We start from the raw sequence: 56,110 nt of genomic DNA on the forward strand, positions 1-56,110 counted from the left end.
CGCTGCGGCTTCCTCGCCTGCTGCACCTGGAGATCATCCGGGAGCGGCTGGAGCGGGAGTTCAACCTCGACCTGATCTCCACCGCCCCGAACGTGGTCTACCGGGCCATCCAGGAGGACGGCGAGGAGATCGTGGTCACCAACCCGAGCGAGTACCCGACCGGCAAGATCGCGGAGGTGTACGAGCCGACGGTGCGGGCGACGGTGCTGACCCCGAACGACTACGTCGGCGCGGTGATGGAGCTGTGCCAGGGCCGCCGGGGCAGCCTGCTCGGCATGGACTACCTCTCCGCCGACCGGGTGGAGCTGCGCTACACGCTGCCGCTGGCCGAGATCATCTTCGACTTCTTCGACCAGCTCAAGAGCCGTACCAAGGGTTACGCCTCACTGGACTACGAGCCCTCCGGCGAGCAGGCGTCGGACCTGGTGAAGGTGGACATCCTGCTGCACGGCGAGCCGGTCGACGCGTTCAGCGCGATCGTGCACAAGGACAAGGCGTACACGTACGGCACGACGATCGCGGCGAAGCTGCGTTCGCTGATCCCGCGCCAGCAGTTCGAGGTGCCGATCCAGGCGGCGATCGGGAGCCGGGTGATCGCCCGGGAGACCATCCGCGCGATCCGCAAGGACGTGCTCGCCAAGTGCTACGGCGGTGACATCAGCCGCAAGCGCAAGCTGCTGGAGAAGCAGAAGGAGGGCAAGAAGCGGATGAAGATGGTGGGCCGGGTGGAGGTCCCCCAGGAGGCGTTCATCGCGGCGCTCTCGTCCGACTCCGGCGACGGCAAGCCCGCCGGCAAGAAGTAGCGGTCCGGCTCCGCGCAGCGGCCGGCGTCCCCTCGCAGGGGCGCCGGCCGTTCGCGTACCCAGGAGATTTTCAGCCGGTGGCAGCGCTCCCACCTGCGGGTTCGCGTCAGCCGGGAGGGTGGCGGTCGATGCGGCCGGTTTCGGTTTTCGATGCGTCGGGCACTTAGCGGTCACGACAGCAACCGCACAGAACGTGCGAAATCGCTTTAGGAGGACGACCGTGGAGTTCACCGTCTGGGGCATCATCACCGCGCTGGTCGTGGGTCTGATCGTCGGCGCGCTGGGCCGGCTGGTCGTGCCGGGCCGGCAGAACATGCCGATCTGGCTGCACATGGTGATCGGCGTCGGCGCGGCGCTGCTGGGCACCGTCCTGGCCCGCGCGCTCGGCATCGCCACGCAGACCGCCGGCATCGACTGGGCCGAGCTGGCCGTGCAGGTCGTGCTCGCCGCCATCGGTGTGGCCCTGGTGGCCGGCGTCGGCCGCCGCAGCAGCGTCTCGCGTTACTGATCGACGCATCACGCGCCTCGACGGGTGCCCGGCCGCATCGGCCGGGCACCCGTCGGCGTATCGGCGCATTGAACACCGTCGGTGTGTCGGGCCCGCCCGCCGCGCCCGGTTTCGGGGAGAAGCAGCAGGTCAGGGTACGTCTGAACAATTCGTCATCGGAGTCGGTTTGGATTTCCGGGCGGTCGGGAACTTAGCGATCACGACAGTAACCACACAAAAACGTGTGACCGGATCTTAAGGAGGAGGGCGACCATGGAGCTCACCGTTTGGGGCATCATCACGGCGCTGGTCGTTGGTCTGATCGTCGGCGCGCTGGGCCGGCTGGTCGTGCCGGGCCGGCAGAACATGCCCATGTGGCTGCACATGCTGATCGGCGTCGGCGCCGCGCTTCTGGGCACGCTCGTCGCCCGGGCCTCCGGCTTCGCCGAGACCGCCGGAATCGACTGGCGCGAGCTGATGCTGCAGGTGCTGTTCGCCGCGATCGGCGTGGCCCTGGTGGCCGGTGTCGGCCGTCGCCGCGGCGTCTCGCGCTACTGACCCCGCACCACGCGCCTCGACGGGCGCCCGGCCTCACCGGCCGGGCGCCCGTCGGCGTTCGTGGGCTCTGAACTGCCCGGACGGCATCGATGTCGGCCGGGCCCCGGCTGCGATACGGTCGCCTGTGCCCTCCGTCACGAACACCCCCTGTTGTAAAGGAAATTTTCCTACTAAGGTGCGGCGGAGAAGGTTAGTGCCAAACGGCCCTGAGGGAGATATGGCGTGAACAGGTGGAAGCGGCTGGCTCCGGTCACCGCCATCGTGGCGTCGGCCGCGTTGGTGCTGACCGCGTGCGGTGGCTCCGGCGACGACGACAAGGCCGCCGACAACAGCAAGCTCACTGTGTGGATGATGGGTGAGGGCGGCGACGCCCAGACCGCGTTCCTCGACAGCGTCGAGGCGGAGTTCAAGAAGAAGCACCCCGAGACCGACGTGGTGGTGCAGTACATCCCCTGGCTCGAGGCGCCGAAGAAGTTCCAGGCCGCGCTCGCCGGTGGCGAGGGCCCGGACGTCACCGAGCTGGGCAACACCGAGACCCAGGGCTGGGCCGCTCAGGAGGCCCTGGCCGACGTCTCGGACAAGTTCAACGCCTGGTCCGAGGGCAAGGACATCCTGCCCGACCTGGTCAAGAACGCTCAGCTCGACGGCAAGCAGTACGGCGTGCCGTGGTACGCCGGCGTGCGCGCCGTCTACTACCGCACCGACTGGTTCGCCGAGGCCGGCGTGAAGCCGCCGACGACCTGGGACGAGATGGTCGCCGCCGCGAAGGCGGTGCAGGCCAAGAAGCCCGGCACCTACGGCATCGCCCTGCCCGGCAACTCCGAGCTGCCGTTCTACTCCTTCCTCTGGAGTGCCGGCGCGGAGATCGCCACCAAGGAGGGGGACAGCTGGAAGTCCGGCTACAACACCCCCGAGGCGCAGAAGGCGGTCAAGTTCTGGACCGACCTGGTGACGGTGCACAAGGTCGCCCCGCCGGCCGCCGCCGGGTGGAACGAGGTCGACGCCCGTACCCAGTTCGCCACCGGCAAGGCCGCGATGGCGTTCGCGGGTAGCTGGCAGGGCGGCGCGATGAAGAAGGACAACCCGGACATCGAGAAGGTCTGGGGCACGTTCCCGATCCCCGGCCCGGACGGCAAGGCCGCCCCGGCGTTCGCCGGTGGCTCCGACATCGCCATCTGGAAGGACAGCGAGCGGGCGGCGCTGGCCTGGGACTACATGACCGTGCTGCTGAGCAAGCAGAAGGACAAGGAGTTCGCCAGCAGCCTCGGGTTCTTCCCGGTCTACCAGGACCTGGTCAGCAGCGGTGACTACGCCAACGACAAGGTGATGGCGGCGTTCGCCACGGCCATCCAGAACACCAAGCTGACCCCGCTCACCCCGAAGTGGGTCGAGGTCAGCCGGACCAAGACGGTGACCCAGGCGATGAACAGCTCGGTCATCAAGGGCCAGAAGACGGTCGAGAAGGCCACCGCCGACGCGGCCACCGAGATCGAAAGCATCCTCAACGCCAAGTGACCACGCTGACCGAGGCCACCGGCGAGGCCGCCGCGCGGGAGACCCCCGCGCGGCGGCGCCGTCGCCGGGTGGACTACCTTCCGTACCTTCTGCTCCTGCCCTGCCTGGCGATCATCGCCGTGCTGCTGCTCTGGCCGCTCGGCCAGGTCGTGTGGATGTCCTTCCACAAGCTGGACAGCGTCCGGCAGCTGCGCGGCGACCGCGAGTGGCCGTGGATCGGCCTGGCCAACTACGCGCAGATCCTCGGCGACCCGTTCTTCCGTACGGTGCTGCGCAACACGGTGCTGTTCGCGGTCGCCAACGTGGCGCTCACGATGGTCCTCGGCACGCTGGTCGGGCTGCTGCTCAACCGCCTGGGCAAGAAGATGGCCACGTTCGTGGCGAGCTGCGTGATGCTTGCCTGGGCCACCCCGGCGCTGACCGGCACGATCGTCTGGAAGTGGATCTTCGACGACACGAGCGGCCTGGTCACGTGGCTGTTCAACAAGCTTCCCGACGGGCTGTCCACGGCGCTGTTCGGGCGCAGCGACTGGACCGGGTACGGCTGGTTCAACGACCCGCTGCTGTTCTTCGCCATCCTGACGCTCGTGGTGGTCTGGCACTCGTTCCCGTTCATCGCGGTGAGCGTGCTGGCCGGGCTCAAGAGCGTGCCGACGGAGTTGCAGGAGGCGGCCCGGGTCGACGGCGCCGGCCCGTGGAAGGTGTTCTGGAAGGTGACGTTCCCGATCCTGCGGCCGGTCTTCGGCATCCTCGTGGTGCTCTCCACGATCTGGGACTTCAAGGTCTTCACCCAGCAGTTCGTGCTGGCCGGCGGCACCCAGGACCGGTCGACGTTCATGCTGTCGATCTACTCGTACGCGGAGGCGTTTTCACCGCCGCCGAAGTACGGCCTCGGCTCCGCCATCGCCGTGATCCTCACCGTGATCCTGCTCGTGGTGACCGCCCTGTACGTCCGCATGGTGCTGCGGCAGGAGGACGAATGATGAAGAGGATCGCCCTCAACGGCGCGGGCCTGCTGGTCGCGCTCTTCGCCGCGTTCCCGGTCTACTGGATGGTGGCGACGTCGCTGAAGCCCAACCGGGAGATCTTCTCGTCCACGCCCCGGCCGGTGCCGGCCGAGCCGACGCTGGAGCACTACCGGGAGATCCTCACCGGCAACCTGATCCCGGGCGTGACGTTCACCGACTTCTTCCTCAACAGCGTGCTCGTCGCGGGGGCCACGGTGCTGCTGAGCGGGCTGGTCGCCCTGCTCGCCGCGACAGCCGTGGCCCGGTTCCGGTTCAAGCTGCGCACCACGTTCCTGATCATGCTGCTGGTGGTGCAGATGATCCCGCTGGAGGCGCTGGTCATCCCGCTGTTCCTGATGATCCAGCGGCTCGGTCTCTACAACACGCTGCCCAGCCTGATCCTCACGTACCTCGGCTTCTCGCTGCCGTTCGCGGTCTGGATGCTGCGCGGCTTCGTCGCCGCGGTGCCGAAGGAACTGGAGGAGGCCGCCGCCATCGACGGCGCCAGCCGGGCCCAGACGTTCCGCAAGGTGCTGTTCCCGCTGGTCGCGCCCGGCCTGGTCGCCACCAGCATCTTCTCGTTCATCACCGCCTGGAACGAGCTGATCTTCGCGCTGACCTTCATCAACGACCAGCAGAAGTACACGCTGCCGGTGGCGATGACGTTCTTCTTCGGCCGCGACGACACCGCCTGGGGCTCGGTGATGGCGGCGTCTACGCTGTTCACCCTGCCGGTGATCGTCTTCTTCCTGCTGGTGCAGCGCCGGATGGTCTCCGGCCTGGTGGCGGGAGCGGTGAAGGGCTGAGCCGGCGGGCCGTCAGGCCGCGGCGAACACCTCGGCGCGTACCTCGGTGGCCGGGTCGCCCTTCACCCGGGCCCAGGAGCCCTGCTCGGCGGTCCACTCCAGGTTGCCGAAGCGGACCTTCTTCACGCCGTGGTCGTCGGCGTGCGAGACCAGCCAGTGCGCGTACCGCCAGCCGTTGCGGTCGTCGCCGGCCGGCACGGTGAGCGCGGTCAGGTCCGTCGCCGTGGCCAGCCGGGGCAGCCCCCAGTCCAGCGACAGGCTCTCCAGCACGGCGCTGGCGGCGGCCGGCCCGCGCATCGTCGGCGGCGAACTCACCGTGCAGGCCACCGCGCCGGTCGCGTGGCCGAGCAACGCGCGGGTCAGGACCTCCGACTCGTCGGCCCACTTCTCGTACGCCTCGGGGAAGGCCGACCGCTGCACCCGCTGGGCGGCGTCGGTGACCCGCATCCGCTCCCAGCCCTTGACCTTCTTCAGCGCGGCGTAGAACTTGTTCGCCGCGTACCGCGGGTCCTGGACCTGCTCCGGGGTGCCCCAGCCCTGGCTCGGGCGCTGCTGGAACAGGCCGAGCGAGTCGCGGTCGCCGTGCGCGATGTTGCGCAGGTGCGACTCCTGGTACGCGGTCGCCAGCGCCACCACCACCGCCCGCTCGGGCATCCGGCGCTGCATGCCGATGGCCGCGATGGTCGCCGCGTTCGCCATCTGGTCGGCGCCGAGCACCACCTCGCCGTCGGCCTGCACCGTGCAGGTCCGGCTGGCCAGGGGGAGCCGCAGGTGCTCGCCGAACTGCTTGGTCACGACATAGACCGCGAGCAGCGCCAGTACGCACACCGCAACACCAGATGCCACGATCGCCGCTCGCGTCCGCACCCGCACCCCCTGTCCCGACAGTCCGCCAAGCGTACGTCGGCCCCGCGCCGCCGCGTCTCGGCCGAGTGGCCGTCCCGCCAGCACGTGACCGGCGCCGTGCCGCCGCGCGGGGCCCGCCACCACCGAAGGTGACCAGCCGGGCCCCGCCGCGCACCTCAGTCTCCGGCGGGCACCCAGGCGGCGGGACGCTTCTCCCGGAACGCCATGACGCCCTCACGCCCCTCGTCGGAGAGGAAGTACCCGGTGGACAGCGCCGCCAACTCGGCGATCTCGGCCCGCAGGTCAGTCGCGGCGGGCCGGCGCAGCAGCTCCTTCGCCCCGGCCAGCGCCCCCGGCGCGCCCCTGACCAGCGAGGCGCAGTAACGCTCGACGGCGGCGTCCAGCTCGCCGGCCGGCACCGCGGCGGTGACCAGGCCGACCTCGGCGGCGCGGCGGCCGTCGAACGTGTCGCCGGTCAGGTACAGCTCGGCGGCGGCCCGCTGGTCCAGCCGGGGCAGCACGGTCGCCGAGATCACCGCCGGGATCACCCCGATCCGCACCTCGGTGAACGCGAACGTCGCCTCCTGCGCGCAGACCGCCAGGTCGGCGGCGGCGATCAGGCCCAGCCCACCGGCCCGGGCCGGCCCGGCGACCTTCGCGACCACCGGCTTCGGGCACTCCCGCACCGCCACCAGCACGTCGCCGAGCATCCCGGCGGGCACCGTGCCGCTGGCGTACGCGGCGGCGGTCTCCTTCAGGTCGGCGCCGGAGCAGAAGACCGGGCCGGTGTGGTCGAGCACGATCGCGCGTACCGCGTCGTCGGCGACCGCGTCGGCGAGCCCGGCCAGCAGCTGGGTCATCAGGGGCGTGGAGAGCGCGTTGCGGTTGTGCGGGCTGTCCAGGGTGAGGGTGGTCACCCCACGGGCCGTGGCGACTCGCACGAGAGCGTCCGGAGAGGTCATGCCGGGCACACTAGTGGCCATGCCCGGCGTCCTTCCAGAAGGCGAACCCGTCCCGCGCGACGGATCGCTGCCCGCCACCGCCCGTCGCGCCGTCGGCGCGCGCGGCTTCGGCGTGTACGTCCACGTGCCGTTCTGCGCCAGCCGGTGCGGTTACTGCGACTTCAACACGTACACCGCCTCCGAGCTGGGCGGCGGGGCGAGCCGGGAGACGTACGCCGACTCGGTGCTGGCCGAGCTGGCGCTGGCCGCCCGGGTGCTGGGCGACTCGCCGCCGCAGCGGGTCGACACCGTCTTCGTCGGCGGCGGCACGCCGACCCTGCTGCCCGCCGACGACCTGGCCCGGATCCTCGACGGCATCGACCGCGTCTGGGGGCTGGCCGCCGACGCGGAGGTGACCACCGAGGCCAACCCGGAGTCGGTGACCCCGGAGTCGCTCAAGACGCTGCGGGCGGCCGGCTACACCCGGATCTCGCTGGGCATGCAGTCCGCCGCACCCGGGGTGCTCGCGGTGTTGGACCGGCGGCACAGCGCGGGCCGGGCCACCGCCGCCGCGCTGGAGGCGCGCGACGCCGGGTTCGAGCACGTGAACCTGGACCTGATCTACGGCACGCCGGGCGAGACGGCAGACGACTTCGCCGCCTCGCTGGCCCAGGTCGTCGACGCCGGGGTGGACCACGTCAGCGCGTACGCCCTGATCGTGGAGGACGGCACCCGGCTGGCCGCGCGGATGCGCCGGGGCGAGCTGCCGTACCCCTCCGACGACGTGGCGGCGGACCGCTACCTGGCCGCGGAGGCGGCGCTCGGCGCAGCCGGCTTCTCCTGGTACGAGGTGTCGAACTGGGCCCGCTCGGCGGCGGCGGCGTGCCGGCACAACCTGCTCTACTGGACCGGCGCCGACTGGTGGGGCCTGGGCCCGGGGGCGCACAGCCACGTCGGCGGCGTGCGCTGGTGGAACGTCAAACACCCGAGCGCGTACGCGGCGCGGCTGGCCGAGGGCGCCTCGCCGGCACTGGCCCGGGAGGTGCTCAGCGCGGACGAGCAGCACATGGAGGACGTGATGCTGCGGGTGCGGCTCGCCTCCGGGCTGCCGCTGGACGTGCTGGACGAGCCCGGCCGGGCGGGCGCCGAGCGGGCCCGGGACGCCGGGCTGCTCGACGCCGGGGCGTACGCGCGGGGGCTTGTGGTGCTGACGCTGCGCGGACGGCTGCTGGCCGACGCGGTGGTACGCGACCTGCTGCCGTGACCGGCGCCGGCCGGCCGCCCCCTCGGCCGGCCGGCGGTGTCACTTCACGAAGTTGTAGGTCATCGGGTAGCGGTAGAGCACACCCTCGTTGGCCTTGACCCCGCCGATGATCCCGAAGATCAACGGCACCAGCCAGACCAGCATCGGGACGAAGAACAGGATCCCGCAGGTGATGACCGTGATCACCCAGGCGAGGACGCTGGCGATGGTCCAGGTGATCTGGAAGTTCAGCGCCGCGACCGCGTGGGCGCGTACGGTCGGCGACTGCTGGCCGCGGGTCATCATCGCGATCAGCGGGGCGACCCAGCCGAGCAGACCGCCACCGATGATGACGCCCGCGGCGCCACCGAAGTGCGCCACCAGGGCCCAGGTCTTCTCGTCGTTGTTGGCGTACCCGGCCGGGCCGTAGCCGCCACCGCCGGGATAGCCGCCACCGGCGCCGTAGCCCGGCGCGCCGGCCGGCGGGGGGTAACCACCAGGGGGCGGGTAGCCGCCCGGCGGAGGCTGGGCACCGGGGGGCGGGTAGCCGCCCGGGGGCGGATAGTCACCGGGCGGGGGATACCCGCCCGCGCCCGGCGCGCCGGACAGTGGAGCGGTGGGCGGCTCGCCGGAGCCGTAGGGCGCCGACGGGTCGGGCTGGGGGCCGGAGTCCCCTGCTCCGGGAGGGCGAGGAGGTTCAGTCATGGAGGTCACGGTAGGGCCAGCGGGCAAGTCGCACCAGGGCGACACAGACCGAGCGTGACCGGCTGTTCGGCCCTGGCGTGCCGCGCGGTGTGGTGGGCCGCACCGCAGGTCCGTCAGGCGATCATCGCGTCGGTGGGGGTGCCGACGTAGACTGGCACTCGCTACAGTCGAGTGCCAGCCGCCCGGCGGATGCCGCGTGCCGGCCCGGCCGAGGTGTGTCAGGAGGTGGGGACATGGGTCTCGACGACCGCAAACTCGCCGTGCTGCGCGCGATCGTCGAGGACTACGTCGCCACGCAGGAGCCGGTGGGCAGCAAGGCCCTGGTCGAGCGGCACCAGCTCGGCGTCTCCCCGGCGACGGTGCGCAACGACATGGCGGTGCTGGAGGAGGAGGGCTACATCCGGCAGCCGCACACCAGCGCCGGCCGGGTGCCCACCGACCGCGGCTACCGCCTCTTCGTGGACCGGCTCTCCCGGGTCAAGCCGCTCAGCCCCGCCGAGCGCCGCGCCATCGAGCGCTTCCTGGTCGGCGCGGTCGACCTGGACGACGTGGTGCACCGCACGGTCCGGCTGCTCGCCCAGCTCACCCGGCAGGTCGCCGTGGTGCAGTACCCGAGCCTGGCCCGGTCCAAGGTGCGTCACCTGGAACTCGTGCCGATCTCCACCACCCGGCTGATGGTCGTCATGATCGCCGACACCGGCCGGGTCGAGCAGCGACTCGTCGAGCTGCCCGCCCCGGTTCCCGCCGACGACGTGACCGACCTGCGCCGGCTGGTGAACGAGAAGCTCGTCGGCAGCCAGCTCTCCGAGACGCCGCCGCTGGTGCAGGCCCTGGTGGACGAGTCCGCGCCGCACCTGCGCCCGGCCATGACCACGCTGTCCACGGTGCTGCTGGAGACGCTCGTGGAACGGCACGAGGAGCGCCTCGCGCTGGCCGGCCAGGCCAACCTCACCCGGGGCGGCCTGCTCGACTTCCAGGGCTCGCTGCGGCCGATCCTGGAGGCGCTCGAAGAAGAGGTAGTGCTGCTCAAACTGATCGGCGAGACCGAGCCGAGCACCACCCGCGTGCTGATCGGCGACGAGAACGAGTTCGACAACCTGCGGGCCGCCTCGGTGGTCAGCACCGGCTACGGACCGGGCAGCACCATCGTCGGTGGGCTCGGCGTGCTCGGGCCGACCCGGATGGACTACCCCGGCAATATCGCCATGGTGAGGGCCGTGGCACGCTACGTGGGCGAACTGCTGGCCCAGAACTGACCAGTCAGGGCCGACGGCCGGTTGCGGCCGACGACCGGAGCGACGCGAGACGAACATGAGGACACCTAACGCAGTGGCCAGGGACTACTACGGCATTCTCGGCGTGAGCCGGGAAGCCTCCGACGACGAGATCAAGCGCGCCTACCGCAAGCTGGCGCGGCAGTACCACCCGGACGTCAATCCGGACCCGGAGGCCCAGGAGAAGTTCAAGGACATCAACGCCGCGTACGAGGTCCTCTCGGACGACCGGAAACGGCAGATCGTCGACCTCGGCGGCGACCCGCTCGCCCCCGGCGGCGGTGGCATGGGCGGCCCGGGCGGGCCCGGCGGCGCCGGTCCGTTCGTCGGTTTCCAGGACATCATGGACGCGTTCTTCGGCGGCGCGGCGGGCGGCAGCCGGGGACCCCGGCCGCGCACCCGGCCCGGCGCGGACGCGATCCTGCGCCTGGAACTGGACCTCAACGAGACCGCGTTCGGCGTCGAGGCGCCGATCACCGTCGACACCGCGGTGCTCTGCACCACCTGCTCCGGCGCCGGCACCGCCGCCGGCACCCACCTGGCCACCTGCGAGGCGTGCGCCGGCCGGGGCGAGGTGCAGTCGGTGCAGCGCACGTTCCTCGGCCAGGTGGTCTCCGCCCGGCCGTGCACCGTCTGCCAGGGCTACGGCACCACCATCCCGCATGCCTGCCCGACCTGCGCCGGTGAGGGCCGGGTGCGTACCCGCCGCTCGCTGACCGTCAAGATCCCGGCCGGCGTCGAGGACGGCATGCGGATCCGCCTGGCCCAGCAGGGCGAGGTCGGCCCGGGCGGCGGCACCGCCGGGGACCTCTACGTGGAGATCCACGAGCGGCCGCACGACGTCTACTCCCGCAAGGGCGACGACCTGCACTGCCGGGTGACGGTGCCGATGACCGCCGCCGCGCTCGGCACCCGGCTGACCATCAAGACGCTGGACAGCGAGGAGACCGTCGACGTCAAGCCCGGCACCCAGCCCGGCAGCACGCTGCGGCTGCGCGCCCGGGGCGTACCGCACCTGCGCGGCACCGGCCGGGGTGACCTCTACGTGCACCTGGACGTGCGTACCCCGACCAAGCTCGACGCCGACCAGGAGCGGATGCTGCGCGACTTCGCCAAGACCCGCGGCGAGGAGGTCGCCGAGCTGACCAAGCAGGGCGGCTTCTTCTCCCGGATGCGCGACGCCTTCAACGGGCACGCCTGAGGTGTCCGCCCCGCTGTTCCTGGTCGAGGCGCTGCCCACCGGTGACACGCTGACGCTGGACGGCCCGGAGGGCCACCACGCGGCCACCGTGCAGCGGCTGCGGGCCGGTGAGGAGCTGCTGCTCGCCGACGGCCGGGGCGGCACCGCCGCCGCGGTGGTCACCGCCGTCGGCCGGGGCGCGCTCGACCTGCGCGTCACCAGCCGGGGGTACGCGGACGCGCCCGTCCCGCGGCTCGTCGTGGTGCAGGGCATCGCCAAGGGCGACCGGGGTGAACTCGCCGTGCAGGCGATGACCGAGGTCGGGGTGGACGAGATCGTGCCGTGGGCGGCGTCCCGCTCGGTGGCGCAGTGGCGCGGCGACCGGGGCGTACGGGCCCGGCAGAAGTGGGTGGCCACCGCCCGGGAGGCGGCCAAGCAGGCCCGCCGCCCGTGGCTGCCGGTGGTGGCCGGCGCCCCGGACGAGTCCACCGCCACGGTGGCCCGCCGGATCGCCGGCGCGGCCGCCGCGTTCGTGCTGCACGAGGGCGCGCAGGACCGGCTGACCACAGTCGACCTGCCGACGGCCGGGGAGATCGTCCTGGTGGTCGGCCCGGAGGGCGGCATCGCCGACCACGAGCTGGCCACGTTCGCCGAGGCGGGCGCCCGCACGGTCCGCCTGGGCCCGTCGGTGCTGCGTACGTCCACAGCAGGCGTGGCCGCCCTGACAGTCCTGGCCACCCGCCTGACCCACTGGTAGCGGGGGAGGCGTGGGTCAGGAGCGGAGGTAGGAAGCGCCGTTCAGGTCGATGATCGTTCCTGAGGCCCACTCGGCCTCGGGGCTCGCCAGCCAGTGCACCGCCGCCGCGATCTCCTCCGGACGCGCCACCCGGTGGAACGGGGACTGCGCGCGTACCGCCTCGCCCCGCTCTGCCTTCAGATGCTCGTTGGTCATGTCCGTCTCGACGAAGCCGGGCGCCACGCAGGCCACCCCGATGCCGTACGGCGCCAGGGCCACCGCCAGCGACTGGGCCATCGCGTTCATCCCGGCCTTGCTGGCCCCGTACGCCGGGTTGGCCGGCTCGCCCCGGAACGCGCCCCGGGACGAGACGTTGACGATCCGGCCCCCACTGTCGCGCATGTGCTGCGCGGCGCACCAGGCCGCGTTCGCCGCGCCGACCAGGTTGGTGTCGAGCACCTCCCGCCACCGCGCCCGCCACTGCTCGTAGCTGCTCGCGAAGACCGGGTGCGGGGGATCGGCCGGCCCGAACACGCCCGCGTTGTTCACCAGCACGTCGAGACCGCCGAGCCGCTGGGCCGCCTCGTCCACCATGGCGCGTACCGCGTCGGGGTCGGCCAGGTCGGCGCGTACCACCACGTGCCCGTCGCCGGGCAGCTCGGCGCGCAGCCGCTCCGCCAGCTCGGCGGAGTCCCGGTGGTGGATCGCCACCCGGTCCCCACCTGCGGCGAACGCTCGCGCCACCGCCCGCCCGATGCCCCGCGAGGCCCCCGTCACCAGCACCGCCCGTCCCGCCATGGCGGCCATCCTGCCGCACCGGCCCGGGGTGTTAAGAAGGGCCCCTTCCCATGCCGGAGGCGTTAAGCGGGGGCCCCTCCTTACACTGCTGCGATGGACTGCCTCTTCTGCCGGATCGTCGCCGGGGAGATTCCCGCCACCATCGTCCGCGAGACCGCCACCACCCTGGCCTTCCGGGACATCGACCCGAAGGCGCCCACGCACGTGCTGGTGATCCCGAAGGAGCACTACGCCGACGTGGCCACGCTGGCCCAGGGCGCGCCCGAACTGGCCGGTGAGGTGCTCCAGACCGCCGCCGTGGTGGCAGAGGAGGAGGGCCTGACCGTGGACGGGTTCCGGCTGATGTTCAACACCGGCCCGTACGGCGGCCAGGAGGTCTTCCACGTGCACGCCCACCTGCTCGGCGGCGCGCCGCTCGGCCCGATGCTCTGCCGATGACCGACGTCTCGGACCGGCTCGGCCGGATGGTGCGCCAGGCCCAGGCCACCGGGCGGATCCCGGCGGTGTCGGCCGCCCTGCACCGCGCCGACCGGCCGCTCTGGACCTGCGCCGTGGGCGACACCGGCAACGACACCCCGCTGGGGCCGGAGACGGTGTTCCGGATCGGCTCGGTCACCAAGACGTTCACCGCGGTACTCGTCATGCAGTGCCGCGACGACGGCCTGCTCGACCTGGACGACCCGGTCGGGCGGCACCTCGACCTGCCGGCGCACGGCGAGCTGACCGTACGCCGGCTGCTGTCGCACACCGCCGGCCTGCAACGCGAGCCCCACGGCGACGTGTGGGACAGCCTGCGCGCCCCGGCCGTCGAGGAGCTGCTGGCCGACCTGGCCCGGGTCGAGCGGGTGCTGCCCACCGGGCGGCGCTTCCACTACTCCAACCTCGGCATGGCCCTCCTGGGCGAGATGGTGGCCCGGCTGCGCGGCGGGACCTGGGCCGAGGTGCTGGCCGACCGGGTCCTCGCCCCGCTCGGGCTGACCGCCACCGGTCCGGCCCCGACCGAGCGTGCCGCGACCGGGTTCCTGGTCGACGCGTACTCCGACGAGGCCCACCCGGAGCCACCGGCCGACTTCGGCGCGGTGGCCCCCGCAGCCCAGCTCTGGAGCACCGCGCCGGACATGGCCCGCTGGGCCGCCTTCCTGGCCGACCCGGCGGCGCTCGACCCGGACGGCGCGGTGCTCGCCGCGGCCACCGTCGAGGAGATGCGCTGGCCGCTCACCACCACCGACGAGTCGGTCTGGACGGCCGGCTTCGGCCTCGGGCTGATCCTGGTGCCGCAGCCCGAGCGGGTGACCCACGTGGGGCACGACGGCGCGATGCCCGGATTCCTCGCCGCCGTCTACGGGCGGCGCGGCGGGCAGGGCACCGCCGGGGCGATGGGCGCCGCGGTGCTCGGCTCGTCCGGCGCCGGCGTGGAGGTGTTCGACCTGGCGCACCGGCTGCTCGCCGCCGCCGCCGAGCACGACCCGGCGGAGATCGAGCCGTGGCGTCCCGGCCCGCCCGCGCCGGCGCACCTGCGCGGCATGCTGGGCCGCTGGTGGGGCGAGGGCTTCGAGTACGTCTTCTCCTGGCACGACGGGACGCTGCGGGCCCGGGGCGCGGACGACCCGGCCGGGAAGCCGCCGGCGGTGTTCGCGCCGCTGCCGGACCGGCCGGACGTGTTCCGCACGGTCTCCGGCCGCGAGGTGGGGGAGCTGCTGCGGCTCACGCGCGACGAGCACGGCGTGGTGGTCCGGATGCACTGGGCGACCTACCGCTTCACCCGCCGCCAGGAGACCTTCGACGGGTACGACTTCCGCGCCGGTGACTGATCGCCGAGCGCCGGAAATGGGCGCGGTGTGCGCGGTGCCGACCCGATACGATGGGAGGTAACCGTACGCCGCGCCAGCAGGGCCCGGCACAGAGAAGCGGAGAGCAGGTGGCGCAGGGCCCGACGGCCCGACCTATGACCGGCACCCCACCTCCCGGCACGCCGCGCGTGCAGACCAGGATCACGGTCGGAGACCAGAAGATCATGGTGAACCTGCTCGGCGCGGGCGACGAGATCCTGCGACTCGTCGAGCGTTCGGTCAACAGCGACGTCCACGTGCGCGGCAACGAGATCACCATCACCGGCGCGCCCGCCGACAACGCCCTCGCCGAGCGTCTCTTCAGTGAGCTGCTCGAACTGATCGAGAAAGGCGAGACCCTGACCACAGACGCGGTACGGCGTACCGTCGGCATGCTCGAGCAGGGCGGCGCCGAGCGGCCCGCCGAGGTTCTGACGCTCAACATCCTCTCCCGGCGCGGCCGCACCATCCGTCCCAAGACGCTCGGGCAGAAGAAGTACGTCGACGCGATCGACGCGCACACCATCGTCTTCGGCATCGGGCCGGCCGGCACCGGCAAGACCTACCTCGCGATGGCGAAGGCAGTGCAGGCGCTGCAGGCCAAGCAGGTCAACCGGATCATCCTGACCCGCCCGGCGGTCGAGGCGGGGGAACGGCTGGGCTTCCTGCCCGGCACCCTGAACGAGAAGATCGACCCCTACCTGCGCCCGCTCTACGACGCGCTGCACGACATGCTCGACCCGGAGACCATCCCGAAGCTGATGGCCGCCGGCACGATCGAGGTCGCGCCGCTGGCATACATGAGGGGCCGCACGCTTAATGACGCGTTCATCATCCTGGACGAGGCGCAGAACACCACGCCCGAGCAGATGAAGATGTTCCTCACCCGGCTCGGCTTCGGCTCCAAGATCGTCGTCACCGGTGACGTCACCCAGGTGGACCTTCCCGGCGGGACGACCAGCGGCCTGCGCGTGGTCCGGGAGATCCTGAACAACGTCGAGGACGTGCACTTCGCCCAGCTCTCCAGCTCCGACGTGGTCCGCCACAAGCTGGTGGGTGAGATCGTCGACGCGTACGCCCGCTGGGACGCCGAGCGGGAGAACCAGCAGGCCCAGAGCGTGCACGCCGTACCCGGGCGGACCGCCCAGGGCGGCCGGGCCGGCCGGCGCCGCTGACCACCGGCGCAAGCCGTCACACCATCAGAGGAAGACAGTTGTCCATCGAGATCGCCAACGAGTCGGGTGTCGAGGTCGACACCGACGCCGTGCTCGCCGTCGCGCGGCACGCCCTCGACGAGATGGGGGTCAACCCCCTCGCCGAGCTGTCCGTGCTGCTCGTCGACATCGAGTACATGTCGGAGCTGAACCACCGCTGGATGGGCGGCGACGGCCCGACCGACGTGCTCGCCTTCCCCATGGACGAGGGCAGCGTCGACCACGGCCCGGGCGAGAGCGCCCCGGCCGGCGGTGAGCCGGCCCTGCTCGGCGACATCGTGCTCTGTCCGGAGGTGGCGGCCAAGCAGGCCGCCGTGGCCGGGCACTCGGCGGCCGACGAGCTGCACCTGCTCACCGTGCACGGCGTGCTGCACCTGCTGGGCTACGACCACGCCGAGCCCGAGGAGGAGCGGGAGATGTTCGGTCTCCAGGCCCGGCTGCTGGCCAGCTGGCGGTCGACCCGGTCGCGGTGATGGACACCTTGGCGGCGGTCCGCGCCCCCGCCGGCCTGCCCGATCTTCAACTCCTGGTCTTCGCCGCCGGGCTGGTGGTCCTCGCCGGCCTGATCGCGATGACCGAGGCGGCGCTCGCAGCGGTCTCCCCGGCCCGCGCCGCGGAGCTGACCCGGGACGGGGCGCGCGGCGGGCGGGCCCTGCAGGTGGTCGCCGGTGACGTGGTCCGCCATCTGAACCTGCTGCTCCTGCTGCGGCTGCTGGCCGAGCTGACCGCCACCACGCTGGTCGCGCTGGTGGCTGTGGACACGTTCGGCGCGGGCTGGCGGGCGGCGCTGGTGACCGCCGGCGCGATGACGGTGGTGAGCTTCGTGGTGGTCGGGGTCGGGCCGCGCACGATCGGCCGCCAGCACGCGTACGCGGTCGGCCGGGCGGTCGCGCCGCTGGTGCGCTGGCTGGGCCGCGCGCTCAACCCGCTGGCGTCGCTGCTGATCCTGATCGGCAACGCGGTCACCCCGGGCAAGGGCTTCCGCGAGGGGCCGTTCGCGACCCAGGTGGAGCTGCGGGAGCTGGTCGACCTGGCCGAGCAGCGCGGCGTGGTGGAGCACGGCGAGCGCCAGATGATCCACTCGGTCTTCGCGCTCGGCGACACCATCGCGCGCGAGGTGATGGTGCCGCGTACCGAGATGGTGTGGATCGAGGAGCGCAAGACGCTCGCCCAGGCGCTGGCGTTGTTCCTGCGCTCCGGGTTCAGCCGCATCCCGGTGATCGGCGAGAACGTCGACGACGTGCTCGGCGTGCTCTACCTCAAGGACCTGATCCGGCGGGTGCAGGGCGACCAGGCGGCCCGGCAGATGCCGGTGGCCGAGCTGATGCGCCCGGCCACGTTCGTGCCGGAGTCCAAGCCGGTGGACGACCTGCTCTCGGAGATGCAGGCGGCCCGCAACCACCTGGTCATCGTCGTGGACGAGTACGGCGGCACCGGCGGGCTGGTCACCATCGAGGACATCCTGGAGGAGATCGTCGGGGAGATCACCGACGAGTACGATGTCGAGCGCCCGCCGGTCGAGCATCTGCCGGACGGGGCCGTGCGGGTGACCGCGCGGCTGCCGGTGGAGAATCTGGGCGAGCTGTTCGACACCGAGCTGCCCACCGACGAGGTGGAGACGGTCGGTGGCCTGCTGGCGCAGGCGCTCGGCCGGGTGCCCATCCCGGGCGCCGAGGCCGAGGTGGCCGGCCTGCGGCTGATGGCCGAGGGCACCACCGGCCGGCGCAACCGGATCGACACGGTTCTGGTGAGCCGCGTCGACCGGGGCGACGCGCCGGAGGGCGCGAACCGAAACGACCCGCCCGATTCCCGTGGCGACAACAACCGTTCCGAGGAGAGGCAATCCGCCGATGCCTGAGACACCCGCCGTGCCCGCCGCCCTGCCCACCCCGGCCGATCCGGCCGAGCTGAGCGCCGAGGACGCCAAGCTCGTCGTGCTGGCCCGGGGCGCGCGGGGCCGGGTGGCGGCAGTGGAGGGCGCCGCGGTCCGCGACCAGGACGGCCGGACGTACGCGGCGGCGAGCGTTGCGCTGCCGTCGTTGACGCTCACCGCGCTCCAGCTGGCTGTCGCTTCGGCGGTGGCGGCGGGCGCGAGCCGGCTGGAGGCCGCTGTGGTGGTGACCGAGGCGTCGACGCTGGACGGGGCGGGGCACGCGGCGGTGCGTGACCTGTCCGCCGACGCGCCGATCCACGTGGCCGCGCCGGACGGCGCCGTGCTCGGCACGGTGGTCGAGTGACCACGCCTGAGGCGCGTCCCTACCGGGCCGGTTTCGCCTGTTTCGTCGGGCGGCCGAACGCCGGCAAGTCGACGCTCACGAACGCGATCGTCGGCACCAAGATCGCGATCACCTCGAACAAGCCGCAGACCACCCGGCACATCATCCGGGCGGTGCTGCACCGGCCGGACTCGCAGCTCGTGCTGGTCGACACCCCGGGCCTGCACCGCCCCCGCACGCTGCTGGGGGAGCGCCTCAACGACCTGGTCCGGGAGACGTGGAGCGAGGTCGACGTGATCGGCCTGTGCGTGCCGGCGAACGAGCCGGTCGGCCGGGGCGACCGCTTCATCACCGGCGAGCTGGCCAGCCTGAAGGCCACCGTGCTGGCGGTGGTGACGAAGACCGACCTGGTGGACAAGAAGCGGCTGGCCGAGCAGTTGCTGGCGGTCAGCGAGCTGGGCGAGTTCGCCGCCGTGGTGCCGGTCAGCGCGGTCTCCGGGCACCAGGTCGACACGCTCGTCGACGTGATGACCGGCTACCTGCCGGAGTCTCCGCAGCTCTACCCGGACGACATGCTCACCGACGACCCGGAGCAGGTCCTGGTGGCGGAACTGGTCCGCGAGGCGGCGCTGGAGGGCGTACGCGACGAGCTGCCGCACTCCATCGCGGTGGTGGTCGAGGAGATGATCCCGGAGGGCAACCTCACCAAGATCTACGCCGACGTGTACGTCGAGCGGTCGAGCCAGAAGGCCATCGTCATCGGCCACCGGGGCAGCCGCCTCAAGCACGTCGGCACCACCGCCCGGCGGCAGATCGAGGAGCTGCTCGGCACCCGGGTCTACCTCGACCTGCACGTACGGGTGGCGAAGGACTGGCAACGCGACCCGAAGCAGCTGCGCAAGCTCGGCTTCTGAGCCCTCGGCCGGGCGTGCTCGCCGACGGGTGATCAGGATCAGTCAGGCCTATGGGACATCTCACTTTTCATAGGCGTCTGTGGTTGTTTCGCGGTGTCCGGGAGCAGGGTAGGGACCATTGTCTCTGCCCCCGGACCCCGCCGCGAGCTGATGCGAAACCGCTATCTGGACCTGCTGCGCTTCCTGGCCATCCTCCGAGTCGTCACGTACCACGTCACCGGCTACGCCACGCTCACGCTGGTGTTCCCGGCGATGTCGGTGATGTTCGCCCTGGCCGGGTCGCTGATGGCCGCGTCGCTGGACCGCAGCGGGGTGGGCGCGGTCGGGCGGCGGCTGCGCCGGCTGCTGCCGTCGCTGTGGGTGGTCGCCGCCGTCTTCGTGCCGGCCATGCTGCTCACCGGGCTGGCGTTCGGCCCGAAGGTGCTGCTCTGGCTGTTCCCGATCAGTGACCCACCGGCCAACTACTGGGGCGGGCTGGCGCTCAGCCCGATCTGGTACCTGCGGGACTACCTGTGGTTCGTGCTCGCCTCACCGTTCGTGCTGTGGCTGTTCCGCCGGGCGCCGCTGCCCACGCTGGCCGCGCCGTACCTGCTCCTGGTCGCGATCGAGGCCGGCATCCTGGCGAACCCGCCGACGGTGCTGCGCGAGTTCGGCCTCTACTTCGGCGCCTGGCTGCTCGGCTTCGCCCACCACGACGGGCTGCTGCGCCGGATGCGCAACCGGGTGCTGCTGCCGGTGGCCGCCGTCGTCGGCGCGGCCGGCCTGGCCTGGATCTTCACCCATCCCGGCCCGCGCGGGTACGACATCAACGACATCCCGCTCGGTAACGCGCTCTGGTCGGCCGCGTTCATCCTGGTCGCGATCGGCCGCGCGCCGGCCGGGGTGACCTGGGTCGACCGCGTGCCGGCGCTCGGCCGCGCGGTGACGGTGGTGAACCGGCGGGCGCTGACCATCTACCTCTGGCACATGCCGTTCGTGGTGGCGCTCACCCCGCTCGTCGGCCTGGTCGGCTGGTCGCCACGCGACCCGGTCGGCCTGTGGCTGCGGGTGGGGCTGGTCTTCGCGCTGGTCGGCGTGGTGACGCTGATGGTCGGCTGGGTCGAGGACGTGGCCGCCCGGCGTACCCCGGAACTGCTTCCCGGCAGGCCGCGGCGGACCGTGGCGGAGCGGGCGGCGGCCGCCCCGGCCAGCCCGGCTCCCGCCGGCGCCCAGGACGGGCTGGTGGGCGCCGGCGCCCGGATCCCGTCGCCGCGCCGCGCGGTGGACCGGGCGGACGACCCGCCGCCGGGCGCGGGCGGCCACCGGCGGGACGCCCCGGCCGCCGACTGACCGCGCTCAGCGGCTGGTGACCGTCACGTTCCCGCTGGTGGCGGAGACGTCCAGCAGCACTGACGCGCCCGGGTCGTCGGTCACCGTCACGTCGGTGTCCCCGGATCTCGCCTCGGCCCGCACCCGGTAGCGGCCGGCCGGCACGGCCAGGTCCACGTCCCCGCTGGTGGCGTGCAGCCGGGCCGGAGCGGGCTGGTCCAGTTCCACGACGACGTTGCCGGAGGTGGTCTCGGCGTCGACCGCGGAGGCGAGGCGCCGGGCCTCGATGTCGCCGGAACGGGCCCGCAACCGCACCGGGCGGGCCGCCTCGACCACCCGGATGTTGCCGGACGTGGACGACGCGCGGACCTCTCCGGTGGCGCCCCGGATGGTCAGGTCGCCGGAGCTGAGCGTGAACTCCACCGCCCCGATCTCGGTCAGGTCGACGTTGCCCGAGGCGGTCCCGCCCTTCACCGCCACGCCGGGCGGCGCGGTCACCTCCCAGGAGATGCTGCACCGGTGACCGCAGTCGGTGGGCAGCACGAGTTCGTCGCCCTTGATCTCGTACCGGCTGGTCGGCTCGTCGCCCTGGTAGCGGACGACGCGCTTGATCCGTACCTGGTCGGCCGGGCCGTTGGCCCGGACCACGACGTCCCCGGAGCCGTCTTCCGTCACGGTGATCCGGGTGATCTTCGCCTGCTCGGTGTGGTCGTAGTCGAGCCGGCGGAACGAGAGGGTGTCACACCCGGAGAGAACGATGAGCGTGGCGGCAGCGGTCGCGGCCACCGCGGTACGGAGCGAAGCCATGGCCAGCACACTAGGTCCGGCCCGGCGCCCGGCACATCGGGGATCGCCCGCCGGTCCACCCCGAGCCGACCCTGAGATCGCACCCGGAGGGAGAATGGCCTGATGGCCGGGTACCGCCGACAGCTCTACCGCGACGACGCGGTGGTGTTGCGTGTGCAGAAGCTGGGCGAGTCCGACCGGATCATCACGCTGTTCACCCGCCGGCACGGCCGGTTGCGCGCGGTGGCCCGGGGCGTGCGGCGCACCACGAGCCGGTTCGGCGCCCGGCTGGAGCCGTTCGGGCACGTCGACCTCCAGCTCGCCGGTGACCCCAAGGGCAACCAGGGCAGCTCGCTGCACACCGTCAGCCAGGTCGAGGCGATCGAGCTGTACGGCAAACGGTTCCTCGGCGACTACCCCCGCTACACGGCCGCCAGCGCGATCGCCGAGACCGCCGAGCGGCTCACCCCGGTCGAGCGCGAACCGTCGCTGCGGCTGTTCCAGCTCACCCTCGGCGCGATGAAGTCGTTGGCCCGCGGCGAGCACGCCACCACGCTGGTGCTCGACGCGTACCTGCTGCGCGGCATGGCGTTCGCCGGCTGGGCGCCGGCGCTCGCCGCCTGCGCGGTCTGCGGCGAGCCGGGCCGGCACCGCGCGTTCTCCGTACCGGCCGGCGGCGCCGTCTGCCCGGACTGCCGGCCCCCCGGCGCCGCCCACCCCGCGCCCGCCACGCTGGAGCTGATGTCCGCGCTGACCTCCGGCGACTGGGGGTACGCCGACGCGGCCGAGACCGGCGTACGCCGGGAGTGCAGCGGGCTGGTCGCGGCGCACCTCCAGTGGCATCTGGAACGCGCGCTACGCTCGCTGCCGCTGGTCGACCGGGGCGCCCCGGCGGCCGGCGCGGTCCCGTCGCCCGGCGGCGCGGGACCGGATGTGGCCCCGCCGCGCTCCGGCGCCGGGCCCGTCGCCGGTGTGAACAGGGAGATGACCGAGTGATCCGATCGACGAGGGCGACCCGCCGCGAGCCGGTCCCGCCGACCCCGCACCCCTCCGGGGCCCGTCCGCCGGCGCTGCCGCCCGCCGCGGTGCCCCGGCACGTCGCCATCGTGATGGACGGCAACGGCCGCTGGGCCAAGGAGCGCGGCCTGCCCCGCACCAAGGGGCACGAGCAGGGCGAGCACAGCCTCTTCGACACCGTCGAAGGCGCGATCGAGATGGGGATCCCCTACCTGTCGGCGTACGCGTTCTCCACCGAGAACTGGCGGCGCTCGCCCGACGAGGTCCGCTTCCTGATGGGCTTCAACCGCGACGTCATCCGTCGCCGCCGCGACCAGCTCGTCGACCTGGGCGTACGGGTGGTCTGGTCGGGCCGCGCGGGCCGGCTGTGGAAGAGCGTCATCTCCGAGCTGCAGACCGCCGAGGAGATGTCGCGCGGCAACTCGACGCTGACGCTGCAGTTCTGCGTCAACTACGGCGGCCAGGCGGAGATCGCCGACGCCGCCGCCGGGATCGCCCGCGACGTCGCCGCCGGCAAGCTGGACCCGGCCAAGGTGAACGAGAAGACTGTCGCGCGGTACCTCTACCACCCCGAGGTGCCCGAGGTCGACCTGTTCCTGCGCCCCTCCGGCGAGCAGCGCATCTCCAACTTCCTGCTCTGGCAGACCGCGTACGCCGAACTGGTCTACCTGGACACGCTCTGGCCCGACTTCGACCGCCGCCACCTCTGGTACGCCTGCGAGCTGTACGCCCAGCGCGACCGCCGCTTCGGCGGCGCCCTGCCCAACCCGGTCGCCCCGGGCGCCTGAGGGGGCAGGCTTACCGGCGCGCCGCTCTGGGTACCGATACCTCCAGACAGCAAACGCGGAGGTGAACCACATGATTCAGAAGCGGATCGCGCAGTGGGCGGTCATGGCGGTCGCCGTGCCGCTGGCGGCGGCCGGCGCGCGCCGGCTCAGCCACACCCTGGAGGCCCGTCGCGGCCCGTCCGGGGTGAGCCGTCTGCTGACCAAGGGCGCCGACCTGATCCGGCCGCAGAAGGCCAGGCGTCGCCGGTTCTTCTGACCTGCGACGTCGGCCCGACCGGTACGCCCCGCATCCGGCTTTACCGCCGGGCGCGGGGCGTTGCGCTCTACGATCGGCGCAGGGGCGCGCCGCCGGGTGCGCGCCCGCCACGGGGGTGGAGGATGCGCGATCTCCGGTACGAGATGACTGCTGCCCTGGCCGCCGCCGACCTGGTGGAACCGGACCGCCGGGACGCGGTCGCCGGGCTGTGCGCCGAGCTGGCCGAGCGGTGGTGCGCCGAACTGGGGCACACCCCGGCGGTCCGCTCCGGCGAGATCGGCGAACTGGCGGCCGGCGAGCCGGCGGCCGGCTGGGCGCCCGACCCGCACGCCCAGCGGGCCTGGTGAGGTGTCCGGCCGGGCTCACGCCTCCACTTCGGAGCGGTCGCCCGCCCAGAGCGTGTGGAACGAGCCGTCCCGGTCCACCCGGTGGTAGGTGTGCGCGCCGAAGTTGTCCCGCAGCCCCTGGATCAGCGCGGCCGGCAGCCGCTGCGCCCGCAGCGCGTCGAAGTAGGCCAGCGACGACCCGAAGGCCGGTGCCGGCACGCCCGCCCGGGCCGCGTCGGCCACCACCCGTCGCCAGGCCGGTACGCCGGCGCTGACCCGCTCGGCGAACCACGGCGCGACGAGCAGCGTCGCCAGGTCCGGCTCCGCGTCGTACGCCTCGCGGATGCGGTCCAGGAAACCGGCCCGGATGATGCAGCCACCCCGCCAGATGGTGGCCGTGCCGCCCAGGTCGATGTTCCAGTCGTACTCCCGGCTGCCGGCGCGGATGTGGTCGAAGCCCTGCGCGTACGCGACGATCTTGCTGGCCAGCAGCGCGCGGCGCACGTCCTCGACGAACGTCTCCCGGTCGTCCACCTGCCACTTCTCGCCCGCGTCGGCGAACACCCGGCGGGCGGCCTCGCGCTGGCCGGCGTGCCCGGACAGCGACCGGGCGAACGTGGCCTCGGCGATGCCGGTGATCGGAATGCCCAGGTCGAGCGCGCTCTGCACGGTCCAGCGGCCGGTGCCCTTCTGCTCGGCCTGGTCGAGCACCACGTCGACGAACGCCTGACCGGTTGCCGCGTCGGTGTGGCCGAGCACGTCGGCGGTGATCTCGATGAGGAACGACCCCAGCTCGCCGCCGTTCCACTCCCGGAAGATCTCCGCGATCTCCGCCGGGCTCGCCGACAGACCGGCCCGCAACAGGTCGTACGCCTCGGCGATGAGCTGCATGTCGGCGTACTCGATGCCGTTGTGCACCATCTTCACGAAGTGGCCCGCGCCGTCCGGCCCGACGTGCCGGCAGCAGGGCTCGCCGTCCACGTGCGCGGCGATCTTGGAGAAGATCGGCCCCAGCTTCTGGTACGACTCGGCCGACCCGCCGGGCATGATGCTCGGGCCGAGCAGCGCGCCCTCCTCGCCGCCGGACACGCCGGTGCCGACGAAGTGCAGCCCGTGCGCGCGCAGCGCCTCCTCCCGGCGGCGGGTGTCGGCGAAGTGCGCGTTGCCGCAGTCGACGACGATGTCGCCCTCCTCCAGCAGCGGGACCAGCTCGTCGATCACCGCGTCGGTCGGGGCGCCGGCCTTCACCATCACGATCACCGCGCGGGGCCGCTCCAGCGAGCCGACGAAATCCGCGAGCGACTCCGACGGCACGAACGTGCCCTCGTCGCCGTGCTCGGCGACCAGGCTGCGGGTACGTTCCGGCGACCGGTTGTGCACCGCCACGGCGAAGCCGTTGCGGGCCAGGTTCCGGGCCAGGTTGCGGCCCATCACCGCCAGACCGGTGACCCCGATCTGCGCCGTCGCCTGCTCTGCCATGCGTACCGCCACCTCTCGTCCGTACTGCCGTGCTGCGACCGTATCGCGGCCGTCGAGGATGTGGGCCACGGTGTCCACAGGGTGTGACCGGTGGGTGGCCGTACGTCCCTCGGCTTAATTCGGCTGCGGGACTCGCCGGTGGCGCGATAGCGTTGCCGCATGCGTATGTGACGCCCCACCTCCGAGCCCGGTCCACCGCCGCGAGTGCCGTGGACCCGTCCTGCTCCGGGCGTCCGCATCCTTCCCCGCCACCGTCGGTCGCGGTGTCTGTCGTGATCGGAATGCGCCGGAGCCCTCGCTCGGCGCGTCCCGGTCGGCGCGCCCGCACGACAGGAGGCCCGCGAATGCCCGCGAAGCGCAATCCGAAGAAGTCCCGCAAACAGTCCTCGCCGCAGGTGACCGCGCCGGCGCTCGACGCGCTCACCGCGCCGCCCGCAGTGGTGCTCCCGACGGAGCCGGTGGCGTCCGCCGTGTCCCTGGACGCGGCGCCGCATTCGGCGTCACCGGAGACTCCGGTCCTGCCCAGCGCGCCCGCGACGCCGCCCCGATCCGGCCCACCGGCAGGGCGGCAGGCCCGGGTCACCGGGCGCAGCCAGCGCGCCGGCCAGACCCGCTTCTACGCGTTCCGCCGGAGCTGACCGGCAGGCCGGTTCCCGTCGCCCGCTGCCCGGGCAGGCCCCTCATCCGGGTCCTTGCCCGGGCAGCGTTTCTCCTTCCCGCCGCTCGCCCCCACCGCCGGTGTCCCTAGAGATCTTGGAAGATTTCGGCCCCTATAGGGACTGTCATGTCCCGGGACATGTGTCAACGGGAAGTCCCGATAGATGTGTCAGGGGTTGTGGATCGTGGGGGTGGGGGTGAGGGGGATGTAGTTCTTGTCGGGGTTGAGGTGGAGGTAGCCGATGGGTTGGCCGTCGGGGTGGTAGATGGTGACGTGGTTGTTGTCGCGGATGGCGGTGACGGTGGTGCCGGCGTGGGTGGTGCCGACGCTGGTGCGGTGTCCGGCGACGGCGATGGCGCCGTTGCTGGCGACGGGGCAGTGGTGCAGGGTGGCGTCGGTTTGCAGGGGTGGGCTGGTGGGTCCGCCGAGGGTGGGTGCGTGGGTCCAGGCGTGGGCGGGTGTGGTGCGGTGGGGTAGGGCGCTGTGGCGGCGTTGGGTGTTGTAGTAGCGGCGGTAGGTGTCCAGGAGTGTTTGCAGGGCGGTGAGGGTCTGTGGTGGGGGTTGGGTGCTCAGCCATTTTTTGAGGGTTTGGTGGTGGCGTTCGACCTTGCCGCAGGTTTGTGGGTGGTAGGGGCTGGAGTTGATCGGGCGGGTGCCGTGGTCGATCAGGGTCTGCACGAAGGTGGAGATTGATCCGGGTCGGGTGCGGCGGCTGGTGAACGCGATGCCGTTGTCGCTGAGCACGATGGCCGGCACGCCGTAGGCGGTGAACGCCTGTCTGATCGCGGTGATCGCGGCTCGGGCGGTCTCCGCGGCGGCGGCGTGGCAGGCGACCAGGGTGCGGGTGCAGTCGTCCAGGACGTCGAAGACGACGACAGTGCGGCCGTCGGCGAGTTTCACTTCGGTGGCGTCGATCTGATAGCAGTCGCGGGGCCGGGCATAGCTGAAACGCCGCCACGAGCTACGCGGTCGTTTAGCCGGAGTAGCCACGAGCAGGTCATGCCGGGCCAGCACCCGGTTGACCGTCGAGCGTGACGGCACCGACCAGGACGCGTCGGTGCGCCGGCGCACATCGTCCAACGCGTCTCGGATGAAGTCAGCCCCGTTGTCCGGGCCCAGTTCAGCGCGCAGTTTGCAGATCCACGCGTCCACCTCCGGCGGCGTGACCCGCGGACTGGTACGCGGCCGCCGGGATCGTTCCTGCCACTGACCCTCGGCCCGGATACGTGCGCGGTGCCGGTACACCGTGCGCACCGACACCCCGTGCTCACGCGCGAACTCGGCCGCGTTCACCCGAACCCCCGCCGCCAGCAGCGCGTCCAGCAGGTTCATCACATGCCGCCGAGAAGCCATGCCCGGCAGCACATACCACCCGACCCAAGATCCCTACCACGTGACACATGTATCGGGACTTCAACGCTGACAGATGTCATGGGACTGAACAGCCCCTGGAGGGACCATTTCCTACCAAGATCTTCCCCGACGCCGGTCGATCATGAAGTTGGCGGCGACAAAACGGGCAACCCGTGCCGTCAACTTCATGATCAACGGGGGCGGGGCGGGGCGGGGCGAGGGTGGGGTCAGCCGATCAGGGGGCGGAAGGTGCCCAGGGCGATGCTTGTCGCCAGAGCGGCGGCGGCCAGGAGGGCCGCTCCCACGACCAGCAGCGTGTCCGCGCCGGTGAAGCGCTGCGGGCGGGCCACGGTGCGCGGCGTACCCGCGTCGAAGCCCCGGGCGTCCATCGCGACGGCGAGCCGTGTACCGCGCCGGATCGCGCCCACCAACAGCGTGAACGCGGTCGACCCGAACAGCCGCAGCTTCGCCACCGGATTGCGGCCGGCGTCCACGCCACGGGCCCGCCGGGCCATGCTGATCATCCGCCACTCCTGCTCCAGCAGCGGCACCATCCGGAACGCGGCCAGCGCGCCGATGGCGAACCGGGCGGGTGCCTTCGCGTTCTGGATCAGCGCGTCGGCCAGGTCGGTCGGGTCGGTGGTGGCGAACACGACGATGCCGGGCAGCGCCACCGCGAGCATCCGCAGCACCAGGCCCAGCGCCGTGACGAGCACCCCTTCGGTGACCAGGACCGGCCCGGCCTGGAGCAGCACCGGGCCGGAACGGTCGGCCGCGAAGAGCACAAGCGTGACCAGGATGCCGACGGCACCGGCGAGCAGCGGCCAGGCGCGGCGGGCCAGCACCCGGTAGCGGACGCCGAACAGCGGCAGCACCGCGAGTTCGACGGCGATGGCGACGGCCGGGGCCACCGGATCGAGCGTCGCCACCAGGATCAGCGTGAACACCATCGCGGCGGCCAGCTTCGCCACCGGGTTGCGCCGGGCCAGCGGAGCGCCCGGCGCGGCGACCGGTTCGACGTTGATCACGAGGACGCCCCCAGGGTGAGCGTCCGGTCGGCCAGCGCGGCCACGAAGTCCTCGTCGTGGGTCACCGCCACCACGCCGTGCCCGGCGTCGCGCAGCTCGGCGAGCAGGTCGATCAGTTCCAGCCACGTGCGCCGGTCCTGGCCGAACGTGGGCTCGTCGCAGATCAGCAGGCGGGGCGCGGTGGCCAGGGCCGTCGCCACGCTCAGCCGCCGCGCCTCGCCACCCGAGAGGGTGTACGGGTTGGCGCCGGCCAGCCGGTCCAGCCGCAGCCGCTCCAGCAGGGCGTCCACTGTGGCGCTGACCGCTGCCTGGGGCTGCCCGGTGCGGCGCGGGCCGAGCGCCAGCTCGTCGCGGACGGTGGCGGTGACGAACTGGTGTTCCGGGTCCTGGAACACCGAGCCGATCCGGCGTACCAGCGCGGGCGCCCGCCAGCGGTACGGGGAAGTGCGCGCGTCCCGCCCGGCCAGTTCCGCCGACGCGGTGACGCCGCCCGTGCCGGGTTTCAGCAGGCCGCCCAGGAGCAGCGCCAGCGTGGACTTGCCGGCCCCGTTGGGGCCGAGGACGGCGAGCGCCTCGCCGGCGCGTACCCGAAGATCGGTGGGGTCGAGCCGCGGCGTCAGGCCGAGCCGCTCCGCGGTGAGCAGCACGTCGCCGGGCGGCGTGGTGGCGTGCCGGGGTGGCGTGACGTGGCCGGGTACCCAGACCCCGGCGGCGGCCAGCGCGTCGCCGTGCGCGGCGAAGACCGCAGCGGGCGGCCCGTCGGCGCGCACCCCGCCGCCCGGTTCCAGCACCACCACGCGGTCGACCAGCGGCAGCGCCTCGGTGACCCGGTGCTCCACCAGGACCATCGTGGTGTCCGTGTCGAGCGCGTCCGCGACGGCCCGGCGGATCAGCGCGGCGCCGGCCGGGTCGAGGTTGGCGGTGGGCTCGTCGAGCAGCAGCAGTCCGGGGCGCAGCGCGAGCGTGCCGGCCAGGGCGAGCCGCTGCTGCTCGCCGCCGCTGAGCGCGGCGGTCGGGCGGTCCCGGTCGTACGGGAAGCCGACCCGGCGCAGCGCCTCGTCGACGCGGGGCCAGATCTCCCCGGCGGGCACGCCCCGGTTCTCCAGCCCGAACGCGACGTCGTCGCCGGAACGGGCCATGACGAGCTGGGTCTGCGGATCCTGGAACAGGATGCCGACGCGCTCGCGGGCCTTGCGCGGGTCCAGCCCGTCGATCTCGACGGTGCCCTCCTGCTCGCCGGAGTCCTCCGGCAGCAGCCCGGCCAGCGCCGCCAGCAGCGTGCTCTTACCGGCGCCGGAGGGTCCGAGCAGCAGCACCCGCTCGCCGCTCTCCACGCGCAGATCCACCCCGCGCAGAGCCCAGCGTTTCCGTCCCCCGTGCCGCCACCCGAACCCCCGCAGCACCACCCCGCTCACCGCCCACCACCCCCTCTCCCGGCCCAGCCTGCGTGATCAAGGAGTTCGCGTCCGGAAAACCGTGCCCGGCGGACGCAAACTCCTTGATCACCGGGGCGGGGCGAGCCGTCAGACCAGGGCTCGGTCGCGGCCGGCGGGGAAGCGGTCCAGGACGCCGGTGTTCGCCAGCGCGCGGGTGAGGGCCACCGCACCCAGGCCGGCCACCAGCAGACAGCTGAGCACGCCGAACGCGATGTAGGGCAGCCGGAACGTCGTCCAGCTCGTGCCGGGGTACCAGTAGAGGGCGTCGAACAGCGTGGCGAAGAGGCCGCCGCACGCACCGGCGAGCGCCGCCGTGAGCGGCCGGTAGACGCGGTACCGGGTGGCCGCGAAGACCGCCTCGACGCCCAGGCCCTGCACCGCGCCCTGGAGGATCGCCATCGCACCGTAGGGGGAGCCGAGCAGCACCGAGACCGCCGAGGCGACCGTCTCGGTGAGCAGGGCCGCCCCCGGCTTGCGGACGATCAGCGCGCTCAGCACAGCCGGGATGAGCCAGACGCCGTACATGACCGACTGGAGCGGGGCGAAGAAGGCGAACGGCCCGTCGCTGCCCTTCCAGAGGATGTTCCAGAGCTGGAACACGACGCCGAAGGTGACGGCGATGACCGAGGCGACGACGATGTCGACGGTACGCCAGCGGTTGCTGTCGGTGTGGTTCACGGTTGGCTCCCAGTTCGTCGAGGTGAACCAGGAGAAGACGCACGCCGCGCCCGGTGGTCACCGGACGGCGACGCGGCTGGAGGTCGACCGAACTCCCTGCGCTGGCATTACCCAGATCAGGTTCGAGGGTCTGCGGGCACCGGCCCGCACTCTCAGCGCTGTGCGCTCCCCTGTCGGATGTGAAGTTGTCTCGTCGCAGACGCTAGCACCGACCACGGGCCCCGGCCCAGCAGGGCGAGTGTCGGTATGGTGGCGATCATGCTGGTGGATGCGCGGGGACTGACGTTCGAGGTACGCGCCGGCGGCCCCGAGGGCGGTGACCCGGTCCTGCTGCTGCACGGCTTCCCGCAGCACTCCGGCGAGTGGGACGCGGTGACGCCCGCGCTGCACGCCGCCGGGCTGCGCACGTACGCGCTCGATCAGCGCGGCTACTCGCCCGGCGCGCGGCCGGCGGACGTCGGGGCGTACCGGATTCCGGAGCTGGTGGCCGACGCGGCCGGCGTGCTGGATTCCCTCGGGGTGACCCGCGCCCACCTGGTCGGCCACGACTGGGGCGCGATCGTGGCGTGGGGTCTGGCGGCGGCGCACCCGGAGCGGGTGCGGACGCTGACCGCGGTGTCGGTGCCGCACCCGGCCGCGATGGGGCACGCGCTCGCCACCGACCCGCGGCAGAAGGTCAAGTCCGCGTACATAGCGTTGTTCCGTAAGCCCGGTACGGCGGAAAAGGTGCTGCTGGCGTGGAACGGTGCCACGCTGCGCAAGCTGCTCAGCGGCGTGGGCGACGCCGGCGCGGTGGCCCGGTACGCCGAGCCGATGCGCGAGCCGGGGGCGTTGACGGCGGCGCTGAACTGGTACCGGGCGATGACCGGGGCGGACATGAAGGCGGTCGCCCCGGTCGGGGTGCCCACCACGTTCGTCTGGAGCGACAAGGACGTGGCGATCGGCCGGACGGCCGCGCAGGCGTGCGCCGCGCACGTCACAGGTGACTACCGATTCGTGACGCTGCCCGGCGTCAGCCACTGGATCCCGGACGAGGCGCCCGGCCCGCTGGCCGAGGCGATCCTCGCCCGGTGCGCAGGAACGGAGGAGGCATGACGGTGAGCGCCGAGGCGTACCTGGCGGTGGTGACCGAGACGATCGGCCGGGTCGCCGCCGAACAGCGGCGCAACGTGGCCGACGCGGCCGACCTGATCGCGGCGGCGCTGCGCGCCGATGGTGTGGTGCACGCGTTCGGCACCGGGCACTCCGAGGCGCTGGCCATGGAGATCGCCGGTCGGGCCGGCGGGCTGGTGCCCACGAACCGGATCGCGTTGCGTGACCTGGTGCTGGTCGGCGGCGACCCGGCCGACGTGCTCGGCCCGAAGCTGGAACGCGACCCGGCGGTGGCGCACCGCCTCTACGAGCTGGCGCCGATCCGGCCGCAGGACGTGTTCGTGCTCGCCTCGAACTCGGGCGTGAACGGGGCGATGGTCGAGTTCGCGTCCATCGTGAAGGAACGCGGGCACGGCCTGGTGGCGATCACGTCGGCGCAGCACTCGGCCCGGATGACGTCGCGGCACCCGTCCGGCCGCAAGCTCGCCGACTTCGCCGACGTGGTGCTGGACAACGGCGCCCCGTACGGCGACGCCACGCTGCCGCTGCCGGGCGGCGGCGCGGTGGGCGCGGTCTCGTCGATCACCGCGGCGCTGCTGGCCCAGCAGATCGTCGCCGAGGTGGTGGCCCGGCTGGTCGCGGCGGGGGAGCGTCCGCCGGTCTACCTGTCCGCGAACATCACCGGCGGCGACGAGCACAACGCCGAGCTGGAGGCACGGTACGCGGGGCGGATCCGCCGCGGTTCCTGAACCGGTTTCGTGATCATCCGTACGGGGCACAGGCGGTCCTGCCGGTGGGCGTTCACCCGCCGGCCGTGCCGTCTCCCGGGGAGGTCCGCGAGTGTCGAAGGAATCCGAGAAGCAGCGCTGGCAGCGCAACTTCGCCGATCTGTTGCAGGAGCTGCGCGTCGCGCAGACCGGCGTGCAGATCCTGTTCGCCTTCCTGCTGACGCTGCCGTTCAGCGCCGGGTTCGACCGGACCACCGAGTTCCAGCGTGACGTCTACATCCTGGCGCTGCTGACCGCCGCCGCCTCCGCCGCGATGATCATTTCTCCGGTGGCGTTCCACCGGGCGCTGTTCCGCCAGGGCCGCAAGCCGGAACTGGTGCGCTTCGCCCACCGGATGGCCACCGGCGGCCTGTTCTTCATGCTGATCGCGATGGTCAGCTCGGTCCTGCTGGTCTCCGACTTCGTGCTGGACCGGCCGATCGCGTTCCTGCTCAGCGCGCTCACCGGCCTCTGGTTCCTGATCTTCTGGGCGATCCTGCCGTTCAGCCGCCGCAACTGGGGCGACGACGACATCGACGACGAGGACGACGACCCGCAGACGCTCACCGGCGGCTGACCGTCCGCCAAATCGGACGTGCACGCGGCGCTACCCCTGGGTAACACCCGGGGGTAGCGTCGTTTTCGTCGAGCGCGTCGACGCAGCCGGACCGACGAGGAGGCAGCCGTGACCACGACACAGAACAGCCGGCCCGAGTCCCCCGACGGCGCGGGGCCGCTGCCCGGAGAGGCGGGCCAGGTCACCGAGAAGGAGGCCCGCCAAGTCGCCGAGGCGGCCCGCGAGTCGGCCTGGGACCGGCCCAGCTTCGGCAAGGAGTTGTTCCTCGGCCGGTTCCGGCTCGACCTGATCGACCCGTGGCCCCGCCCCGACCCGGCCGAGGTGGCCCGTGCCGACGAGTTCCTCGGCTCGCTGCGGGCGTACCTGGGGTCCGAGGTGGACGGTGAGGCGATCGAGCGGGACGCGCGCATCCCCGACGAGGTGTTCCACGGACTGGCCGGGCTGGGCGCGTTCGGCATGAAGATCGACCGCAAGTACGGCGGACTGGGGCTGAGCAACCTGCACTACTGCCGGGCGCTGATGCTCGTCGGCTCGGTGAGCCCGGCGGTCAGCGCGCTGCTCTCCGCGCACCAGTCGATCGGCGTGCCGCAGCCGCTGAAGATGTTCGGCACGCCCGAGCAGAAGGACCGGTTCCTGCCCGGGCTAGCCGCCGGTGAGGTTTCCGCGTTCCTGCTCACCGAGCCGGACGTCGGCTCCGACCCGGCCCGGCTCGCCACCACCGCCGAGCCGACGGCGGACGGCACCGGCTACCGGCTCAACGGGGTGAAACTCTGGGCCACCAACGGCACGCTCGCCACCCTGCTCGTGGTGATGGCCCGGGTGCCGGCCGGCGAGGGGCGGCGCGGCGGCATCACCGCGTTCGTGGTGGAGGGCGACAGCGACGGCATCACCGTCGAGCGGCGCAACTCCTTCGTCGGGCTGCGCGGCCTGGAGAACAGCCTCACCCGCTTCCACGACGTGTTCGTGCCGGCCGAGAACGTGATCGGCGGCGAGGGCAAGGGCCTGAAGATCGCGCTGACCACGTTGAACACCGGCCGTCTCTCGCTGCCGGCGATGTGCGTGGGCGCCGGGAAGTGGGCGCTGAACGTGGCCCGGGAGTGGGCGGCGGACCGGGTCCAGTGGGGCCGACCGGTGGCCGAGCACGAGGCGGTGGCGAAGAAACTGTCGTTCATCGCCGCCACCACGTACGGCATGGAGTCCATGCTCGACCTGTCCTGCATGCTCGCCGACGACGACCGCAACGACATCCGGATCGAGGCGGCGCTGGTCAAGCTCTACGCCAGCGAGATGGCGTGGCGGATCGCCGACGAGCTGATCCAGATCCGCGGCGGACGCGGGTACGAGACGGCCGACTCGCTCGCCGCCCGGGGCGAACGGCCCGCCGCCGTCGAGCAGCTCCTGCGTGACCTGCGGATCAACCGGATCTTCGAGGGCTCCACCGAGATCATGCACCTGCTGATCGCCCGCGAGGCGGTCGACGCGCACCTGTCGGTGGCAGGCGACATCATCGACCCGGACGCCGGGCTGGGCCGCAAGGCGAAGGCAGGCGCTCGGGCCGGCGCCTTCTACGCGAAGTGGCTGCCCACGCTCGCTGTCGGCAAGGGGCAGACGCCCGGGGCGTACCAGGAGTTCGGGCCGCTGGCCGGGCACCTGCGCCACGTCGAGCGGACCTCCCGCAAGCTGGCCCGGTCGACGTTCTACGCGATGTCCCGGTGGCAGGGGAAGATGGAGCGTAAGCAGGCGTTCCTCGGCCGGGTGGTGGACATCGGCGCGGAGCTGTTCGCGATGAGCGCGGTCTGCGTCCGGGCCTACGCCGAGCGGGACGCGCACCCGGAGAACGTCGAGCTGGCCGACCTGTTCTGCCGTCAGGCGCGGCTGCGCGTCGACGAGCTGTTCACCGGCCTGTGGTCGAACACCGACTCGGTCGACGTGGCCGCCGCCAAGCGGATCGTCGCCGGCCGGTACGCCTCGCTGGAGGACGGCGTCCTCACGCCGCCCGCCGACCTGCCGTGGGTGGCGCGCTGGGAACCGGGGCCGTCCACCGCCGAGGACGTGCGCCGCCGCATCCCGCCGGCCCGCTGACCAAACCGCTACGCCTCGGCGCGCCCGCGCGGCGGTCGTCGTCCGCCGGTGCGGTGCCGGGTTCCGGCGTGCTGCGCCTGCGGACGGCACCGTCCGTCGGCCCACGCGGAGTCCGGCGACTGCCCGGCCGCGCAGGAACTTCGGCCGCGCCCCACCGGTCTCCGTTCCCGAACCGGGGGAGCGAGCTGGTGTCGCGGCGTGGCCCGGGCCCGTGGCCGTGGTGCCGGACCTGCGGCGTGCCGTCGGACCGGCGGTCCTCAGGCGGGGCCAGCGACCCGTTACGCGGTGTCACGTGGTGCCAGAGGAAGGACTCTGTGTTGGCGTTATGCCTCTCAGTCATAAATATGACTCAGAGGCATAACGCCGAGAAGTGCATCAGCCGGGAGCCGGGAGCCGGGACGTCAGCGGCCGCCGCGCAGCCCCAGCCCGCGCAGCTCCAGCGCGGCGAGCGCGTCGACGGTCGCGTCGTCGCCGCGCCGCCACGCCTCGGCGACGTCCGGCGCGATCCGGTTCAGCTTCGACAGCGGCTGACCGGCCAGCGCGCGCAGCGCCAGCAGGTCCCGGCCGGCCGGCGCGCCGGCCAGGGCCTTCGCCGCGCCTGCCCGGCGCATCCAGCGCACCCGCAGCGGCAGCCAGCCGAACAGCACCAGGCCGAGCGGGAACACCAGCACCGCGATGGTCAGCCCGAGCGCCAGCTGCCCGACCAGCTCCTGCTGGTCGCGGCCGGCCTCGGCTACCGCGCGCGCGGCGTCGGCGGCCCGGGTGAACGGCGCGGTCAGCTCGTCGCCGACCAGCGGCACGCGGCCGACCTTGCCGCCGGCGTCGGCCAGGTTGTCGGCGAGGCCACCGCCGGCCCCCTCCAGCTTCTGCCCGGGTACGGCGAGCTTCTCGACCACGTCGTGCAGCCACAGCGCGAAGCGGATCGCCGCGTACACCCAGGCGACCACGAGCAGGTCGGTGAGGCACTGGCGGGCGGCGGTGGGAAAGCGGTCGGCGTAAATCTTCACGCCGGACAGCCTGCCACGGCTCGGCCCTGCCGGCACGAGACAGTTTCGCGCCTCAGGAGGGCCCTTCCCCGGCGTGGCTGACCGCGTCCGCCACGATGTGCGCGACGTGGTCGTCCACCAGGGCGTACGCGATCTCCCGGCCGCGCCGCGACCCGCGTACCACCCCGGCGCCGCGCAGCACCCGCAGGTGCTGGGAGACCAGCGGCTGTGGCGCGCCGAGCTTCTCGACCAGCTCGTGCACGCAGCGCTCGCCCTCGGCCAGCTCGCTGACGATCGCGAGCCGGATCGGGGCCGAGAGCGCGCGCAGCAGGTCACCCGCGCCCTCGAAGGCGTCGTACCCGTTCGTGCCGGTCACCCTGTAACGGTAACCAATCCCAGCTGCGTCAGCCGGTAGGGCCTCATCCGAGCAGCACCTCGTGCTCGGCGGGCTCGACCGGCGGCGCGGCCCGGTCGCTCCCGCTCCGGCGTCGCAGCGCCCGCACACCGGCCGCGCCGAGCGCGACCAGCAGGAACGAGCCGATCGCCACCAGCACCACCGACGCGCCGGGGGCGGTGTCCGCGGTGGCCGCCACCCAGACGCCGGCGCCGGCGGCGAACAGCCCCAGGGCCATGGCCGCCGCCATGGTGGACCGGAAGCCCCGGGTCACCTGCTGCGCGGTGGCCACCGGCACCACCATCAGCGCGCTGATCAGCAGCACCCCGACCGCCCGCATGGCGATGGTCACCGTGATCGCGGTGCCGACCGCGATGATCAGGTTCAGCGCGCGTACCGGCAGGCCGGAGACGCGCGCGTACTCCTCGTCGTGGCAGACCGCGAACAGCGCCGGGCGCAGCACCAGCATGGTCACCAGCAGCGCCGCGCCGAGCACGCCGATGGTGACCAGGTCGCCCTGCGAGGTGGTGGTCAGCGACCCGAACAGGTACGCGTTGAGCGCCCCGCTGCTGGCGTCGGAGAGCCCGACCAGCACCACGCCACCGGCGATGCCGCCGTAGAACAGCAGCGCCAGCGCCAGGTCGCCGGAGGTGCGCCCGTACGCGCGGACCAGCTCGATGACGATCGCGCCGAGCGTCGCGGCGATCACCGCCACCAGCACGGGGGAGCGGTTGAGCAGCAGGCCGGCGCCGACGCCGGTGAGCGCCACGTGCCCGATCCCGTCGCCGATCAGGGCCAGCCGCCGCTGCACCAGGTAGATGCCGAGCGCCGGCGCGGCCAGCCCGATGATCAGCGCGCCGACCAGGGCGCGGAGCATGAAGTCGTACTGGAAGAGGTCCATCTCAGATGCCTGTCCAGAGCCGGGCGGGCTCCTCGTCGCAGTGCGGGTGCACGTGCTCGTGGTCGGGGTCGGCGTGGTGGCCGGCGGGTTCCGGCACGGCGCCGTCGTGGGCGATGCCGCCCTGGTGCACCACCACGGCCCGGCTGATCAGCGGGCGCAGCGGGCCCAGCTCGTGCGCGACGAGCAGCACCGTCCCGCCGCCGTCACGGAACGAGCGCAGCGCCCCGGCGAACGCCTCCTGGCTGGCCGCGTCCACCCCGGCGGTCGGCTCGTCGAGCACCAGCAGCTCCGGCCCGCCGGCGAGCGCGCGGGCGATCAGGGTGCGCTGCTGCTGGCCGCCGGAGAGCGTGGACACCGGGTCGCCGACCCGGTCGGCGAGCCCGACCGCGTCCAGCGCCGCCGCCACCGCCTCCCGGTCCGCCCGTCCGGCGGGCCGCAGCACGCCGCGGCGGGCCAGCCGCCCGGACGCCACCACCTCGCGTACGGTGGCGGGCACTCCGCTGCCCGCGCCGAGCCGCTGCGGCACGTACCCGATTCGGTGCCACTGCCGGAAGCGGCGCTGCGGCGTGCCGAACAGGGCGACCGACCCGGTGCCGACCGGCACCAGGCCGAGCGCGGCGCGCACGAGCGTCGACTTGCCGGAGCCGTTGGCGCCGAGCACGGCGACCACCTCGCCGGCGGTCACTGTCAACGAGACGTCACGCAGCACCGGGCGGCCGTCGTAGCCGACTGTGGCGTGCGCGATCTCGATCACGGGTGGGGTCATGAACAGTCCAGAGCGGTTCGCAGGGTCTGCAGGTTGGTACGCATCGCGGAGAGGTAGTCGCCGTCGGCGGGCGGGCCCTCCAGCGGGTCCAGCACCGCCGTCTTCGCGCCCACCTCACGCGCGATCGTCTCGGCGACCTTCGGGCTGACCAGCGTCTCGAAGAAGATCGTGCCGGCCTGGTGCTCCCGGGCCTCCTCGGCGACCTCGGCGAGGCGCTGCGGCGACGGCTCGGACTCAGGGGTGAGCCCGCTGATGCCGATCTGCTCCAGTTGGTAGCGCTCGGTGAGGTAGCCGAACGCGGTGTGGCTGGTGACGATCTCCCGGCGCTTGCAGGTGCGCAGGCCGTCGGCGTACTCGGTGTCCAGCTTCGTCAGCTCGGCGCGCAGCGCGCCCGCGCGGGCGGTGTAGTCGGCGGCGTGCTCCGGGTCGGCCTTGCCGAGGCGCTCGGCGAGCTTGTCGCCGATGGTGGCCAGCCGGGTCGGGTCGAGCCAGACGTGCGGGTCCTTGCCGCCGCCCTCCCCGGAGTGCCCGGCCTCGCCCTCGTGGTCGTGGTCGTGGCCACCGGCGGCGGCGTCGCGCAGCGGTGTCACGCCCGCCACGTCGAACGCGCGGTCGCCGCCGTTCTGCTCCACCGCCTCGTCCACCGCCGGCTGGAAGCCGCTGAGGTAGACGACCACGTCGGCGTCGACGACCTGGCCGACCTGCCGCGGGTTGAGTTCCAGGTCGTGCGGCTCCGCGCCGGGCTTGGTCAGGTTGCTGACCGAGACCGTGTCGCCGCCGATCCGCTCGGACAGGAACTGCAGCGGGTAGAACGCGGCCACCACGCCGACCTTGCCCGGCTCGCTCGCGGCGCCGGTGCCGTCCGCGCAGGCGGTCAGGCCGGCGGCGGCGAGCAGGGCGGTTGCGGTGGCGGTCAGGACACGGCGGGGTGCGCGAACGGTCATGGGCTCAACTGTCCGCGACAACGAAAACTATTGTCAAAAACGCATGATTGCATGTCAGCGCAGGTCAGCTCGGCTCTGCTTCCGTACGTCAGCCGACCATGAGCTTCGCCAGCGCCACCGCGATCAACAGGGTGAGCATCACCAGCCGGAACATCCGGGTCGCCGGCGCCTGCACCGGCCAGGTGACCGACATCAGCCACACCAGGCCGCCGGCCAGCGCCAGCAGCAGGACGCCGCCCGCCGGGCCGGGCGCGAAGAGGCCGACCAGCATCAGGGCCAGTACGGCGAGGAACACCGCCGTCGGGTTGAGCCGTGCCAACCGGGACAGCACGGGACTCTGCGTACGCTGCATGCCACAAACTCTACGAGGAGGAACGCCGTGCTGGTCACCAACCGGTTCGTGGTGGAAGCCGAAACGGTGGACGAGTTCACCCGGGAGGCGCACGCCGCGCTGGCCGCGCTCGCCGCCCGCCCCGGCTACCTGCGCGGTGAACTGCTGCGGGCGCTCGACGACCCGGACCACTGGTGCCTGCTCACCGAGTGGGAGTCGGTCGGGGCGTACCGGCGGGCGCTCGGCGGGTTCGACGTCAAGGTCACCGCCGTGCCGCTGCTCGCCCGATCGGTGGACGAGCCGTCGGCGTACGAGACGCTCGCCAGCGCCGCCCCCGAGGGTGAGATCGTCGTCGTCGCCAGCGATCGGGCCGCAGGTCCTTACCGGTGAGTGCCGGGGCACTACCCTGGCGCGTATGACCGCTCCCGGACCGGCCGCACCACCCCCGTCGTCAGTTCCGCCCGCGCCGCCGGCGGACCCCGGGGTGCCCGCGCCGCCGCAGGGGCCCGGCGCCGCGCCGCCGTTCGCCGCCCCGCCCACCGAGGGCGGGCGGACCCGGCTCTGGCTCGGACTCGGCGCGGGCGCGCTCGCCGTGCTGATCTGCTGCGGCGGAGGCGGCGCGGCGGTGGTCGGCCTGGCCGTGAGTAACGCCCAGGCGATCGGCGAGCAGGGCCGGGCCGTCACCAGCGACTACTACCAGGCACTGGTCGCCCGGGAGTGGTCCAAGGCGTACGACACGCTCTGCGACGACCTCCGCCGACGCGAACCGCGGCCCGAGTTCGTGCGGCGCGTCGCCACCGAGCCGCAGATCTCCGGCTACCGGGTCGGCGAGGTCGACATCACCACGCTCACCGTCCCGGTGGACGTCACGCTGGCCGGCGGTCGGCGGGAGGCGCAGACCGTGACGCTGGCGCCGGACCAGCAGACGGGCGGCGTGGAGGTCTGCGGGGTGAGCTGACCGGCCCCCGGTATTCTGCTGGGCTCGGGACGAACGCGGTCGTACCGTTGTCCCGAACAGCCCGGTTTTATCCATCTCAACCGCGCCGACCGCCAGCCGGCGTAGGAGGAAACATGCCAGCCGACCGTATCGACGCCGTCACCAGCCTCGCCAAGCGCAGGGGCTTCGTCTTTCCCTCCAGCGAGATCTACGGGGGCACCCGGTCGGCGTGGGACTACGGTCCGCTCGGCGTCGAGCTGAAGGAGAACGTCCGCCGGCAGTGGTGGCGGACCATGGTGCAGCAGCGCGACGACGTCGTCGGCCTCGACTCGGCGGTCATCCTGGCCCGCAAGGTCTGGGAGGCCAGCGGCCACATCGCCGAGTTCGTCGACCCGCTCACCGAGTGCCAGTCCTGCCACAAGCGGTTCCGGGCCGACCACCTGGAAGAGGCGTACGAGGCCAAGCACGGCAAGCCGCTGACCTCGCTGACGGAGCTGAACTGCCCCAACTGCGGCAACAAGGGCACCTTCACCGAGCCGAAGATGTTCAACGGCCTGATGAAGACCTACCTGGGCCCGGTGGAGAGCGACGAGGGCATGCACTACCTGCGCCCGGAGACCGCCCAGGGCATCTTCGTCAACTACAAGAACGTCGAGACGGTCGCCCGCAAGAAGCCGCCGTTCGGCATCGCGCAGACCGGCAAGTCGTTCCGCAACGAGATCACCCCCGGCAACTTCATCTTCCGGACCCGCGAGTTCGAGCAGATGGAGATGGAGTTCTTCGTCGAGCCCGGCACCGACGAGCAGTGGCACGAGTACTGGCTCTCCGAGCGCTGGAACTGGTACCTCGACCTCGGCCTGTCCGAGGAGAACCTGCGCTTCTACGAGCACCCCAAGGAGAAGCTCTCCCACTACTCGAAGCGCACCGTCGACATCGAGTACCGGTTCCGGTTCGGCGGCAGCGAGTTCGCCGAGCTGGAGGGCATCGCCAACCGCACCGACTTCGACCTGTCCACGCACAGCAAGCACTCCGGCGTCGACCTGTCGTACTTCGACCAGGGCAAGGGCGAGCGCTGGATGCCGTACGTGATCGAGCCGGCCGCCGGCCTCACCCGCGCGGTGCTGGCGTTCCTGCTCGAGGCGTACGACGAGGACGAGGCGCCGAACACCAAGGGCGGCGTGGACAAGCGCACCGTCATGCGCTTCGACCCGCGGCTGGCCCCGGTCAAGGTCGCCGTGCTGCCGCTGTCGCGTAACGAGGCGCTGTCGCCGAAGGCCAAGCAGCTCGCCACCGACCTGCGCAAGCGCTGGGTGGTCGAGTTCGACGACTCGCAGGCGATCGGCCGCCGCTACCGCCGGCAGGACGAGATCGGTACGCCGTTCTGCGTCACCGTCGACTTCGACACGCTCGACGACAACGCCGTGACGGTCCGGAACCGGGACACCATGGCCCAGGAGCGCGTCTCGCTGGACCAGGTCGAGCGCTACCTGATCGAGCGCCTCCCCGGCTGCTGACCTTGCTGTAAGGAAGGGCCCCTTCTTAACGCCTCGCGTAGAGAAGGGGCCCCTTCTTAACACCCGTCGCCGGGGGAGATCGGCTCCGCCCGTACGCCGGTCGCGGCGCCCACCCCGCGCCTGGCCGCGTACGCGTCCTCGACCGTGCGCCGCACCCGGCCCGGCTCCCTGCGGATCTGCGCCGGCGTGAAGTGCAGGACCAGCACCCCGTACCGGCTCAACTCGTTGTGCCGGTCCAGCGTCCGTGCCCAGTCGGTCGGGCTGAGGTGGTACTCCCGCGAGTCGACCTCCAGCGCCACCGCGCAGTCGGCGAGGTAGCCGTCCGGCGTCGGCAGGCGGGTGCCGTCGGCCGCCGACAGCCGCGGGTTCCACAGGATCCCGCCGAGCATGCCGCTGCCGCCCAGGCACTCCCGCAGCTCGGTCTCCGGCGCGGAGCGGACCCCGTCCGTGATCTCGGCGAACGCCTTCCGGATCAGGGCGGTGCGACTGCGCCGGGCCCGGCGGATCTCCGCGTCCAGGCTGTCCAGATCGGTGAAGCCGCGCTGCACGGCCTCCGCCACCGTCGCCCGTACCGGCCGCAACTGGCGCAGGTCGCGGGCCGCGTCCACCACCGCCCGCGCCGGCGAGCACACCGGATAGAGCGTGGTCCGCCGGGCCCGCGGATCAAGCTCCAGGGCCCGCGCGATCACCGCGTGACCGGCCGAGCGGCGCCGCACGTGGTGCGGCAGGATCAGGTGTACGTCAGCAGTGCGCGGACTGTGCCGGAAGCCGTACCAGATCAGGGCGGCCAGGCCGGTGAGCTGCGCGTCGGCGCCTGCGTAGAGCGCCGCCGAGATGCGTCGTTGCTCGTCGGTGAGGGTGCCGGTGACGAGCGCGTACGTGGCCGGCAGCACGCGCTGCCACAGGCCGCGCCGGGTCTGCCGGTACAGGTACATGTCGTCGTATCCGACGCCGAGAAGCTGCGTCCGCGTGACGATCTGCTGCTGGCGTTCCGCCAGGTCGCCGAGTTCGGGTGGTTGTTCGGGCATGCCCGGCAGCGTGCGGGCTGCGCCGATCCTTCTGTGGCCCGCTCGCCCGCCCTGTGGACAGCCGGCCCGGCTGTGGAGAGCGTCCGCGAGGCGGGCCGGCTGTGATATGCGCCCTGTTAACAAGGGGCCCCTGCACTACCGGAGACGTTAATAAGGGGCCCTTCCTTACACTTGGTCGGTGACTGCCCCTACGCTGCCCGCGCTGACCATCGGCCCGCACCAGGTGTGGCCACCGGTGGTGCTCGCGCCGATGGCCGGGATCACCAACATCGGCTTCCGCCGGCTCTGCCGCGAGCAGGGAGGCGGCATCTACGTCTGCGAGATGATCACCACCCGGGCGCTCGTCGAGCGGAACCCGAAGACGCTCCGCATGATCGCCTTCGGCGCCGAGGAGCAACCCCGCAGCCTCCAGCTCTACGGCACCGACCCGGAGATCACCGCCGCCGCCGTGCGGATCGTGGTCGAGCGCGACCTGGCCGACCACATCGACCTCAACTTCGGCTGCCCCGTGCCCAAGGTCACCCGGCGTGGCGGCGGCTCGGCCCTGCCGTGGCGCCGCCGGCTGTTCGCCCGGCTGGTCAGGGCCGCGGTGGACGCCGCGTCACCGGCCGGGGTACCGGTCACCGTCAAGATGCGCAAGGGCATCGACGACGACCACCTGACGTACGTCGAGGCGGGGCTGGCGGCCCAGGACGCGGGCGTCGCGGCGGTCGCCCTGCACGGGCGTACGGCCGCGCAGCGCTACTCCGGCACCGCCGACTGGGACGCGATCGCCACGCTCAAGTCGGCGCTCGACGTGCCGGTGCTCGGCAACGGCGACATCTGGGAGGCCGACGACGCGCTGCGGATGGTCGCGCACACCGGCGTGGACGGCGTGGTGATCGGGCGCGGCTGCCTGGGCCGGCCGTGGCTGTTCGCCGACCTGGAGGCCGCGTTCAACGGCAGCCCCGAGCGGCGGCTGCCCTCGCTCGGCGAGGTGGCGGTGACCATGCGCCGGCACGCCGAGCTGCTGGTGGAGCAGTTCGTGGCCGGTGCCCGCAACCCGGCCCGGGGCGAGCGGGACGGCTGCACCGACTTCCGCAAGCACGTCGCCTGGTACCTGAAGGGCTTCCCGATCGGCAGCGAGCTGCGCCGCTCGCTCGCCATGATCGAGAGCTTGGCGCAGCTCGACGACCTGCTCGGCAAGCTCGACCCGGCCGTACCGTTCCCGGTGGAGAACCTCGGCCAGCCGCGCGGCCGCACCAACTCCCCGGGCAAGGTGTTCCTGCCCGACGGCTGGCTGGCCAGCCGCGACGACGACACCCCGCCGGACGGCGCCGAGCTGGACGACTCCGGCGGCTGACAACCCGGGTACGCCGAAGGGCCCGACCCCGTGGTGGGGGTCGGGCCCTTCGTGTTCGGTCAGGAGCTGTAGCCGCGGCTGGCGATCCAGCGGGCGAGCTCGTCCACGTCCATCCGGTAGGAGGCCTGGTTCGGGTTCGCCGAGTCGGCGATCGTCACGACCTTCCCGCCGTCGCGGTAGCCCACCACGCTGATGTAGTGGCCACCCTCGAAGGAGTGGGCGTTGCCGTCGGTGTCGGTCGCGGTGCCGGCGATGTTGGCCACCACGGCACGGCCGTCGTCGACGGTCTTGACCACGTCGGCGCGCAGCTTGTCGACCTTGTCGCGGTCGCGGGCCTTGTCCACGGGGATCTCGGTGGACTTGTAGACGTCCTTACCGGTCTCCTTGTTCAGCACGGGGGTGATGTCGTTGATGGAGTTGGTGCCGGCTTCGGTGGTGCCCATCTCCTCGGCCATGGCGTGCACGTCGATGTTCTTGCCCTGCACGCTCAGCGCGTTGCGGGCGGCGGCGGGGCCGCAGAAGTAGAAGTTGGGCTGGGCTTCGTAGCGGACGTCGAGTTCCCGCTCGCCGTGGCCCTTGCGGTCGGTGGTGACCTGGGCGGCGGCGCGCTCGGCCGGGGTGGCCTGGGCGGCGATGGCGGGGCCGGCGATGCCACCGGCGGTGGCGACGACACCGGCAGCGGTCAGAACGGTCTTGCGCAGCAGAGTGGTAGCCATGATCAGTTGCCTCTCTGTCGGGGGTACGCGGCGATGGGGGATGCCGCGAAGAAAGATCAGGTGGCCCGGTATGTGCGTCGGGCCGGTGGTCGCTCGGGCGGCCAGGGGGACGGCCTGCTCCGGCGGCTCGGGGATGTAACGACCGGCGTCCCGGCCTCATTCCCAGCCCGCCGGGGGTGGGGCGGGGTGGTCGGCGGGTGCGGCGCGTCTGCCATGTACAACGCCCCGCACCCCGCCCCGATTCCAGCCCAGCCGTGGCGCCCACCACCCCGAACCCGGACAATCCACCCAGCGCCCGCCCGGCGTTGATCAAGGAGTTCGTGTCCGACAGACCGCCCAGAACAGACACAAACCCCTTGATCACCACCCGAGCGCCCAACCCTCGATCGCGATCTTGCGCTTGCGGCCCTTGAGGTGCCCGATTCGCACCTTTTTCCGGGGCGGCAACTGCAAGATCCCGCAAACTCCTTGGTCGACAACGCGCTTGGTGAGGGGTGTTCGCGGCTCCGGCGGGCGTGACCTGTCCGTTTTCCGGCGCGCTGCCCTGGCCCTGGGCGTGATCAACTCCAGCTCGCCGAAGTGGTGGTGTCGCGGAGCCTCTGATGCCACCACCTCGCCGAGCTGGAGTCGATCAAGCCGCGGTGCCCCAAGACCTCCCGCAGCAGCGGGCGATCATGAGGTTGGCGGCGGTTTGTGTCCGGTTTGTCGCCGCCAACCTCATGATCGACGAGGGCTGTCCTCCGGGCGGCGGCGCGGGGTGGGGACGGGTGTGGGGGTGGGGGGCCAGGGGATCTCGGGGGATGGGTGGAAGGTGATGCCGGCGGTGGCCCAGCGCGGGCCGTGGCCGGCGAGGCGGCTGCGGAACCGCTGCCAGTCGTGCGTGGCACGCGGGGACCAGCCCAGCTCCGCGACGGCGGGCAGGCGGGGGAAGAGCATGTACTCGACCTCGGCCCGCGTACTCACCGACTCGGTCCACAGCGGCGCCTCCACGCCCAGCACGGCCTCGGCCGGTACGCCCCGCACGTGGGTGCCCGGATCCCACTCGTACGCCCGGCGCACGTCGATGAGACCCGCCCAGTCGTGCCCGATCGGGGTGTCCGGCGCGTACTTCATGTCCAGGTACGCGTGGTTGGCGGGGGAGAGGATCACCCGGGCGCCCCGGCGTACCGCGTCGGCGGTCTCCGGGTCGTCGCCGTTCGTGCCCCACCACTGCAGGACGCGCCCGTCGACGTGCCCGGCCGGGGCGAGCTGGTGCCAGCCGACCACCGTCTTGCCGGTGGCCTGCACCAGCCGCTGCGCCCGTTCCACGAAGGCGCGGTAGCTCTCGGCCGGCACCTTGAACGCCTCGTCGCCGCCGAGGTGCAGCCACGGCCCCGGCGTGAGCGCGGCCACCTCGCCGACCACGTCGGCGACGAAGGCGTACGTCCGCTCGTCGGCGGGGTCGACGTAGCTGAACCCGACCTCGGTGCCGGTGTAGGGCGGTGGCGCGACCTTGCCGGGCGCCAGTTCGGGGTACGCGAGAAGCGCCGCGTTGGTGTGGCCGGGCAGGTCGATCTCGGGCACCACAGTGACGTGCCGGCGGGCCGCGTACGCGACGATTCGCCGGTAGTCGTCGCGGGAGTACCAGCCGCCGGGGCCGCCGCCGACAGCTGTCGCCCCGCCTACTTCGGTGAGCCGGGGCCAGGAGTCGACGGCGATCCGCCAGCCCTGGTCGTCGGTGAGGTGCAGGTGCAGGTGGTTGAGCTTGTACCGGGCCAGGTGGTCGACCACCCGCAGCACGTCCTCGACGGGGAAGAAGTGCCGGGCCACGTCGAGCATGGCGCCCCGGTAGGGGAAACGCGGACGGTCGACGACCGTGCCGCCGGATACTGCCCAGCGGGTGGCGACCGGCGTGGGGCTCTCGATCGCCGCCGGCAGGAGCTGCCGTAGCGTCTGCGCGCCGTGGAACAGGCCGGCCGGGGAGGCGGCGGTGATCCGGACGCCGGTGGCGGTCACGTCGAGGCGGTAGCCCTCGCCCCCGAGCCCGCCGACGGCCGGCCCGCCGGAGCCGTCGTCCGTCGCCCGGGTCCCGGGAGCAGCGGCGGCATCCGGGGCGGACGGGGACAGCGTGAGCGTCAGCGGGCCGTCCCCCCGGGCGGGGACGTCGGTGACCGGCAGCGGGAAGCCGGTGGCCGGGCGCAGCCAGGCGGCGAGCTGCTCGGCCACGTCCCGCCCGGCGGGGCTGACCCGCAGCGCCGCGTCCGCGCCCAGCGTGAAGTCGCCCGCGGGGTCCGGGAACACCTGCTCGGGCGCGGGCACCACGTCGTCGAGCCGGACCGGCGCCGGTCCGGCGAGCACCTCGGTGGCACGGCCCGCGGCGACCCGCGCCAGCTCGGCGGCAGGCGTCGCCACGCCGGGCAGCACTTCACCCGGCGTGCTGGTGGGACGGGTTTCGGTCGGCTCCGGCCCGGTCTCCGGGGCGGTGGGTGTGGTCGGCACGGCGACGGCTCCGAGGGGTGTATTCGCGCGGGATATGGCAAAGGTGAGGATCCGCGGGACGTAGTCAGTCAAGAGTACGAGGGGAAGCGGAATTGCGTGATCGTGCTCGTGGAAGCGTTCCCAACAACCCGTACGAACGCGCATAGTGGCGACCGTTGTGCCGAAAGTCACCGAACGCTCCCAGGTTTCACGAAACTCGCCTAGCCTTCGGCCCACCGACGCTGACGAGCCGGGATTACCGGTGGTCACTCCCGGGGTATGTCCGAACTAAACCTTCGTTAAGTGTCAATGGCGCGCGTTGGAGGCTCTGGTGGAAGCGCAGGAATCGGGCGAGCACAAGTACGTGTACGACTTCGCCGAGGGCAACAAGGATTTGAAGGATCTGCTCGGCGGCAAGGGGGCCAACCTGGCCGAGATGACCAACCTCGGCCTGCCGGTTCCGCCCGGCTTCACGATCACCACCGAGGCCTGCAAGGCGTACCTGACGACCGGGCGTGAGCCCGACGGCCTGGCCGCGCAGATCGAGGCGCACCTGGAGTCCCTGGAGCGCGAGATGGGCCGCCGCCTCGGCGACCCGGACGACCCGCTGCTGGTCTCGGTACGCTCCGGCGCCAAGTTCTCCATGCCCGGCATGATGGAGACCGTCCTCAACGTGGGTCTCAACGACCGCAGCGTGGTCGGCCTCAGCAACCAGGCGGGTGGGAACGACAGGTTCGCCTGGGACTCGTACCGCCGGCTGATCCAGATGTTCGGCAAGACCGTCTGCGAGGTGCCGGGCGAGGAGTTCGAGCACGCGCTGGACGAGATCAAGAGCGCCAAGGGCACCCACAACGACCTCGACCTGGACGCCGACGACCTGCGGGGGCTGGTCGACGCGTACAAGAAGATCTTCGCCAAGCACACCGGCCGCGAGTTCCCGCAGGAGCCGCGCGAGCAGCTCGACCTCGCCATCCGCGCGGTCTTCGACTCGTGGAACGCGGAGCGGGCGATCCTCTACCGCCGCCAGGAGCGCATCCCGGCCGACCTGGGCACCGCCGTCAACGTGGTGGCGATGGTCTTCGGCAACCTCGGCCCCGACTCGGGTACCGGCGTCGCGTTCACCCGCGACCCGGGCAGCGGCGCGCAGGGCATCTACGGCGACTACCTGGCCAACGCCCAGGGCGAGGACGTGGTCGCCGGCATCCGCAACACCGTGCCGTTGCAGGAGCTGGAGCAGCTCGACAAGACCTCCTACGACCAACTGCTCGGCATCATGGCCCGGCTGGAGGAGCACTACAAGGACCTCTGCGACATCGAGTTCACCATCGAGCGCGGCAAGCTCTGGATGCTGCAGACCCGGGTCGGCAAGCGCACCGCCGCCGCCGCGTTCGTCATCGCCGGGCAGCTCGTCGACGAGGGCCTGATCGACCTGGACGAGGCGCTGCACCGGGTCAACGGCGCGCAGCTCGCCCAGCTGATGTTCCCGCGCTTCCAGCTCGACCACGAGTTCGAGGCGGTCGCCAAGGGCATCGGCGCCTCCCCGGGCGCCGCGTCCGGCAAGGTCGTCTTCACCTCGGCCCGGGCGGTCGAGCTGGCCGCCGAGGGCGAGGCGGTCATCCTGGTCCGCCGGGAGACCAACCCGGACGACCTCAACGGCATGATCGCCGCCAAGGGCATCCTGACCTCCCGGGGCGGCAAGACCAGCCACGCCGCGGTGGTGGCCCGCGGCATGGGCAAGACCTGCGTCTCCGGCGCCGACGAGCTGGACGTGAACGTGCCGGCGAAGAGGTTCACAGTGGGCGACCACGTGGTGAACGAGGGCGACGTGGTCTCGATCGACGGCACCACCGGCAAGGTGTACCTCGGCGAGGTGCCGGTCATGCCGTCCGAGGTGGTGCAGTACTTCGAGGGCGAACTCGACCCGGAGAACACCGACGACGCGCTGGTCCGCTCCGTACACCGGATCATGACGCACGCCGACGCGGCGCGGCGGCTGCGCGTGCGCACGAACGCCGACACCGGCGCGGACGCGGCCCGGGCCCGGCGCTTCGGCGCCGAGGGCATCGGCCTGTGCCGCACCGAGCACATGTTCCTCGGTGACCGGCGCGAGCTGGTCGAGCGGCTCATCCTGGCCTCCGGCGCGCGGGAGCGGGAGGACGCGCTCGCGGCGCTGCTGCCGCTGCAGCGGGCCGACTTCATCGAGATCTTCCGGGAGATGGACGGCCTGCCGGTCACCGTGCGGCTGATCGACCCGCCGCTGCACGAGTTCCTGCCCCCGCTGGAGCAGCTCGCGGTGAACGTCGCGGTCGCGCAGGAGCGCGGTGAGGACGTCGCGAAGGAGGAGGCGCTGCTCGCCGCCGTCCGGCGGATGCACGAGGAGAACCCGATGCTGGGCCTGCGCGGCGTCCGGCTCGGCCTGGTCATCCCGGGCCTGTTCGCCATGCAGGTCCGCGCGATCGCCGAGGCCGCCGTGGCGGTCGTCCGCGACGGCGGCAAGGCCTGCCCGGAGATCATGGTGCCGCTCGTCGGGGCCGTGCAGGAGCTGGAGACGGTACGCGCCGAGGCCGAGCGGATCATCGCCGAGGTGGTCGGGGACAGCGGCGTCGAGGTGCTGATCGGCACGATGATCGAGGTGCCCCGGGCGGCGCTGACCGCCGGGCAGATCGCCGAGGCGGCCGAGTTCTTCTCCTTCGGCACCAACGACCTGACCCAGATGGGCTGGGGCTTCTCTCGCGACGACGTGGAGGGCGCGTTCTTCTGGCGCTACCTGGAGCTGGGCATCTTCGGCATCTCGCCGTTCGAGTCGATCGACACCGACGGCGTCGGCCGGCTGGTCCGCATCGCCGCCGAGGAGGGCCGGGCGGCCCGCCCGGGCCTGAAGCTGGGCGTCTGCGGCGAGCACGGCGGTGACCCGGACTCGGTGCACTTCTTCCACGAGGTCGGCCTGGACTACGTCTCCTGCTCGCCGTTCCGGGTGCCGGTGGCGCGCCTGGAGGCCGGCCGGGCGGCGATCACCACCACCGGCTCCGACTCCCGCTGACGCCGACGCGGGGCCGCCGGTGTTCATCGACGGCCCCGCGTACCGCCTGGCGCGCCTTTCCGGCCTCCTCGGCGTAACCTGAGCTTCCGCCACGTGTCGATCAGGAGGGGTGGGCGCATGACCGCCGTCTGGGAGAACCTGACCATCGACGCCCGGGACCCGTCCCGGCTCGCCAGTTGGTGGGCGGAGGCGCTCGGTTATCAGGTGGTCACCGACAAGCCGGACGAGGTGGAGATCCGCCGCACCCCCGACACGCTGCCCGGTCTCGTCTTCGTCCCGGTCGCCGGGCCGAAGGAGGGGAAGAACCGGCTGCACATCGACCTGCGCCCGGCCGACCTGGAAGCCGAGGTCGAGCGCCTGGTCGACATGGGCGCGCGGCACGTCGACATCGGCCAGGGAGACGTGGAGTGGACGGTGCTCGCCGACCCGGAGGGCAACGAGTTCTGCGTGTTGCGCCAACGCGGCAACGGTGACCGGGGCTGACGACGCGGCGCGGCTGGTCGACGAGGCGCCGAAGGACACCGGGTACGGCCGGTCGCCGTTCGAGCGGGACCGCGCCCGGGTGCTGCACTCGGCGGCGTTCCGGCGGCTCGCCGCGAAGACGCAGGTGCACACCGCCGGCACGGACGACTTCCTGCGTACCCGCCTGACCCACTCGCTGGAGGTCGCGCAGATCGCCCGCGAGATGGGCGCCCGCCTCGGCTGCGACCCGGACGTGGTGGACACCGCCGGGCTGGCCCACGACCTGGGTCACCCGCCGTTCGGGCACAACGGCGAGTACGCGCTGGACGAGCTGGCCGCCGCCTGCGGCGGGTTCGAGGGCAACGCGCAGACGCTGCGGGTGCTCACCCGGCTGGAGGCCAAGGTGCTCACATTTGTTTTTGTTGTGTCGGCCGGGCTGAACCTGACCCGGGCCGCGCTGGACGCGGTGAGCAAGTACCCGTGGCCGCGCCGCCCCGGTGAGCTTTTTTTTTTTTTGTGTACGCCGACGACCGCCCGGTCTTCGACTGGCTGCGCGAGGGCGCGCCGCCCGGCACCCGGCGCTGCCTGGAGGCCCAGGTGATGGACTGGGCCGACGACGTGGCGTACTCGGTGCACGACGTCGAGGACGGCATCCACGGCGGATACGTCGACCTGCGCCCGCTGCTGGCCGACGCGGACGAACGGCGGGCGCTCTGCGCCGACGTGTCCGCCACGTACTCGGGTGAGGCACCGGAGGACCTGGGCGAGGTGCTCGCCGACCTGCTCGCCGACCCGGTGCTCGCCCCGCTGGCCGCGTACGACGGCAGCCACCGTGCGCTCGCCGCGCTGAAGGCCACCACGAGCGTGCTCACCGGGCGGTTCGTCTCCCGCGTGGTGGCCGCCACGCAGCAGCGCCACGGGCCCGGCCCGCACCGCCGCTACGCCGCCGACCTGGAGGTGCCGCGCCGGACCCGGGCGCAGTGCGCGCTGCTCAAGGGCATCGCGCTGCGGTACGTGATGCGCCGCCCCGGTGCCGAGGGCCGGTACGCGCGGCAGCGCGACGTCCTGGCCGGGCTGGTGACGGCGCTGCTGGACCGGGCGCCGGACGCGCTCGACCCGGTGTTCGCGCCGTTGTGGCGGGAGGCGGCGGACGACGCCGGACGGCTGCGCGTGGTGATCGACCAGGTCGCCTCGCTCACCGATCCGGCCGCGCTGGCCTGGCACGCCCGCCTGGTGTCGCCGAGCTGACCGGATCACCCCGGCGAGCTTAGGTTAGCCTAAGTGGCATGACGGACCGCCCGAAGAAGCTCACCGCCGCCACGGTCGTCCGGACCACGCGGCCCACCCCGCACCTGATCCGCCTGGTCCTGGGCGGTCCCGAGCTGGCCGGGCTGCCGGTGGGCGCGTACACCGACCACTACGTGAAGTTCGTCTTCCCGCCGGCCGGGGTGACCTACCCGTACCCGGTCGACCTGGCGACGATCAAGCGGGAGTTCCCGGCGGAGCAGTGGCCGCGCCTGCGCGCGTACACGGTGCGGGCCTGGGACGCCGCGGCGGGTGAGATGACGGTGGACGTGGTGCACCACGGCGACGAGGGGCTGGCCGGGCCGTGGGCGGCGGCGCTGCGGCCCGGCGACCGGGTGTTGTTCACCGGGCCGGGCGGCGCGTACGCGCCGGACCCGGCCGCCGACTGGCACCTGCTGGCGGGCGACGAGAGCGCGCTGCCGGCCATCGCCGCCGCCCTGGAGCGGCTGCCGGCGGGCGCGCGGGCGAAGGTGTACGTCGAGGTCGGCGGCCCGGCCGACGAGCTGCCCCTGACCAGTGCGGGCGCTGTCGAGGTGTGCTGGCTGCACCGCGACGGCCGCCCGTACGGCGAGCCGCTGGTCGAGGCGGTACGGGCGCTGGAGTTCCCGCCCGGCCGGGTGCACGCGTTCGTGCACGGCGAGGCCGGCGCGGTGAAGGAGCTGCGGCGGCTGCTGCGGGTCGAGCGCGGCGTGCCCCGGGGCGACCTGTCCATCTCCGGCTACTGGCGGCAGGGCCTGGACGACGAGGGCTGGCGCTCCACCAAGCCGGCCTGGAACGCCGCGGTGGAGGCCGAGGAGGCCACCGCCGTCCCCTCCTGACCGCCCTCGCCGCTCGCCGCCCGCCGCCCCCGCTCCCGACGCCGATCTTGGAGTTGTGGCGCCTCTGATACCGGTGTGAAGCGGGCATCCTGGGCGCCGCAACTCCATGATCGACGGAGGCGGAGTGGGCGTTTCGTCCTACCCGGGCGGCTGTGCTGCCCAGGATGGGGTCATGGGGGAAGACGTGGGGGAGCGGGCCGGGACGCAGCCGGCCGACCGGGTGGTGCTCGGGGTCGGCGTGGCCGGGGTGCTGGCCGTGGTGGCCTGGGGCGTGTTCGCGCGTGGTTCCCTGGCGTCGTTCGGCGCGGCCGGGCTGAGTTGGACCGTGAGCACGTTCGGCTGGTTCTTCGTGCTCGCGGCGGACGCCTTCCTGGTGCTGGCGGTCGTCGTGGCCGCCTCCCGGTTCGGCCGGATCCGGCTGGGCGCCGACGACGACGAGCCGGAGTTCGACACGCTGGCCTGGGTCGCCATGATGTTCAGCGCCGGCATGGGCATCGGCCTGGTGTTCTTCGCCGTGGCCGAACCGATCCAGCACTACGCGACGCCGCCTCCCGCCTCCGGCGTCGCGCCGCAGACCGGGGCCGCCGCCGCGACCGCCATGCAGTACACGCTCTTCCACTGGACGCTGCATCCGTGGGGCATCTACGCGATCGCGGCGCTGGCCCTGGCGTACTCGACGTTCCGCAAGGGGCGGGGCAACCGCATCTCGTCCGCGTTCACGCCGCTGCTCGGCGACCGGACCGACGGCCCGCTCGGCCGCGCGATCGACCTGCTCGCCGTCTTCGCCACCGTGTTCGGCTCCGCGACCAGTCTCGGGCTGGGCGCGCTCCAGGTGGCGGCCGGCCTCGACCTGGTGGCCGGTGTGCCGGACGGCCGGGCCGTCGAGCTGACGATCATCGGCGCGCTCACGCTCGCCTTCGTCGTCTCCGCCTTCTCCGGACTGCACCGGGGCGTCAAGTGGCTGTCCACCACGAACGTGCTGATCGCCGTCGTACTGATGCTGTTCGTGTTCGTGGTCGGTCCGACCGTCTACACGCTGGAGGTGTTGCCGGCCTCGGTCGGTGACTACCTGAGCGGCCTGGTGCGCATGTCGACGCGTACCGGGGCGTTCTCCGATCCGGCCTGGCTGGGCTCGTGGACCATCTTCTACTGGGCGTGGTGGATCTCCTGGGCGCCGTTCGTGGGCACGTTCATCGCCCGCATCTCACGCGGCCGTACGGTCCGCCAGTTCCTGATCGGGGTGCTGCTGATACCCAGCGGCGCGAGCACCGTCTGGTTCGCGGTGATGGGCGGGACCGCCCTGCGTACGCAGACCACCGGCACCCGGGACCTGGTGGCCGACGTGGAAGCCGGGTCCGAGCAGGCGCTGTTCGGGCTGCTCGACGCGCTGCCGCTGGCCACGCTGACGAGCGTGCTCGCCATGGTGCTGATCGCGCTCTACTTCGTCACCAGCGCGGATTCGGCGTCGCTGGTGCTCGGCTCGCTCAGCTCGCGCGGCGCGCTGCGGCCGCACCGCGGGGTGGTGGTGCTCTGGGGCGTGCTGATCGGCGCGGTCGCGGCGGCGTTGCTGCTGGCCGGCGGCCTGGCCGCCGCTGCAACAGGCGACCATCCTGGTCGCGTTGCCGTTCGTCGTGGTGATGCTGGGCCTGGCCGTCGCGGTGCTCCGGGAGATGGCCGCCGATCCGGTGCTGCGCGCCGGGCCCCGGCCCCGCCGCTCCGGCCTGGCCGCCGCGGTGAACGCGGCCCGGTCGTACGAGGAGGAGGAGCCGGCCCCCGTCACCCGCTGGTTCCACAGTCGGCGCCGCTGAGTGGGGGTACCTCGGTTTGTAGTATAGGTGCTACATTTCGAGGCATGACTGCGGTCGAACTTCCTGGGGCCGTCGCGTCCCCCCGACCGCCCGACGAGGATCTCGTCCTCGACGTGCGGGATCTGCGTATGCGCTACGGCGCCGTCGACGTGCTGCACGGCGTCGACCTGACCGCCCGGCGGGGCGAGGTGGTGGCGCTGCTCGGGCCCAACGGCGCCGGCAAGACCACCACCATCGAGATCCTCGAAGGCTTCCGGCTGCCCTCGGCCGGCACGGTGCGCGTGCTCGGCAGCGACCCGGCCCGCGGCGACGAGCGGTGGCGCGCACGGCTGGGCGTGGTGCTCCAGTCCTGGCGCGACCACGGCAAGTGGCGGGTGCGGGAGCTGCTCGCGCACCTCGGCGACTTCTACGCGCCGTACGGCACCGACCGGATCCCGCGCCCGTGGCCGGTCGACGAGCTGCTGGAGACGGTGGGCCTGACCGCGCACGCCGGCAGCCGGGTGGCGCGGCTCTCCGGCGGTCAGCGCCGCCGGCTGGACGTGGCTGTCGGCATCGTCGGCCGCCCGGAGCTGCTGTTCCTGGACGAGCCCACTGTCGGCTTCGACCCGGCCGCCCGGCGCGAGTTCCACGAACTGGTGCACCGCCTGGCCGACCTGGACGAGACCACCATCGTGCTGACCACGCACGACCTGGCCGAGGCGGAGAAGCTGGCCGACCGCATCCTCATCCTGGCCGGCGGCCGGATCATCGCCGAGGGGTCGCCCGACCAGCTCGCCCGGCGCGTCGCGGGGGACGCCGAGGTGCGCTGGACCCGCGACGGCGAGCGGTACGTGCACGCCACCCCCGACGCCACCGCGTTCCTGCGCGACCTGCTCCGCGAGCACGGCGACCGGATAGGCGAGCTGGAGGTGCGCCGGGCCAGCCTGGAGGACGCGTACCTGGCGCTGGTGCACGAGGAGGAGACCGGCATCCGTACCGGCCGGGCCGAGCGGGTGTGGCAGCAGGAGGCGGACCGATGAACCCGACCACCAACGCGCTACGGGCCGGGCTGCGGCGCGGCGTGATCGAGCTGCGCGCGACGTTCACAAACGGCCAGGATCTCTGGACCTACTTCTTCCCCACCGTGGTGCTGCTGATCGCCGTGTTCTGGATGCGCGGCTCGACGGTGCCGGGCACCGACTTCTCGCTCGGCGCCCGTACGCTGCCCAGCGCGCTCGGGATGGGCCTGCTCTTCGGCGGCCTGCTCGGGCTGGCCAACCAGCTCGTCATCGACCGGGAGGACGGCACGCTGCTGCGCGCCAAGGCCATCCCGGACGGCATGCTCGGCTACCTGGTCGGCAAGATCGTGCTGGTCTCGGCGGTCGCGCTGATCGGCGTGGTCATCCAGCTCACGCCCGGGCTGTTCTTCCTGGACGGGCTGCGGCTCGGCGACCCGGGCGCCTGGCTCACGCTGGCCTGGGTGGTGCCACTCGGGCTGGTGGCGACGCTGCCGCTGGGCGCGGTGATCGGCTCGCTGATCGAGAACCCGCGCAACATGGGCCTGGTGGTGATGCCGATCTTCGGCCTGATTGCGCTGTCCGGCATCTTCTATCCGATCAACGGCCTGCCCGGCTGGCTCCAGGGCGTCGCCCAGGTGTTCCCGCTCTACTGGCTAGGCT

Annotated in this window: 54 protein-coding genes, 3 pseudogenes and 1 riboswitch (1 of these 58 cut by a window edge); of the genes and pseudogenes, 38 read left to right on the forward strand and 19 right to left on the reverse strand. The window is 72.6% G+C overall.

What is annotated here, in order from left to right:
- The 6 genes and pseudogenes from MCBG_RS26720 to MCBG_RS26745 form a co-directional block, all read left to right on the forward strand.
- Positions 1-803, forward strand: a pseudogene (locus tag MCBG_RS26720) (elongation factor 4); the annotation flags it as partial.
- Positions 804-1,023: 220 nt separating this feature from the next.
- Positions 1,024-1,311, forward strand: coding sequence for a GlsB/YeaQ/YmgE family stress response membrane protein (locus MCBG_RS26725; protein ID WP_043328996.1), 288 nt, complete (start codon positions 1,024-1,026; stop codon positions 1,309-1,311).
- 252 nt (positions 1,312-1,563) lie between these two features.
- Positions 1,564-1,848: a GlsB/YeaQ/YmgE family stress response membrane protein gene (locus tag MCBG_RS26730; RefSeq protein WP_043328998.1), complete on the forward strand. Its 285-nt coding sequence runs from the start codon at positions 1,564-1,566 to the stop codon at positions 1,846-1,848.
- Between the two features lie 222 nt (positions 1,849-2,070).
- Complete coding sequence (locus tag MCBG_RS26735) at positions 2,071-3,363, forward strand: sugar ABC transporter substrate-binding protein (protein ID WP_043329000.1); 1,293 nt, start codon at positions 2,071-2,073, stop codon at positions 3,361-3,363.
- Positions 3,360-4,346, forward strand: coding sequence for a carbohydrate ABC transporter permease (locus MCBG_RS26740; protein ID WP_043329002.1), 987 nt, complete (start codon positions 3,360-3,362; stop codon positions 4,344-4,346). The genes MCBG_RS26735 and MCBG_RS26740 overlap by 4 nt, the downstream gene beginning before the upstream one ends.
- Positions 4,343-5,176 carry a carbohydrate ABC transporter permease gene (locus MCBG_RS26745; RefSeq protein WP_043329004.1) on the forward strand — a complete coding sequence of 278 codons (834 nt, stop codon included), beginning with the start codon at positions 4,343-4,345 and terminating at the stop codon, positions 5,174-5,176. Before MCBG_RS26740 ends, MCBG_RS26745 begins: the two co-directional genes overlap by 4 nt.
- 12 nt (positions 5,177-5,188) lie before the next feature.
- Here the strand turns inward: MCBG_RS26745 and MCBG_RS26750 are convergent, their stop codons facing one another.
- Both MCBG_RS26750 and MCBG_RS26755 read right to left on the reverse strand, forming a co-directional pair.
- Positions 5,189-6,049 carry a hypothetical protein gene (locus MCBG_RS26750; RefSeq protein WP_030503116.1) on the reverse strand — a complete coding sequence of 287 codons (861 nt, stop codon included), beginning with the start codon at positions 6,047-6,049 and terminating at the stop codon, positions 5,189-5,191.
- Positions 6,050-6,198: 149 nt separating this feature from the next.
- Entirely contained in the window at positions 6,199-6,984 is a 786-nt protein-coding gene (locus MCBG_RS26755) for an enoyl-CoA hydratase-related protein (RefSeq protein WP_043331020.1), read from the reverse strand.
- A gap of 19 nt (positions 6,985-7,003) precedes the next feature.
- Between MCBG_RS26755 and hemW the strand changes: the two genes are divergently transcribed.
- On the forward strand, positions 7,004-8,227 hold the full coding sequence (gene hemW, locus MCBG_RS26760) for a radical SAM family heme chaperone HemW (RefSeq protein ID WP_176722777.1): 1,224 nt from the start codon (positions 7,004-7,006) through the stop codon (positions 8,225-8,227).
- A gap of 39 nt (positions 8,228-8,266) precedes the next feature.
- On the opposite strand, the gene MCBG_RS32075 is transcribed toward hemW, so the two are convergent.
- Entirely contained in the window at positions 8,267-8,911 is a 645-nt protein-coding gene (locus MCBG_RS32075) for a DUF4870 domain-containing protein (RefSeq protein ID WP_082931180.1), read from the reverse strand.
- Positions 8,912-9,144: 233 nt separating this feature from the next.
- Here MCBG_RS32075 and hrcA point away from each other — a divergent pair, with 233 nt between their 5' ends.
- The 3 genes from hrcA to MCBG_RS26780 all read left to right on the forward strand — a co-directional run bounded on the left by hrcA (position 9,145) and on the right by MCBG_RS26780 (position 12,122).
- The gene (gene hrcA, locus MCBG_RS26770) at positions 9,145-10,167 is read left to right on the forward strand and encodes a heat-inducible transcriptional repressor HrcA (RefSeq protein ID WP_030503120.1); all 1,023 of its coding nucleotides are present in this window, start codon (positions 9,145-9,147) and stop codon (positions 10,165-10,167) included.
- A gap of 73 nt (positions 10,168-10,240) precedes the next feature.
- Entirely contained in the window at positions 10,241-11,386 is a 1,146-nt protein-coding gene (gene dnaJ / locus MCBG_RS26775; RefSeq protein WP_176722776.1) for a molecular chaperone DnaJ, read from the forward strand.
- Position 11,387: 1 nt separating this feature from the next.
- The gene (locus MCBG_RS26780; protein WP_043329010.1) at positions 11,388-12,122 is read left to right on the forward strand and encodes a 16S rRNA (uracil(1498)-N(3))-methyltransferase; all 735 of its coding nucleotides are present in this window, start codon (positions 11,388-11,390) and stop codon (positions 12,120-12,122) included.
- Between the two features lie 15 nt (positions 12,123-12,137).
- On the opposite strand, the gene MCBG_RS26785 is transcribed toward MCBG_RS26780, so the two are convergent.
- Complete coding sequence (locus tag MCBG_RS26785) at positions 12,138-12,899, reverse strand: SDR family NAD(P)-dependent oxidoreductase (RefSeq protein ID WP_043329012.1); 762 nt, start codon at positions 12,897-12,899, stop codon at positions 12,138-12,140.
- Between the two features lie 93 nt (positions 12,900-12,992).
- Between MCBG_RS26785 and MCBG_RS26790 the strand changes: the two genes are divergently transcribed.
- From MCBG_RS26790 to MCBG_RS26825, 8 genes are all read left to right on the forward strand, one after another.
- Positions 12,993-13,337 carry a histidine triad nucleotide-binding protein gene (locus MCBG_RS26790; RefSeq protein WP_013475524.1) on the forward strand — a complete coding sequence of 115 codons (345 nt, stop codon included), beginning with the start codon at positions 12,993-12,995 and terminating at the stop codon, positions 13,335-13,337.
- Positions 13,334-14,710, forward strand: coding sequence for a serine hydrolase domain-containing protein (locus tag MCBG_RS26795; RefSeq protein WP_043329013.1), 1,377 nt, complete (start codon positions 13,334-13,336; stop codon positions 14,708-14,710). Before MCBG_RS26790 ends, MCBG_RS26795 begins: the two co-directional genes overlap by 4 nt.
- 134 nt (positions 14,711-14,844) lie before the next feature.
- On the forward strand, positions 14,845-15,903 hold the full coding sequence (locus MCBG_RS26800) for a PhoH family protein (protein WP_030503125.1): 1,059 nt from the start codon (positions 14,845-14,847) through the stop codon (positions 15,901-15,903).
- 38 nt (positions 15,904-15,941) lie between these two features.
- A complete protein-coding gene (gene ybeY, locus MCBG_RS26805) occupies positions 15,942-16,415 on the forward strand; it encodes an rRNA maturation RNase YbeY (RefSeq protein ID WP_030503126.1) in 474 nt (157 codons plus the stop codon).
- Positions 16,391-17,800 (forward strand): hemolysin family protein, encoded by a 1,410-nt coding sequence (locus MCBG_RS26810; RefSeq protein WP_181373794.1) that lies wholly within the window; start codon positions 16,391-16,393, stop codon positions 17,798-17,800. Before ybeY ends, MCBG_RS26810 begins: the two co-directional genes overlap by 25 nt.
- Complete coding sequence (locus MCBG_RS26815) at positions 17,793-18,179, forward strand: hypothetical protein (RefSeq protein WP_030503128.1); 387 nt, start codon at positions 17,793-17,795, stop codon at positions 18,177-18,179. The genes MCBG_RS26810 and MCBG_RS26815 overlap by 8 nt, the downstream gene beginning before the upstream one ends.
- Positions 18,176-19,072 carry a GTPase Era gene (gene era / locus MCBG_RS26820; protein WP_043329016.1) on the forward strand — a complete coding sequence of 299 codons (897 nt, stop codon included), beginning with the start codon at positions 18,176-18,178 and terminating at the stop codon, positions 19,070-19,072. Before MCBG_RS26815 ends, era begins: the two co-directional genes overlap by 4 nt.
- 150 nt (positions 19,073-19,222) lie before the next feature.
- Positions 19,223-20,401 (forward strand): acyltransferase family protein, encoded by a 1,179-nt coding sequence (locus tag MCBG_RS26825; RefSeq protein ID WP_043329018.1) that lies wholly within the window; start codon positions 19,223-19,225, stop codon positions 20,399-20,401.
- 6 nt (positions 20,402-20,407) lie between these two features.
- On the opposite strand, the gene MCBG_RS26830 is transcribed toward MCBG_RS26825, so the two are convergent.
- Positions 20,408-21,187, reverse strand: coding sequence for a DUF4097 family beta strand repeat-containing protein (locus MCBG_RS26830; protein ID WP_043331022.1), 780 nt, complete (start codon positions 21,185-21,187; stop codon positions 20,408-20,410).
- 102 nt (positions 21,188-21,289) lie between these two features.
- Here MCBG_RS26830 and recO point away from each other — a divergent pair, with 102 nt between their 5' ends.
- The 4 genes from recO to MCBG_RS26850 all read left to right on the forward strand — a co-directional run bounded on the left by recO (position 21,290) and on the right by MCBG_RS26850 (position 23,574).
- A complete protein-coding gene (recO, locus tag MCBG_RS26835) occupies positions 21,290-22,162 on the forward strand; it encodes a DNA repair protein RecO (RefSeq protein WP_043329020.1) in 873 nt (290 codons plus the stop codon).
- The gene (locus MCBG_RS26840) at positions 22,159-22,971 is read left to right on the forward strand and encodes an isoprenyl transferase (RefSeq protein ID WP_043329022.1); all 813 of its coding nucleotides are present in this window, start codon (positions 22,159-22,161) and stop codon (positions 22,969-22,971) included. The genes recO and MCBG_RS26840 overlap by 4 nt, the downstream gene beginning before the upstream one ends.
- A gap of 70 nt (positions 22,972-23,041) precedes the next feature.
- Positions 23,042-23,227 (forward strand): hypothetical protein, encoded by a 186-nt coding sequence (locus MCBG_RS26845; RefSeq protein ID WP_013287960.1) that lies wholly within the window; start codon positions 23,042-23,044, stop codon positions 23,225-23,227.
- 122 nt (positions 23,228-23,349) lie between these two features.
- Entirely contained in the window at positions 23,350-23,574 is a 225-nt protein-coding gene (locus tag MCBG_RS26850) for a hypothetical protein (RefSeq protein ID WP_043329023.1), read from the forward strand.
- A 15-nt stretch (positions 23,575-23,589) separates the two neighbouring features.
- Here the strand turns inward: MCBG_RS26850 and gndA are convergent, their stop codons facing one another.
- On the reverse strand, positions 23,590-25,032 hold the full coding sequence (gene gndA / locus MCBG_RS26855) for an NADP-dependent phosphogluconate dehydrogenase (protein ID WP_043331024.1): 1,443 nt from the start codon (positions 25,030-25,032) through the stop codon (positions 23,590-23,592).
- A gap of 344 nt (positions 25,033-25,376) precedes the next feature.
- Between gndA and MCBG_RS26860 the strand changes: the two genes are divergently transcribed.
- Positions 25,377-25,670, forward strand: coding sequence for a hypothetical protein (locus tag MCBG_RS26860; protein WP_043329025.1), 294 nt, complete (start codon positions 25,377-25,379; stop codon positions 25,668-25,670).
- Between the two features lie 188 nt (positions 25,671-25,858).
- On the opposite strand, the gene MCBG_RS26865 is transcribed toward MCBG_RS26860, so the two are convergent.
- The 4 genes from MCBG_RS26865 to MCBG_RS26880 form a co-directional block, all read right to left on the reverse strand.
- Positions 25,859-27,043 carry a DDE-type integrase/transposase/recombinase gene (locus MCBG_RS26865; RefSeq protein ID WP_083297081.1) on the reverse strand — a complete coding sequence of 395 codons (1,185 nt, stop codon included), beginning with the start codon at positions 27,041-27,043 and terminating at the stop codon, positions 25,859-25,861.
- 227 nt (positions 27,044-27,270) lie between these two features.
- Positions 27,271-28,071: an energy-coupling factor transporter transmembrane component T family protein gene (locus MCBG_RS26870; protein WP_043329026.1), complete on the reverse strand. Its 801-nt coding sequence runs from the start codon at positions 28,069-28,071 to the stop codon at positions 27,271-27,273.
- On the reverse strand, positions 28,068-29,486 hold the full coding sequence (locus MCBG_RS26875) for an ABC transporter ATP-binding protein (protein ID WP_043329028.1): 1,419 nt from the start codon (positions 29,484-29,486) through the stop codon (positions 28,068-28,070). The genes MCBG_RS26870 and MCBG_RS26875 overlap by 4 nt, the downstream gene beginning before the upstream one ends.
- Positions 29,487-29,594: 108 nt before the next feature.
- The gene (locus MCBG_RS26880) at positions 29,595-30,185 is read right to left on the reverse strand and encodes an ECF transporter S component (RefSeq protein ID WP_043329029.1); all 591 of its coding nucleotides are present in this window, start codon (positions 30,183-30,185) and stop codon (positions 29,595-29,597) included.
- Between the two features lie 75 nt (positions 30,186-30,260).
- A riboswitch (TPP riboswitch) is annotated at positions 30,261-30,367 on the reverse strand.
- A 76-nt stretch (positions 30,368-30,443) separates the two neighbouring features.
- Between MCBG_RS26880 and MCBG_RS26885 the strand changes: the two genes are divergently transcribed.
- The 4 genes from MCBG_RS26885 to MCBG_RS26900 all read left to right on the forward strand — a co-directional run bounded on the left by MCBG_RS26885 (position 30,444) and on the right by MCBG_RS26900 (position 34,703).
- On the forward strand, positions 30,444-31,280 hold the full coding sequence (locus MCBG_RS26885; protein ID WP_181373732.1) for an alpha/beta fold hydrolase: 837 nt from the start codon (positions 30,444-30,446) through the stop codon (positions 31,278-31,280).
- Positions 31,277-32,026, forward strand: coding sequence for a sugar isomerase domain-containing protein (locus MCBG_RS26890; RefSeq protein ID WP_030503141.1), 750 nt, complete (start codon positions 31,277-31,279; stop codon positions 32,024-32,026). Before MCBG_RS26885 ends, MCBG_RS26890 begins: the two co-directional genes overlap by 4 nt.
- Positions 32,027-32,117: 91 nt before the next feature.
- Positions 32,118-32,621 (forward strand): DUF6328 family protein, encoded by a 504-nt coding sequence (locus tag MCBG_RS26895; RefSeq protein WP_043329032.1) that lies wholly within the window; start codon positions 32,118-32,120, stop codon positions 32,619-32,621.
- Between the two features lie 108 nt (positions 32,622-32,729).
- Positions 32,730-34,703, forward strand: coding sequence for an acyl-CoA dehydrogenase family protein (locus MCBG_RS26900; RefSeq protein WP_043329034.1), 1,974 nt, complete (start codon positions 32,730-32,732; stop codon positions 34,701-34,703).
- Between the two features lie 401 nt (positions 34,704-35,104).
- Here the strand turns inward: MCBG_RS26900 and MCBG_RS26905 are convergent, their stop codons facing one another.
- The 6 genes from MCBG_RS26905 to MCBG_RS26930 form a co-directional block, all read right to left on the reverse strand.
- Complete coding sequence (locus MCBG_RS26905) at positions 35,105-35,710, reverse strand: hypothetical protein (protein WP_043329035.1); 606 nt, start codon at positions 35,708-35,710, stop codon at positions 35,105-35,107.
- A 52-nt stretch (positions 35,711-35,762) separates the two neighbouring features.
- On the reverse strand, positions 35,763-36,065 hold the full coding sequence (locus tag MCBG_RS26910; RefSeq protein WP_030503145.1) for an ArsR/SmtB family transcription factor: 303 nt from the start codon (positions 36,063-36,065) through the stop codon (positions 35,763-35,765).
- Positions 36,066-36,108: 43 nt separating this feature from the next.
- Positions 36,109-36,984 (reverse strand): metal ABC transporter permease, encoded by an 876-nt coding sequence (locus MCBG_RS26915; RefSeq protein ID WP_043329036.1) that lies wholly within the window; start codon positions 36,982-36,984, stop codon positions 36,109-36,111.
- A 1-nt stretch (position 36,985) separates the two neighbouring features.
- Entirely contained in the window at positions 36,986-37,750 is a 765-nt protein-coding gene (locus MCBG_RS26920) for a metal ABC transporter ATP-binding protein (RefSeq protein WP_043329038.1), read from the reverse strand.
- Positions 37,747-38,694, reverse strand: coding sequence for a metal ABC transporter substrate-binding protein (locus tag MCBG_RS26925; RefSeq protein ID WP_043329040.1), 948 nt, complete (start codon positions 38,692-38,694; stop codon positions 37,747-37,749). The genes MCBG_RS26920 and MCBG_RS26925 overlap by 4 nt, the downstream gene beginning before the upstream one ends.
- A gap of 88 nt (positions 38,695-38,782) precedes the next feature.
- Positions 38,783-39,046 (reverse strand): DUF6703 family protein, encoded by a 264-nt coding sequence (locus MCBG_RS26930; protein WP_030503149.1) that lies wholly within the window; start codon positions 39,044-39,046, stop codon positions 38,783-38,785.
- A gap of 27 nt (positions 39,047-39,073) precedes the next feature.
- Between MCBG_RS26930 and MCBG_RS26935 the strand changes: the two genes are divergently transcribed.
- From MCBG_RS26935 to MCBG_RS26945, 3 genes are all read left to right on the forward strand, one after another.
- Positions 39,074-39,415: an antibiotic biosynthesis monooxygenase family protein gene (locus MCBG_RS26935; protein ID WP_030503150.1), complete on the forward strand. Its 342-nt coding sequence runs from the start codon at positions 39,074-39,076 to the stop codon at positions 39,413-39,415.
- Between the two features lie 94 nt (positions 39,416-39,509).
- Positions 39,510-39,983: a hypothetical protein gene (locus MCBG_RS26940; RefSeq protein ID WP_043329042.1), complete on the forward strand. Its 474-nt coding sequence runs from the start codon at positions 39,510-39,512 to the stop codon at positions 39,981-39,983.
- Between the two features lie 113 nt (positions 39,984-40,096).
- Positions 40,097-41,476, forward strand: coding sequence for a glycine--tRNA ligase (locus tag MCBG_RS26945; RefSeq protein ID WP_013475540.1), 1,380 nt, complete (start codon positions 40,097-40,099; stop codon positions 41,474-41,476).
- A 56-nt stretch (positions 41,477-41,532) separates the two neighbouring features.
- On the opposite strand, the gene MCBG_RS26950 is transcribed toward MCBG_RS26945, so the two are convergent.
- The gene (locus MCBG_RS26950) at positions 41,533-42,504 is read right to left on the reverse strand and encodes a type IV toxin-antitoxin system AbiEi family antitoxin domain-containing protein (protein WP_043329045.1); all 972 of its coding nucleotides are present in this window, start codon (positions 42,502-42,504) and stop codon (positions 41,533-41,535) included.
- 178 nt (positions 42,505-42,682) lie between these two features.
- Between MCBG_RS26950 and dusB the strand changes: the two genes are divergently transcribed.
- Complete coding sequence (gene dusB, locus MCBG_RS26955; RefSeq protein WP_043329047.1) at positions 42,683-43,846, forward strand: tRNA dihydrouridine synthase DusB; 1,164 nt, start codon at positions 42,683-42,685, stop codon at positions 43,844-43,846.
- A 59-nt stretch (positions 43,847-43,905) separates the two neighbouring features.
- On the opposite strand, the gene MCBG_RS26960 is transcribed toward dusB, so the two are convergent.
- Positions 43,906-44,562 carry a C39 family peptidase gene (locus MCBG_RS26960; RefSeq protein WP_043329049.1) on the reverse strand — a complete coding sequence of 219 codons (657 nt, stop codon included), beginning with the start codon at positions 44,560-44,562 and terminating at the stop codon, positions 43,906-43,908.
- A gap of 717 nt (positions 44,563-45,279) precedes the next feature.
- The gene (locus MCBG_RS26965; protein ID WP_043329051.1) at positions 45,280-47,040 is read right to left on the reverse strand and encodes a beta-N-acetylhexosaminidase; all 1,761 of its coding nucleotides are present in this window, start codon (positions 47,038-47,040) and stop codon (positions 45,280-45,282) included.
- A 310-nt stretch (positions 47,041-47,350) separates the two neighbouring features.
- Here MCBG_RS26965 and ppdK point away from each other — a divergent pair, with 310 nt between their 5' ends.
- The 7 genes and pseudogenes from ppdK to MCBG_RS27000 form a co-directional block, all read left to right on the forward strand.
- Positions 47,351-50,059, forward strand: coding sequence for a pyruvate, phosphate dikinase (ppdK, locus tag MCBG_RS26970; protein WP_043329053.1), 2,709 nt, complete (start codon positions 47,351-47,353; stop codon positions 50,057-50,059).
- A 117-nt stretch (positions 50,060-50,176) separates the two neighbouring features.
- Complete coding sequence (locus tag MCBG_RS26975) at positions 50,177-50,542, forward strand: VOC family protein (RefSeq protein WP_043329055.1); 366 nt, start codon at positions 50,177-50,179, stop codon at positions 50,540-50,542.
- A pseudogene (locus MCBG_RS26980) lies at positions 50,529-51,769 on the forward strand (deoxyguanosinetriphosphate triphosphohydrolase). Before MCBG_RS26975 ends, MCBG_RS26980 begins: the two are co-directional and overlap by 14 nt.
- A gap of 38 nt (positions 51,770-51,807) precedes the next feature.
- Complete coding sequence (locus tag MCBG_RS26985; protein ID WP_043329057.1) at positions 51,808-52,644, forward strand: siderophore-interacting protein; 837 nt, start codon at positions 51,808-51,810, stop codon at positions 52,642-52,644.
- 172 nt (positions 52,645-52,816) lie between these two features.
- Positions 52,817-54,452 (forward strand): annotated as a pseudogene (locus tag MCBG_RS26990) (BCCT family transporter).
- 44 nt (positions 54,453-54,496) lie between these two features.
- Complete coding sequence (locus MCBG_RS26995) at positions 54,497-55,471, forward strand: ABC transporter ATP-binding protein (protein WP_084789631.1); 975 nt, start codon at positions 54,497-54,499, stop codon at positions 55,469-55,471.
- Positions 55,468-56,110, forward strand: partial view of an ABC transporter permease gene (locus MCBG_RS27000; protein WP_043329061.1) — the 5' portion only. It continues 209 nt past the right edge of the window; 643 of the gene's 852 nt are visible here — the first part of the coding sequence; the start codon lies at positions 55,468-55,470; the stop codon falls past the right edge of the window. The genes MCBG_RS26995 and MCBG_RS27000 overlap by 4 nt, the downstream gene beginning before the upstream one ends.

It is taken from the genome of Micromonospora sp. M42, assembly GCF_000568915.1.
Lineage (GTDB): Bacteria > Actinomycetota > Actinomycetes > Mycobacteriales > Micromonosporaceae > Micromonospora > Micromonospora chalcea.

Excerpts from the sequence above, each read along its gene's own strand:
- MCBG_RS26865 (WP_083297081.1), bottom strand. The coding sequence starts at position 27,043 with ATGGCTTCTCGGCGGCATGTGATGAACCTGCTGGACGCGCTGCTGGCG.
- MCBG_RS26745 (WP_043329004.1), top strand. The coding sequence starts at position 4,343 with ATGATGAAGAGGATCGCCCTCAACGGCGCGGGCCTGCTGGTCGCGCTC.
- MCBG_RS26960 (WP_043329049.1), bottom strand. The coding sequence starts at position 44,562 with ATGGCTACCACTCTGCTGCGCAAGACCGTTCTGACCGCTGCCGGTGTC.
- hrcA (WP_030503120.1), top strand. The coding sequence starts at position 9,145 with ATGGGTCTCGACGACCGCAAACTCGCCGTGCTGCGCGCGATCGTCGAG.
- MCBG_RS32075 (WP_082931180.1), bottom strand. The coding sequence starts at position 8,911 with ATGACTGAACCTCCTCGCCCTCCCGGAGCAGGGGACTCCGGCCCCCAG.
- MCBG_RS26945 (WP_013475540.1), top strand. The coding sequence starts at position 40,097 with ATGCCAGCCGACCGTATCGACGCCGTCACCAGCCTCGCCAAGCGCAGG.
- gndA (WP_043331024.1), bottom strand. The coding sequence starts at position 25,032 with ATGGCAGAGCAGGCGACGGCGCAGATCGGGGTCACCGGTCTGGCGGTG.
- MCBG_RS26985 (WP_043329057.1), top strand. The coding sequence starts at position 51,808 with ATGACGGACCGCCCGAAGAAGCTCACCGCCGCCACGGTCGTCCGGACC.
- MCBG_RS26975 (WP_043329055.1), top strand. The coding sequence starts at position 50,177 with ATGACCGCCGTCTGGGAGAACCTGACCATCGACGCCCGGGACCCGTCC.
- MCBG_RS26925 (WP_043329040.1), bottom strand. The coding sequence starts at position 38,694 with ATGACCGTTCGCGCACCCCGCCGTGTCCTGACCGCCACCGCAACCGCC.
- hemW (WP_176722777.1), top strand. The coding sequence starts at position 7,004 with ATGCCCGGCGTCCTTCCAGAAGGCGAACCCGTCCCGCGCGACGGATCG.
- MCBG_RS26830 (WP_043331022.1), bottom strand. The coding sequence starts at position 21,187 with ATGGCTTCGCTCCGTACCGCGGTGGCCGCGACCGCTGCCGCCACGCTC.
- recO (WP_043329020.1), top strand. The coding sequence starts at position 21,290 with ATGGCCGGGTACCGCCGACAGCTCTACCGCGACGACGCGGTGGTGTTG.
- MCBG_RS26755 (WP_043331020.1), bottom strand. The coding sequence starts at position 6,984 with ATGACCTCTCCGGACGCTCTCGTGCGAGTCGCCACGGCCCGTGGGGTG.
- MCBG_RS26995 (WP_084789631.1), top strand. The coding sequence starts at position 54,497 with ATGACTGCGGTCGAACTTCCTGGGGCCGTCGCGTCCCCCCGACCGCCC.
- MCBG_RS26785 (WP_043329012.1), bottom strand. The coding sequence starts at position 12,899 with ATGGCGGGACGGGCGGTGCTGGTGACGGGGGCCTCGCGGGGCATCGGG.
- MCBG_RS26915 (WP_043329036.1), bottom strand. The coding sequence starts at position 36,984 with ATGGACCTCTTCCAGTACGACTTCATGCTCCGCGCCCTGGTCGGCGCG.
- MCBG_RS26930 (WP_030503149.1), bottom strand. The coding sequence starts at position 39,046 with ATGCAGCGTACGCAGAGTCCCGTGCTGTCCCGGTTGGCACGGCTCAAC.
- MCBG_RS26795 (WP_043329013.1), top strand. The coding sequence starts at position 13,334 with ATGACCGACGTCTCGGACCGGCTCGGCCGGATGGTGCGCCAGGCCCAG.
- MCBG_RS26845 (WP_013287960.1), top strand. The coding sequence starts at position 23,042 with ATGATTCAGAAGCGGATCGCGCAGTGGGCGGTCATGGCGGTCGCCGTG.
- MCBG_RS26730 (WP_043328998.1), top strand. The coding sequence starts at position 1,564 with ATGGAGCTCACCGTTTGGGGCATCATCACGGCGCTGGTCGTTGGTCTG.
- MCBG_RS26885 (WP_181373732.1), top strand. The coding sequence starts at position 30,444 with ATGCTGGTGGATGCGCGGGGACTGACGTTCGAGGTACGCGCCGGCGGC.
- MCBG_RS26850 (WP_043329023.1), top strand. The coding sequence starts at position 23,350 with ATGCGCGATCTCCGGTACGAGATGACTGCTGCCCTGGCCGCCGCCGAC.
- MCBG_RS26860 (WP_043329025.1), top strand. The coding sequence starts at position 25,377 with ATGCCCGCGAAGCGCAATCCGAAGAAGTCCCGCAAACAGTCCTCGCCG.
- MCBG_RS26825 (WP_043329018.1), top strand. The coding sequence starts at position 19,223 with ATGCGAAACCGCTATCTGGACCTGCTGCGCTTCCTGGCCATCCTCCGA.
- MCBG_RS26890 (WP_030503141.1), top strand. The coding sequence starts at position 31,277 with ATGACGGTGAGCGCCGAGGCGTACCTGGCGGTGGTGACCGAGACGATC.
- MCBG_RS26815 (WP_030503128.1), top strand. The coding sequence starts at position 17,793 with ATGCCTGAGACACCCGCCGTGCCCGCCGCCCTGCCCACCCCGGCCGAT.
- MCBG_RS26800 (WP_030503125.1), top strand. The coding sequence starts at position 14,845 with ATGACCGGCACCCCACCTCCCGGCACGCCGCGCGTGCAGACCAGGATC.
- MCBG_RS26950 (WP_043329045.1), bottom strand. The coding sequence starts at position 42,504 with ATGCCCGAACAACCACCCGAACTCGGCGACCTGGCGGAACGCCAGCAG.
- MCBG_RS26790 (WP_013475524.1), top strand. The coding sequence starts at position 12,993 with ATGGACTGCCTCTTCTGCCGGATCGTCGCCGGGGAGATTCCCGCCACC.
- MCBG_RS26920 (WP_043329038.1), bottom strand. The coding sequence starts at position 37,750 with ATGACCCCACCCGTGATCGAGATCGCGCACGCCACAGTCGGCTACGAC.